A 57,081-nucleotide genomic window follows, 5' to 3' on the forward strand; every position below is an offset into this window, starting at 1 on the left:
ATCTCGCCATAAACATTGGCCAGCGCGCGCGCCGACTGGCACAGCGACCAATGGCTGTCGGCGGCCTGATGGCTCGTCCAGTAGTTGATCGCCTGCTCGATCTCGGCGATGGAATAATTGGCTTTCATGAGAGGTTCTGTTTCGCCGTGGAATGAAATACTGTAATTATATACAGTATCGAAGAACGCTGGAAATCTCGCCGCGGTATGCTGCTCGCATAGGTCGATTCTCAGGCGCACGTTTCGGAACTGCAACACTTGATGAGGGGCAAACCGTGCAAGCGTTCCGCAATACGCCGACAACCCCATAAAAATCATCCATTTACGAATTCCGGCACGAAATTGGCTTGAGGGTCGGGGGAACGTGGTGCAGCGGCTTGCGATGCGCAGGCTGCCGTCACCTCCCCCAATGATCGGCCCGACGGAGCCCGCCATGCCGCCGAGACACGTTACGCCCCAGGTTCTGCTCATGCCCCGTGCAGGCGCGTCGCGGCGAGGTGGCCTCATGGTGCTTTGCCTGCTCCTGGCGTCCGGTGTCGCCCGCGTGCACGCTCAGACTATGCCTCCCGCCGTCGCAACGCCCACCGATCCGTTTCATCAACCATGCGTTGCCGTCAAAGCCGCGCCGGCGGCGAACGGTGAACCTCGCAGCTTCGCAATCTTTGCGCCTTCTGCAATTCCCGCCATACCAACCTCCAATCGCATCGTCCGCAAGCAATACGTCGACCTCGACGACCGCTGCGCTACCCCCCCAGCCTTCGCGCCAACGCGCGATACCGACTCGACGACTGTGTGGTTTGTAGACGCCCCGGCCTACCCTGCCCATCTTGCTCATCCGGCGCACGATCCTCATGCGGCTTCAGAGCCCTCCCGCGCAGGCACCTTGCGCGACCTCGCGTCCTGAGCGGCAGCGGTCGACGTTTGCTATGCTGCGTCTTTCGCGTGCCCGCCCGATTCAGCGCGTCGCACGCCCAGATTTACCGGAATCTCAATGTCAGCCAATACGCCGAATACACCCGATACACCCGATACGCCTGATTCCTCCAACAAGTCACGCAGCACAAAAGCGGCGCCGCCCCGTGTCACCCCGCCACCGCCCGGCGCCATGCCGCTCGCCTGGGTCGGATTGCTGGCAGCTGCCGCGTGGGTGCTCAAAAGCCCGCATCCGACCTGGGGCGTTGGCGTGCTATGCCTTTGCGCCGGCCTGATTTCGTCGTTCGGCGCACGCCGCCGTGGCCGCATGCCGTGGCCCGCGTTCTTCACCGGCTTGTTGCCTGTCGGCGTTGCACTCTTCTTCGCGTTGCTGATGTTGCGCCCGCTGTTCCGGTGACAGTTCATCGGCAGGTCACGGCACCGACACCGTCACGTCGCCCATCCTGCCTCGATAAGTTACCCACAGCTTCTGTGGATAACCCACTGGATAACCCGGCAACACCCCGTCGAAACGCCCGCCAACACACGCTGTCAAGAGGATTGCCCGTTTCGACGTCAGCCCTGGATAAATTTTTTACGCTTGACGTTTCGCCCCGCTTCTGTGCGCGGATGTCACGCCTTTGACATGCCGCAAACTCGTGAGAAATGACTCACCGGTTTGCCCGAAATCGCGACGCGCCGGCGATCGGGAAGGGTTCGCAGCACAAGCGAATCGGCCTATGATGGAGTCACGCGATACCTCGCCATGCATGACTTGGACCCTTTCCCAGGGTCCGGCGCTCAGCGGCCGTTTCGCTTTTCAGTGACTTCGGGAGACCGTCTCGTATGACCCAATCCGACAAACCGTCCGTTACCTCTCCACCGCCTGCCGACGTACCGCTCACCGAGGCGGAGCGTGTCCATCTGGACGATCTGCTCGCGCACCACTCGGTCACGGAAACCGTCGATCGCGCGTCCGTCATCGACCTGATCAAGGAGTTGCGCTCGCCCGAGGTGAAAACGCCGGAAGACCGCGAGCGCGTGGTCAAGCAAAGCCGGCTGTGGCGGGAAGTGTCGCATCGCGATACCGCCATGTCGCTGCTCAATTCGCTTGCGCAGATGGCGCCGATCTTCCTCAACCAGATTCACTGGTAAAGGCTGTCGCGCCGGTCGCCGCCGGCGCGCACCCTCTCTGGTTTGCGCTGGCGGTGCCCGTCTTCGTCACCGCTCCACGCTGCTGACTTTCCCGCCAATTGATCTGGATTAACTTTGCGTGCGAACCGTCGCCCGCGAGCGGGACGCTGCCGTGTAGGTGCCTTACAATGCGGGTCGCATTCGTTTTCCCTGTTGACCTGACACCATGAGCACCCTGCTGGACACCCCGATCGAATTCAAGAGCTGGATCTGCCTGATCTGCGGCTGGATCTATAACGAAGCCGAAGGTGCGCCGAATGACGGCCTGGCCCCCGGCACCCGTTGGGCCGACGTGCCTACGGACTGGCGCTGCCCGGAGTGCGACGTCTCCAAGGACGATTTCGTACTGTCGGAGTTCTGAGCCGGGCAGGCGCAAAGGCGCTGAACACAACCAACGCCGGGGCCTGAGCCTGACTGCGAGCGCCCGGCGTGGCATCAGTGATGCCAGCCCCAACCTCGGCCGCGACCGTGCCATCCCCGGTAGTATCCGCCGCCGTAGTAGCCCCCCGACACCCCGAAGGTAACCGTCGGCGCAGGCACAACCGCATAGCCCGGCGCGTATCCCGCATCGTAGCCCGGGACATATCCATAACTGTCATAGTAGCCGCCACCGTACGGCACAGCCACACAACCGGCCATCATCACGGCGACAGCGGCGCCGCCTGCCAGCATGAGTAAGCGTTTCACGATGAAACCTCCCGCATGAACCATTCGCGTCTCGCGCGGCGCCATCGACGCCGGGTTCCCGGCATGTCGTCGATCTTTACCGCCCGCTTGAGTCGTTAGACAGGGGAGTTCTCGTGAAATGCGCGATAGAGTGTCCCTTCTTTGGTTACCAAACGTGACATTGGTAACGCGCAAGGAATATCGAAGGGTTAGCGGCGCCCGGCAGACGCCGGGGCCTTGTGGCGAGTCAGAACACCCAGCAGCGGTCGCGACCGGCGCGCTTGGCGCGGTACAAGGCCATGTCGGCGCGTTCGACCATGTTCATCGGCGAATCTTCGTCTTGCCACTCGGTGATACCGAAACTCGCCGAGAAGCGCAGCGGCGGTTCGCTGCCCTCCAGCGACTCGCGCTTGCAGCGCTCGCGTATACGATCCGCCACGCGCAGTGCATCGCGCTCGGTGGCCCCCGGCAGCAAAATCGCAAATTCCTCGCCACCGATGCGGCCAATCAGATCGTCGCCGCGCAGGGTGGACGAGCACACGAGCACAAAACGGCACAGCACCTGATCGCCGATCGCATGCCCGTAGGTGTCATTGATCGACTTGAAATGATCCAGATCGGCCACGATGAGGCTCATCGGCTCATTCTTGCGTTGCGCCGCTTCGAGCAATTGATCGAAGCGATGAAAGAAGTAACGGCGCGTAAGGCTGCCCGTCAATTCGTCGTAACTCGCCTCGAACGCTAACTGATTATTCGCGGCACGCAGTTCTTCGTTCGATTGACGCGTCTCACGATGCTGCACACGCTCGCGCCAGTAGGTCCAGCCGGCGAGGGCCACGATCACGACACCCCCCATATACAGTAGGAAACACAGCGCGAGGTCTTTGGCGTGCTGCCGCGTGAGCGCTTCCCAGGCGTCGACCTGTTCCACGGCATAAACGATCAGATCGTTACTCGAGCTTGGCCGCGACGTAATCACGAAGGGCTTGCGGAACTCGTCGAACTCCGACATCCGGTCGAGCAATTCCTGCGGCACCCAGGCATTCGAGCGGCCGGGCGCACGCTTGAACTGCGCGATCGGCATACGAGCAAAATCATTACGCTGATATAGCGCGAGACGCTCGGCATCGGATAACGAGCCGACCTTACCGTCCAGCATGAAGCGGTTCTCGAAGCGAGGGTCGTTGGCCATGATGACCACACCGTTGCCGTCGGTAACGAACGACTCGCCACTGCCCACCCAGTGACGCAGACGTGTCAACCCGATCTTGGTCATCACCACCCCGATCAGCGCCCCATCGCGGTACACGGGAGCACTAAAATAAAGGCCCGGCGCCTGGCTCTCCCAGCCTGCCGCGTAGCTCTCGAAACGCGCGCCCAACAGCGCATTGGTGAAATACGGAAGATTGGCGACAGACTGGCCGATAGGCGATGGGGTATCGCGGAAGTTGCTCGCGGCGACACAAATGCCGCGCACATCGATTACCCACACCCGGTCGACACCGAAGTACCCCTGAGCCCCGCGTAGAAATTCGTTGGCGCGGTCCGCGACCTCGGCCGCTGCTGCGGTGCCGCTCGCGGGGCGCAGAACGTCGCGCAGCAGATCTACCTCGGCCAACGTGGAAGGAATGGCCCGCACCATCGCCAGATCTGTATTGATCGCGTGAATCATGCCGTCGGCAACGCGGTCGGCCACCGTTTGCCCGGCGTCGACACTCTGTGCGAGCTTGTCGCCGACCAGCGATGTGGCAGTCCTGTCCGCCGCAACCCAGCAGGCGACCAGCACGCCGACCGAGACGCAGGCGGCATAAAGCCAATGCCTTATCCTCATCCGAAAATCAAACGCTCGTTCTAATATTTTTACTTCTTACGTTGACAAAGTCTTCGCCTCATTCGAGTCGCGTTTCTGTCTTTTCCCCGGACAGAAGCTCTGGTCGCAACTGGCATCCATCGTGCCGGCGAATTCCCGCCAATTCTGGTCTGCGCGTCAAACTATTTTCCTCGTTCCCGATCCCCGGCGTGTCGCGCCCCGCACCTTCGGACCCTGATGACCTCGCATTGTCTATCCCGACAATTGCAAGCTGTTGACAACCCGCCGCCCTCGCCTTCAAGCACTGCCGGCAACGGCTCGCGGCCACCCCCTGCAACGCTCGGCATCATCGCGAAAACACGCTAATTCTATAGTACTCCGACGATGAATCCTCACGAAAAAATGCCAGAGGTTCGATTTATCACGAATACCTATTTAATCTATTAACTAGCCCGGATATTGCTTTTCCATTGACTCCGCTTTATCGGCAAATACCGAACCGCGCGATTACCGAATCGAGCAATTCGATTTCCACCGGTCGGGAAAACAAATAGCCTTGCGCGCACAGCGGCACAAAATGACGCAACCAATCCAGTTGCCGATCGTTCTCCACGCCTTCGACGATCAACTCGATGCCTAACGAGCGCGCAATATTCACGATATTCGAAATCATGAGACACGACCGCGACGAATCGGGAATCGACTCCACGAACGAGCGATCGACCTTGAGCGTGTCGACAGGGAATCGCGTCAGATAGGATAACGACGAATAGCCGGTACCGAAGTCGTCGAGCGCTATGCGCACACCCGCGCGCTTGAATTGCTCGATCTTCATTTCCACGAGCGACGGATTCTTGACCATCACCGACTCGGTAATTTCGAGTTCAAGCGTGTTCGGCTCGATCTCATATTCCTTGATGAGCCGCTCGACAAGCTCACCGATGTCTCCGCGCCAGAACTGCACCGATGAGACATTCACGGCAAGCCTCAGCGACGCCATCGGCGTGCCTCGCCAAACTTTTAGCTGACGGCAAGCCTGCGTCAGTGCGAATTCGCCGATGGCAACGATTTGCCCGGTCGTCTCGGCCAGAGGAATGAACTCGCCTGCGCTCAATATGCCGCGCTCCGGATGTCGCCAGCGAATCAATGCCTCGACCCCTCGTACGCAGTCGGACTCGAGCGCCACGATGGGCTGATAAGCAAGGAAGAATTCGCCGTTGGCCAGCGCCTGCTCCATCTGGCGCTCCCACACGACAAGCTGGTGCGCCTGGTATGTCATCTGCTGCGTATAGACTCGCACCACGCTTTTGCCGGCTTCCTTCGCGGAGTACATCGCGAGATCCGCCTTCTTGATGAGATCGGCCTCGGTCTCATCTGCCCTCGACCAGAAGGTCACTCCGATACTCGCGTGAAGCGCAAACGACGTACCATCCGCCACCATCGGCGCCTTAAGCGCGGCAAGCAGTGTCTCGCCCAGGGGTTCGGCTTGTGCCGCCGCGCTGTCGCCTTCGAGCAGCACCATGAACTCGTCACCGGCAAAACGCGATAGCAGAGTGCCCGGCGGCATGCGCGGAGCAAAGCGCTCGGCCACCTGACGGATAATCTCGTCGCCCTGCGCGTGCCCCAGCGTGTCGTTCACGCTCTTGAAGTTGTCGAGATCGATATGGAGCAATGCGACCTTGCCGACCCGATCGGGATCGGCCAGGGCACGCCGCAGCGACTCCATCAATGCGTAGCGGTTCGGCAGCCCGGTCAGTGCGTCGTAGGAAATCAGACGCGTTAGTTGCTGGTCGCGGCCAATGAGCCGCTGCATCAGGTACGCGATGAGCGCGAAGAACACAACGAGCGCGACCGACACGAAGGTCGCCATCGTCAAATACACGCGCTCGACGTGCCGGTACTCGGCCAGCTCCTCATCCATCGACAAGCCGACTTGTACAGCCAGCGGATAGTCTCGCAGATGACGGTACGCCACGATGCGCTCGACGCCATCGATGGGGTCGCGCTGGACCCCCGAACTACGTTGCTCGGCCGCGAACGGCGGCAGTTCTCCCGTGCTGGTAATCGCGACACCCGCACCGGCGCTGCGCGCGAGGAGCGCGCCGTCATCGGCGACCACTGCGATCTGTCCGTATTGGCCGAGTACGGTGTTCGTATAGAAGTCCGTAGTGAAGTAACTCGGTTCCTGCGATACGACGACCACGCCCGCAAAACTGCCGTCGGGATTGTTCAACCGCCGGCTGAACTGGAGTACCCACTTGCGCGAGACTCGTCCGAACACCGGGTGGCTGATGAACAGACTGTCGCTCGCATTGTCCAGATGCACGCGGAAGTGCTCCCGATCTGCAATATTTACCCCAGCGCTACCGGGCATCGTCGCGGCAATGACATTACCCTTCGCATCCGCCACGCTGACCAGCACCATGAAGCGATCCGTGACAATGCCTTCAGTCAGCGTGCGCGTGAGTTCAAAGTCGCCGCGACGTCGCTCGTACTCGTACTTTACAAAGCGGGTGATTTGATCGACTTGACGGATGGCGCGCAGCGTCTGCTGCTCGAGTGCCGTGGCCACAGTGGACGCAGAAGTCGCCGTGTCACGCAGAATGGCTTTGTGTTCGATGGCAATGCGCCAAAGCACCGCGGTCCAGACAAGGACCAGGATCAGGAAACCGAAAATCAGAATCGCGACGATTGAGCGATAAGACGTAGCCCAGCGCCAGCGCCGCGTTCCCGTCGTATTCGGTTCCGCCATAGGTCGAGATCCTTTCAGCCTTCGCGCCCCCGCGCAAAAAGGTCGGTGTTGGCCCGGTTGTCAATAGGATCCAGGGAGCGTCGCTGACGGACGCCGTCGTTTTCGGCAAGTGTAAGGCAATCGCAGCGCGCCCGGAAGTCGTTCGACATGCCTTCAATCGGGGAATGTATGTAGCTCATCCAGCCGGACGAACACCCTCCTGCCCGGCTACGAACCCTATCTCGGATTACGGACAATTCGGCCCCCCCTGTATTGGGAGAATCCCGAGGTACGGCAAGTCGGCCGGAGGTCGCGCCCCGGCCCCGTCACCGGGGTGACAACGCACGAGGCTTCAATAGCCGTGGGGCAGACGCGTCGGGCATCGACGCGACTACAGACTCAGGACTTGAGCAGATCGAGGAGGGATTCGAGACGGCGGCGCAGGTCGCCGACGTCGAGCGCGGCACCAGCTTCGGCCGCCGGCGGCATAACGCCCTCAGCGGCAGTACCGCCGGCCGAGCGAACGCCACGCGGCGTGTCGGCTTCGAGGCGGTTACGTGCGCCATTGATCGTGAAGCCCTGCTCATAGAGCAGTTCCCGGATACGCCGGATCAGCAGGACTTCGTGGTGTTGGTAGTATCGTCGGTTACCGCGCCGTTTGACCGGGCGCAGTTGCGTAAACTCTTGCTCCCAATAGCGCAGCACGTGCGGTTTGACGCCACACAGCTCGCTCACTTCACCGATGGTGAAGTAACGCTTGGCGGGAATCGGTGGCAAGGCAACGTGATCCATCGCGGCGTTAGCGGAATCGGACGACGGTTAGATTGCGAATAAAAAAACAACGGCCGCCACAGAATGCGGCGGCCGGGATTTACTTGCTCACAGCACCAGATTCGACGATCGACTTGAACTTCTGGCTGGCGTGAAAGGTGACAACGCGGCGCGCGGCAATCGGGATGGCCTCGCCGGTCTTCGGATTACGACCTGGCCGTTGCGGCTTGTCGCGCAACTGGAAATTACCGAAGCCGGACAGCTTGACGCTGTCGCCCGACTCAAGCGCGTCGCGGATCGATTCGAAAAACGCCTCGACCATATCCTTTGCTTCGCGCTTGTTCAGACCAACGTGCTCGAACAGCAACTCGGCCAGTTCGGCCTTGGTCAGCGTCGGCGCCTCGGTCGAGACCTCGTTCACTTCGCTGCGTCCCAGCGCGATACGCTGCGCGGCAAGCATGGCTTCAAATTCACCAGGATTCATTTCGTTCATACGTCCCACGCGATGGCGATGACAGTGCGATGACCTACTCGCAACCGGATCTTTTACTGAGTTTCAGGCGCGCAAACGTGCGCCAAACCCTTCTACCCGTTGTACCAGTGCGTTAATGGCGCCCTGGACCGTCTCGTCTTGCAACGTACCCGAGGGGTCTTGCAGAGTAACACGAAACGCCACGCTTTTGTCCTGCGCGCCAAGCGAGCCCGACGCCGCACCCGCCTTCGGCCGGAACTCGTCGAACAACCGGATCGACTGCACCACACTGCACGCCGGATCGTCGTCACGCGCGGCCAGCATGGCATCGATCAGCCCCTGTACCGGCTGCGCCTGATCGACCACGAGGGCGATATCGCGCGTCACCGGGGGGAACTTAGGGATGTCCTCGTAGCTCGCGACGTCGCGCACGAAGAGCGCCTCCGCCTCGATCTCGAACAGCACCGGTGCGTGCGGCAGATCGTACTTTTGCTGCCAACGTGGATGCAGCTCGCCAATGAAACCGACACGCTTGCCGTCGACTTCAATCGCCGCACTGCGCCCCGGATGCAACGCCGGGTGCTCAGCCTTCACGAAGCGCGCCGCACGCGGCGACAACAACGCCTCCAGATCGCCCTTCACATCGAAGAAGTCGACCTGACGCTCCGGAGCCCCCCACTGCTCTTCGAGCACCGGGCCGTAAGCCAGCGCCGCCAAGGTGAGCGGCTGACGATAGCCGCCAACGCTCAGTTCGCCCGAAGCCACGGTGTTATCACGATGGTACGTGCGGCCGATTTCGAACACGCGAACGCGTGATGCCTTCCGGTTGAGGTTGTAGCGCGTGGTCGCGATCAGGCTGCCGATGAGCGTCGAGCGCATCACCGCAAGGTGACTGGCGATCGGATTAAGCAGCTTGATAGGATTGTCGTTGCCGGCAAAGTCCGCTTCCCATTCAACATCGACGAAGCTGAAGCCGACCGTCTCATGATAGTCGCGCGCCGCTACGGCATGACGCACAGCGTGTTGCGAACGACGGCCTTCCTGCGTCGGGCGCATAGCGCTCGCCGCCACCGGCGGATTGGCCGGAATGCGATCGAAACCGTAAATGCGTGCAATTTCTTCGATCAGATCTTCTTCGATCTCGATGTCGAAACGATACGAGGGCGGCGTGACTTCAAACACGCCGTCTCGCAAAGTGAACGGCAGGCCAAGACGCGTAAAGATGGCGCTCATTTCCTGCTCTGAGACCGGCACCCCCAGAACCTTGATAGCACGTGCGACGCGCATTTTCACCGGCTGACGCTCGGGCAACTTCGCCACCAGATCTTCCAGCGGACCCGCCTGCCCGCCACAGATCTCGAGTACCAGTTGCGTAGCGCGCTCAAGCGCACGCACGTTCCCCGCAAAGTCTACGCCGCGCTCGAAACGATGCGAGGCGTCGCTGGTGAAGTTGTACTTTCGCGCACGGCCCTGAATCGCCTGCGGGAAGAAGAACGCACCTTCGAGGAAGATATTCTGCGTTTCCAGACCCGCTTTGGTCGAGTCGCCGCCCATGATGCCGGCGAGGCCGATCGGGCCGCTGGCATCGGTAATGGCGAGCACGCTCTCATCGAGCGTCACAGTCTGTTCGTTGAGCAACTTGAGCGTTTCGCCCGCCCGGCCGAAGCGCACGTCGATACCGCCTTGCAGACGGTTGAGATCGTAGACGTGCAGCGGCTGGCCCAGTTCGAGCATCACATAGTTGGTGATGTCGACCAGCGCCGAAATACTGCGCTGACCGGCGCGCTCAAGGCGCTCCACCATCCAGCGCGGCGACGGTGCGGCAGCGTTCACCGCACGGATGATGCGGCCACCGAAACGTCCACAGCCTTCCGGCGAACTGATACGTACCGGCAGCGTGTCGGCAATCGTTGCGGCCTGAGCGCCCTGCCCCGGCAAATCCTTGAGCGGTGCGCCGGTGATCGCAGCGACTTCGCGCGCGATACCGAGCAACGACAGGCAATCGGCCTTGTTCGGGGTGAGCTTGACGACGAATACCGTGTCGTCCAGATCGAGATACTCGCGGATATTAATACCGACCGGCGCATCGTCCGGCAGGATCATCAGGCCGGCGTGGTCTTCCGAGAGCTTCAGCTCACGCGCCGAACACAGCATGCCGAAACTCTGCACGCCACGCAGCTTGCCGATCTTGATCTGGAACGGCGCACCGCCGGCTTCGGCCGGGGGCAACGCCGCCCCCACGGTCGCACACGGCACCTTGATGCCGGGCGCCACGTTCGGCGCGCCGCACACAATGGTGAGCGTCTCGCCGGTGCCAGCGTCGACCTGACAGACATTCAGACGATCGGCATCCGGATGACGGGCGACTTCGAGCACCTTGGCCACGACCACGCCCGTAAATGGCGGGGCGACGGGATTGGTTTCCTCGACTTCGAGCCCGGACATCGTCAGGGCATGCGCCAACGCGTCCGTCGACAAATCCGGGTCGACCAGGGTACGCAGCCACGATTCAGAGAATTGCATGGATCAGTTCGCTCGCAGTTAAGTCTTCACTTCCGAGGCCCGGTGGCAGCGGCTTCGCGCGCCAGCCCGGGTGCATCGGCTTCGATTACATGAATTGGCGCAGGAAGCGCAGGTCGTTCTCGTAGAACAGGCGTAGATCCTGAACGCCGTAGCGCAGCATCGTCAGGCGCTCAAGTCCCGAACCAAAGGCGAAGCCGATATAACGCTCAGGGTCGAGCCCCATATTGCGGACCACCGACGGATGCACCTGCCCCGAGCCCGAGATCTCCAGCCATTTACCGGCGTTCTTGCCGGTTTCGAATTGCATGTCGATTTCGGCGGACGGCTCCGTGAACGGGAAGTACGACGGGCGGAAACGAACCTGAATGTCGTCGCGTTCAAAGAACTTGCGCAGGAAATCGGTGTACACGCCTTTCAAATCGGCGAAGCTGATATCTTCGGCAATCCAAAGCCCCTCGACCTGATGGAACATCGGCGAATGTGTGGCGTCGGAGTCGACGCGGTACGTGCGGCCCGGGGCGATCACCTTGATCGGCGGCTTGTTCATGCGCGCGTAACGCACCTGCATTGGGCTGGTGTGCGTGCGCAGCAGCAGCGGCTTGCCCGCGTCGTCGTTACCTTCGACATAGAAGGTGTCCTGCATCGAACGCGCCGGATGGTTCTCGGGGCTGTTCAGCGCAGTGAAATTGAACCAATCGGTTTCGATTTCCGGGCCGTCGGCCACGTCAAAACCAATGGAACGGAAAATCTGTTCAACGCGCTCCCAAGTAGTGAGCACGGGGTGCAGACTGCCAGCGCCCAGGCCTCGGCCGGGCAGCGTGACATCGATAGCCTCGGCGGACAAGCGCGCATCGAGCAGCGCATCGGCCATCGCCTGGCGGCGCGCCTGCAAGGCGCCCTCGATCTGTTGCTTGGCCGCATTGATCCGTGCGCCTTCGCTCTTGCGCGCTTCAGGATCAAGCTTGCCGAGGCCCTTGAGCAACTCGGTCAGTTGGCCGGTCTTGCCGAGAAAGCGGGCTTTCTCGTTTTCCAGCGCGGCGGCGTCGGGAGCGGCGGCGAACGCACGCTGCGCATCGCTGACGATAAGTTCCAGATCCATATGCTACAGACTCAAGTTAGGCGGTCGGAATGGCCGCATGTTCAAGCAAAAAAAGCGAGCGGCAAGGCATGCGAAAAACAAAAGGGGGCTCCGATGAGAGCCCCCTCCTGGCGAATGGCGCGCGGTAAAACGCGCTATACGCTATTTACAGCTTAGGCTGCGACGGCGGCTTTCACCTGAGCGACAATTGCGGCAAATGCCGGCTTGTCGTTGATGGCCATGTCGGACAGCACCTTACGGTCGAGTTCGATCGAGGCCTTCTTCAGACCAGCGATGAACACGCTGTAAGTCATACCGTGCTGACGCACACCTGCATTGATACGCGCAATCCACAAAGCGCGGAACACGCGCTTCTTGTTGCGGCGATCGCGATAGGCGTATTGCCCAGCGCGCATGACCGCTTGCTTGGCGATGCGGAAGACGTTATTGCGGCGGCCGCGGAAACCCTTGGCTGCTGCGATGACTTTCTTATGGCGGGCCCGTGCGGTGACCCCACGTTTGACTCGAGGCATATTTCTCTCCTATCTAAGTCGGGGTTTAAGCGAAGGGCAGCATTGCGCGTACGGAGTTCAGATCAGACTCATGAACGCCGACGGCACCGCGCAGGTGACGCTTATTCTTGGTGGTCTTCTTCGTCAAAATGTGACGCTTGAAGGCCTGACCACGCTTAACGGTACCGCCAGGACGCACGCGAAAGCGCTTCTTGGCACCGCTCTTGGTTTTCATCTTAGGCATGAAAAACTCCGAGTTTTTAACATGATCACAGGTGTGACGCCAAAATCGCGCCCCTTGTAGAACCCGAGACCACTTGTGTTCAGGGTCAGACTGCACCCTGCATCGCTGTCACGCCCTTACGGGCGATGACGGCAATTCCTTACAACCCGGCGGCGTCACTCGACGCCGCCACGGCATTACTTCTTTTTCGGCGCGATGACCATGATCATCTGACGGCCTTCCATCTTCGGCATCTGTTCCGGCTGGCCGAACTCTTCGAGATCGGACTTCAGACGTTCCAGCATACGAGCGCCGATTTCCTGGTGGGCCATCTCACGACCGCGGAAACGCAGCGTGATCTTGGTCTTGTCACCATCTTCGAGGAACCGCTTTAGATTGCGCAACTTGACGTTGTAGTCGCCGTCGTCGGTGCCAGGCCGGAATTTGACTTCCTTGATCTGAACAACCTTCTGCTTGAGCTTGTTCTCGTGCGCTTTCTTCTGTTCCTGATACTTGAACTTGCCGTAATCCATCAGGCGGCACACCGGCGGCTGCGCTTGCGGCGCGATTTCCACCAGATCAACGTCGGCCTCTTCGGACAAACGGAAAGCATCGGCAAGTTTCATGATGCCAAGCTGCTCACCGTCGACTCCGGTGAGACGCACTTCAGGCGCTGTAATTTCGCCGTTAATGCGATGCGACTTATCGGTAGCGATGTTGCTTATCCTCGAAAAAAGTCAAAAATTTAGCCGCGCTGTCCGACAGGCGTTATTGGAACGTTGCGCAATCCTGCGCAAGGCGTTCGATGAGCGCATCAACGGGCATCACACCCAGATCCACGCCGCCACGGGCACGCACGGCTACCGTATTCGCCTCCTGCTCCTTGTCCCCCACTACAACGAGATAGGGAACTTTCTGCATGGAGTGCTCGCGTATTTTATAGCTAATTTTCTCATTGCGCAAATCGCTCCGAGCCCTAAGCCCTTGTTCTTGCAACTTTTTCGTCACTTCTTGAGCGTAATCGGCCGTTTTTTCGGAGACATTCATCACAATCACCTGTTCCGGCGCGAGCCAGACGGGCATTGCACCAGCATGGTGCTCGATCAAAATGCCGATGAAACGCTCGAGCGACCCCAGGATCGCGCGATGGAGCATGACCGGTCGCCGGCGGCTGTTATCTTCGGCCACATACTCGGCATCCAGACGCTCCGGCATCGAAAAGTCGACCTGCATCGTGCCACATTGCCACTGTCGGCCAAGCGCGTCCTTGAGCGTGTATTCGATTTTCGGACCGTAGAACGCCCCATCGCCCTCGGCGATGACGAATTCGCAGTTCGAACGGCGCAGGGATTCCATAAGCGCAAATTCGGCCTTATCCCAATTTTCATCCGATCCAACACGATGCTCAGGACGCGTGGCGACCTTGTAAATCATGTCCGTAAAGCCAAAATCCTTGTACACAGCGTGCAGCAAGGCCGTGTAGTTCACACATTCATCGAGAATCTGGTCTTCCGTACAGAAGATGTGGCCGTCATCTTGCGTGAAGCCACGCACGCGCATCAGACCGTGCAAACCGCCCGACGGCTCGTTACGGTGACATTGACCGAACTCGCCGTAACGCAGCGGCAGATCACGGTAGCTGTGTAACGCCGAGTTGAAAATCAGGACATGGCCCGGACAGTTCATCGGCTTGAGCGCGTAAGCGCGGTTCTCCGATTCCGTCGTGAACATGTTGTCCTTGTAATTCTCCCAGTGGCCCGACTTCTCCCAGAGCGAACGGTCGAGAATCTGGGGCCCCTTCACTTCCTGGTAGCCGTTATTGCGATAGACGCGGCGCATGTATTGCTCGACCTGCTGCCAGAGCGTCCAGCCCTTCGGGTGCCAGAAAACAAGCCCCGGCGCCTCTTCCTGCATATGGAAGAAGTCCAGCGCGCGGCCCAGCTTGCGGTGGTCGCGCTTCTCCGCCTCTTCAAGCATGTGCAGGTACGCGTCCTGATCTTCCTTCTTCGTCCACGCCGTGCCATAGATGCGCTGAAGCTGTTCGTTCTTGGCGTCGCCTCGCCAGTAGGCACCGGCGACCTTCATCAGCTTGAAGACTTTGAGCTTGCCCGTGGACGGCACATGCGGGCCACGGCAGAGGTCGACGAACTTGCCTTCGCGGTACAGACCGATTTCGTCCGTTGCCGGAATCGACTCGATGATCTCCGCCTTGTACTTTTCGCCCATCGACATGAACAGACGCACAGCGTCGTCACGCGAAAGCACCTCGCGCGTGACCGGCTCATCTTTCTTGGCCAGTTCGTGCATCTTCTTCTCGATGGCCTCGAGATCTTCCGGCGTAAAGGCGCGGTGGAACGAGAAGTCGTAGTAAAAACCGTTCTCGATCACCGGACCGATCGTGACTTGCGCCTCGGGGAACAGCTCCTTGACGGCGTATGCCAGCAAGTGAGCGGTCGAGTGGCGAATGATGTCCAGGCCATCGGCGTCCTTGTCCGTCACGATAGCGAGACTCACATCGTGATCGATCAGATAAGACGTATCGACGAGCTTGCCGTCGACACGGCCCGCCAAGGCAGCCTTGGCCAGACCCGTGCCGATCGAACCGGCGACTTGCGCCACCGTCAGCGGCGCTTCGTACTGGCGTTGCGAACCGTCAGGCAAACGTACCGAAATCATGTCGCACTCCCATGCGCAAAAACGTCACGCGCGGCCAACGCCACGCGGCAAAACCACGAAAAAAAACGGCCTCGACTTGTCGTCGAGGCCGTCTCTTCATTCCTTGCATCCAGACGAAAAACACCCTCGACTTAACGTCGCACCTTCACCACTGTGAAAGTTCGGGCGGTCATGAACATGAGTATTTTTCCAGCGCCTGTGTCTGCGGGGTCTCGCGGACTGTAATGCATTAAATTCGTTGGTAGGCTCGATTGGACTCGAACCAACGACCCCCACCATGTCAAGGTGGTGCTCTAACCAGCTGAGCTACGAGCCTACTGCAAGAGAACGAGATTCTAGCAAGGTTTCGCCAGGTCGCCAAGCGATTATTGTGCCTGCCGACGAAAAACCGCATCAGACAAGGCGTTTGCGCGGATTCCCCCCGCGCGCGCCCTCACCTCGCCCGATGTTGGCCGGCCGACCTCGCCAATCCCAGGTTACCGTCGACGCGACGACACCACGCCCGCCACGCCGGTGAGTTGCGCAAGCGCCCGCTGTAACTGACCGCCATCGCGCACTTCCACGGTGAACTGCATGAATGCCTGAGTCCCACGCGACTGCGTACTAACCCCCGTGACATTGAGCTTCTCGCGCGAGAACACTTCAGAGATATCGCGCAACAATCCCTGACGGTCCGTCGCCTCGATCTGAATGTTCACCGGATATGCTGCCACGCCGCGCCCTTCGAGCACGTCCGCCGACCACGCGGTCTGAATCACCCGTTCGGGCGAGCGGGCCTTCATGGACTGGAAACTCGCGCAATCCTGACGGTGGATCGATACCCCCTTGCCCCGCGTGACGAACCCCACAATCGGGTCCGGCGGTGCCGGCCGGCAGCACTTTGCCAACTGCGTGAGCAACGCGCCGACGCCGACCACCAGCACCCCGCTCTTGGCCCCCTGAGTGACACTCGTGTCGAGACTCTTCTTCGCGACGAGTGTATCCTCGTCACGAGGCTCCGGCCCCGGCAAATTGCCCGAAAGCGCCTGCTCGACATGCCGCAGACTGAACTCATCCTTGGCGATGGACGCGTAGAGATCGTCCGGCGTCCGGAATCCCAGGCGAGTCGCCAGTTCCTCCAGATTGACCGACGTCTTGCCTTCGCGCTGCAACGTCTTGTCGATGAGCGTGCGTCCGTGGGCAATCGTCTCTTCGAGGTCGATGGCATTGAACCACTGGCGCACCTTCTGACGCGCCCGATGGCTCTGCAAATACCCCAACTGTGAATTGAGCCAATCGCGCGACGGACCACCCTGCTTGACCGTCACGATCTCGACCGTCTGCCCGTTCTGCAACGGCGTATTGAGCGGCACCATTGCACCGTCGACACGGGCGCCACGGCAGCGGTGGCCCAGCTCCGAGTGCAGGTGATAAGCAAAATCTACCGGCGTCGCCCCCTGCGGCAACGAAATCACGCGGGCCTGCGGCGTCAGCACGTAAATATGGTCGTCGATGGTCGCGCGTTTGAGTTGCTCCCACGGCTGCACGGCACCTTCTGCGCCCACCGTATCCGCAACGTCGTCTTTCCACGCCAGCAACTGACGCAACCACGCGATCTTTTCGTCGTAGGCCTCGTTCGCCGAAAACGCACCGCCGTAACCGCGCTGCCCGGCTTCCTTATAGCGCCAGTGGGCTGCAATGCCATACTCGGCGAAGTGATGCATTTCGTGCGTGCGAATCTGCACTTCGAACGCCCGTCCGTCGTCACCGATCACCACGGTGTGCAGCGACTTGTAACCGTTGGGCTTCGGGCGCGAAATGTAGTCGTCGAATTCTTTCGGAATCGGTTGCCACAAGTTATGGACAATGCCCAGCACCGTGTAGCAATCCTTGATGTCGTCGACGATGACACGGAACGCTCGCACATCGTACAGCTCGGCGAAATCGACAGCCTTGCCGCGCATCTTTTTCCAGATGCTGTAGATGTGCTTCGGCCGCCCCGACACCTCGGCCTTGACGCCCGCACGGGCCAATTCGTCCTGCAAGCGCTGAATGGCTCCTTCGATGAAGGTCTGCCGCTCGACCCGCTTCTCTTCGAGCAGTTTCGCGATCTGCTTGTACGTGACCGGTTCGAGGAAGCGGAACGCGAGATCTTCGAGTTCCCACTTCAGTTGCCAGATCCCCAGACGATTCGCGAGCGGCGCGTAGATCTCGAGTACATCGTGCGGCATGTCCTCGGGCGGCGCCTTCTTTTCTGCCGCATACCAGCGCAGCGATTGAAGACGCGACGCCAGCCGGATCATCACCACGCGAATGTCCTGCGCAAACGCGAGCAGCATCTTGCGCAACCCTTCGACCTGCGACTTGCGCTCAGCCGACGCGTCGCGATCACGCCCATCGGACGGCATGGCCTGCGCGGCGCGCGAGCCCGCGCCGGAGAGCCGTTGCAGCTTGCGCACGTCGATCACGAGCGTGGCCACTTCGGCGCCAAAGGTCTGGGTCAGCGTGGCTTGTGGGTCCGGCAGAAACTCGGCCGCCGAGAACAACGCCGCTGCCTGATGGGTCGCCTCGTCCACGCGCAGCGTGTCGAGAATTGCGAGCATGCCGCGCGCATGCGCCATGATCGGCTCACCGGACGAGAGCACATGGTCCGCGCACAACTTCTCGGCAAACGCGAGGGCATCGCCAAGCGTAGCGGGCAGTGGCGTCTCGCCTCCACCCGTTGGCGAATTCGCAGCACCGGGCGCCGTTGTCGAATGAGTCCCTGCGGATGTCGGTGCTTGATGTTGGTTCATGTCGGAACACGGGGCGACCAGCGCCCCTGATGATGCGGGTCGGGGACTCAGCTTTCGCGCTGAGCCGCCACGACCACGATTTCAACGAGCATGGCAGGGTCGGCGAGCAACGCCTGCACCGTGGCGCGCGGGGGCGCATTGCCAGCAGGCACCCACTCGTCCCACACTTGATTCATCTCACCAAAATACTTCATGTCGGAAATGAAGATCTGACACGACAGAATCAGCGTCTTGTCGCTGTTCGCTTCCGCGAGCAGACGGTCGATATGCGCGAGTACCTGACGCGTTTGACCCGCCATGTCCTGCGAGCGGTCGTCGGGCGTCTGGCCGGCGAGATAAACCGTGCCGTTATGCACCGCCATGTCCGACCAGCGCTTTTCGACGTAGAAACGTTGTACTGCCATGATGTAAGACTCCTCGTGTTCTGCTAACTTCGGACTCGCCCACCGCACCCTGCCATCCGGCAAGCGTCAATCGGCATATCCGTCAAAAAATCGGCGTGCGATCTCGATCTGATCTGCATGCACAAACGTCGGCGCGTGTCCCACACCGGCGATTTCCACGGCGCGCGCGTGTTGCGCGTGCGCCAACATTTGTTCCATGGTCGCTCGCGACAGCAGATCCGATTCCTCACCGCGCACCACCAGCGTGCGACCGGAAAACGCCGAGAGCGACGCCCAAAGTACCGCTTCGCCTGCGGCGATGGCCTCGGGCGAAGCCGCCGTAAAGGCCGCTCCGATAGAAGGATCGTAGCGCAATACGTAGCCATCGCCTTCGGTCTTGAGCAGTGGCTCGCACAGCGCAAGCCACTCCTCGCGCGTATGCGGCCCGAACGCCGAAGAGATCGACCAGAGGTAGTCCGCCGCCTCGTCCATCGAGGAAAATCGCTTCGGAATCCCTACGTATTGACCGATGCGCGCCAATGCCGAGGCGTCGATATGCGGCCCTACATCGTTGAGCAGCAAGCTGCGAATCGGCGTATCCGGCAGACCAGCCAGTCCCATGCCGATCAAACCGCCCATCGACGTGCCGAACCAATCCACCGACGAAACGCCGAGCCGTGCGATCAACGTCACCATATCCGAGACGTACTGCGGCACGACGTAGCCCGCCGGATTCGCCAACCATGACGATTGCCCGCGCCCAACCACATCAGGACACACCACACGGTAGTCGTTCGCGAGTGTCTTCGCCAGCGCGTCAAAATCGCGCCCGCACCGGGTGAGTCCGTGCACGCACACCAGCACCCGTGAGTTTTCGGGGTCGCCCCACTCCGTGTACGCCATTCGATGCAAACCGGAGGGACTCAGACACTGAACGTTCGACAGACGCGGCACGTGGCTCGACATGGCAGACTCATCGGATCGGTTTCCAGACCCGAATTCTACCGCGCTTGTCCGGAACCGTACGCTAGAATGAGGCGACTCATGAGCCGCATCAGACCGCAATTCGCGGGCGCGCTCGTCGACACGGGGCAAATCCCCCACCCTTCATCCGCACGGAGACGATGCAATGCTGAAAGGAAAAATCGCCCTCGTGACCGGCTCGACCAGCGGTATCGGTTTAGGCATGGCACAGGCGCTGGCGGCACAGGGAGCCACGCTCATCACGAACGGCTTCGGCGACGCCGATGCGGCTCGCAAGGCCATTGCATATGCTGCGGCCAAAGCAGGTCACACCGGCACACAGGTTGGCTATCACGGTGCCGACATGAGTCGTGCCAGCGAAATCGAAGCGATGATGCAATACGCCGAGTCGACATTCGGCGGCGTCGACATTCTGGTCAACAACGCGGGCATTCAGCACGTTGCCGAAATTCAGGATTTTCCGACGGACAAATGGGACGCGATCATCGCAATCAACCTGACGTCGGCGTTTCACACCACGCGACTCGCCTTGCCCGGCATGCGCCAGCGCAACTGGGGACGGATCATCAACATCGCCTCGGTCCACGGACTTGTCGGTTCGGCGGGCAAGTCGGCATATGTTGCAGCCAAACACGGCATTGTCGGCCTGACGAAAGTCACCGCGCTGGAAAACGCGCAAACGGGTGTCACGGCCAACGCGATCTGCCCGGGCTTCGTGCTCACACCGCTCGTGCAGAAACAAATCGACGACCGCGCTGCACGCGAGCGTCTTTCCGGCGACGAAGCAAAACGTTCGCTGTTGGGTGAAAAGCAACCTTCGGGCGAATTCGTGACACCGGAGCAACTCGGCGCGCTGGCCGTTTTTCTTTGCAGCGATGCCGGCGCACAAGTCCGCGGTGTGGCATGGAACATGGACGGCGGCTGGGTCGCGCAATAATCAATGCCAAGCCTGCGGCGCACGGTGAAAGCCCGAACGTAAGCGCCGGACACGACTTGCTGGCGCTGCTGACGTCATGAAAACAAAACGGGCGGGGAAATTCCCCGCCCGTTTTGCCTTCCACCGGTCACCGGGTTCAACGGCCACGGCAACCCTCAGCAACACTGCGCGTCAGACGCCTCCCGCGAGCGTGTCGCAGGGACGGCCGACACATCACTTAAGCCTCAAACGGCGCTCGTATCGAGCGGCGCCCCGGTCTTCTGCGAAATTTCTTCCTTCGTCACACCCGGTGCCAGCTCGACAACTTTCAGACCATCCGGCGTCACATCGATCACACCGAGATCGGTGATGATGCGATTGACCACGCCAACGCCTGTGAGCGGCAGATCGCAGGCTTTCAAGATCTTATGGGCGTCGCCCTTGGCCACGTGCTCCATGAGCACGACCACACGGCCCACGCCAGCAACGAGGTCCATCGCGCCGCCCATGCCCTTGATCATCTTGCCAGGAATCATCCAGTTCGCGAGGTCGCCTTTCTCACTGACTTGCATTGCGCCGAGGATCGCCAGATTGATGTGGCCGCCGCGGATCATTGCGAACGAATCCGCCGATGAGAAGATCGACGAGCCCGGCAGCGTTGTGACCGTCTGCTTGCCCGCGTTGATCATGTCGGCATCGACTTCGTCTTCCGTCGGAAACGGGCCGATCCCGAGCAGGCCATTCTCCGATTGCAGCCAGACTTCCATACCTGCCGGCACATGGTTCGCCACCAGCGTGGGCAACCCGATACCGAGGTTCACGTAAAAGCCGTCTTCCAGCTCGCGCGCCGCGCGCGCAGCCATTTCATCACGATTCCATGCCATGGTTATCTCCTTGATCTCGGCGCTTACTTGGCACGTACCGTGCGCTGTTCGATGCGTTTTTCCGGATGCGCGTTCAGCACGATACGCTGAACGAAGATACCGGGCAGATGCACGTCGTCCGGATCGATCGAACCGGTATCGACCAGCTCTTCGACTTCGACGATCGTGATCTTGCCGGCCATGGCGGCCATCGGGTTGAAATTACGCGCAGTGCGATTGAACACAAGGTTACCGGCGCGATCGGCCTTGGCAGCCTTCACGAGTGCGACGTCGGCACGAAGCGAGCGCTCCATGACGTAGGTCTCGCCGTCGAACTCGCGCGTTTCCTTGCCTTCGGCAACCACGGTACCCACACCGGTCTTCGTGAAGAACGCCGGAATGCCGGCACCACCAGCGCGCAGCTTTTCGGCCAGCGTGCCTTGTGGCGTGAATTCGAGTTCGAGTTCACCGGCCAGATACTGGCGCTCGAATTCCTTGTTCTCGCCAACGTACGAGGAAATCATCTTTTTGATCTGACGCGTCTCGAGCAGCAGACCCAGACCGAAGCCATCCACCCCGGCATTATTGCTGATGCAGGTGAGCCCCTTGACCCCCGAGTCGCGCAGCGCGGCGATCAGGGCCTCCGGAATGCCACACAGGCCGAAGCCGCCGACAGCGAGCGTTTGCCCGTCTGCGACGACACCGGCAAGCGCCTCCTTGGCGCTGGCGTATACCTTGTTCATCGTTTGTCCCTTTCCCTCGGTTGAGAATTGAAATTATGCCGCGCTCTCACGCGTTGCGAGGCTTGTGTTACCCCGCCCATCGCCGGGACAACACACCTCATGCAATCATAGAGCTTACGGTGGCGTGCAAATGGGGCACAATACGTGAAATTACATATCTTCCCGCGCACCGAGCCGCAGCCACCGCCGCGCTGCACCGGCACGCGGCCTGACCGGACCCGCACTGCCCCCATGCCGACGTTCGACTACCAGACAGCTTTCCACATCGCGCCAGTCGGCTTGGTCATTTCCCGCCAGCGCATCATCGAAGACTGCAATCGTCAGCTCGGCAAGATCTTCGGCTACGACCACGAAACCCTCATCGGCCAGTCATTTCAGGTGCTCTACCCGTCGCCGAAGGAGTTCGAGCGCATTGGCGAGCGCATTCCCCCGATCATGAGCACCCAAGGGGTCTACGCCGACGAGCGCATCATGCGCCGTGCAAATGGCGAGCTGTTCTGGTGCCACGTGACGGGGCGTTCGCTCGACGTACAGGACCCCCATGCCGCCGGGCTCTGGACCTTCGAAGACATGTCGGCCACGCGCCGCGTCGCCGTAGCCCTGACCGCACGTGAACGCGAAATCGCAGCACAGCTCGTGCAGGGCAAGACCAGCAAGCAGATCGGCAAGATTCTCGAGATCAGCCCGCGCACCGTCGATATCTATCGCGCACGTCTGATGCAGAAGTATGGCGCCGGCACAGCCACGGAACTCGTTCAGCGGTTGCTCGGAAACTGATCCGCTTGCAGGCAGGTATGCGCGGCGCGGGCAATGCGCCTCGTCCTGCCTCGCCAGGCCCCGAAGGCGATCTCAAGTCATCAACGCCCGCACGGCTTCCGGCAACGGCACGGATTTCTCCTCCTTGTAATTCACCCAGACGATCTTCGCACCGCCTTCGGCAACGACTACGTCAGGCGTATCTGCGCGGCGCAACTCGAAACGCGTATCGACACTACTACGCCCCGGTGCGCCCACGAACATGCGGCAATCGATATCGCCCGGATAGCGCAACTGACGCAGGAACGTCATGTTCGCATTGATGATGACTGGCCCCTCCCCCGTCGAACTCTCTTCCGACGCAATGTTCAGGGATTCAAGCCAGGAGATACGCACTTGCTCCATGTACCGGAAGTACACGGTATTGTTGACATGCCCGAATGCATCCATATCGCCCCAGCGAATGGGCATGCTCATACGAAAGACTTCTTTGTATTCTGACGACACTGCAAATTCCCCATGTTGAAAATCGACGCCCCGTCGTGCAATGACAGGGCGTCATGGGAATAAAGTGTAGCGCTTCGGACAGGTGGGCGTGCGGCATCACGCGGCGATTTTCCGGGACCCGCAGCCATTTCGGAATGACGTGAGGGGGCTGCCTCGGACATTTCCGAAACAGCGCCACCTGCCATTATCTGCGCACGCTCACGTCGTGCGGCTTGTTGATCGGCGTGTCGTCTTTCACCGCCGCTTCCGCCTTTTCGACCAGATCGCGCCCGACGAGCGTTTTCCATTTCGTATAGACGGCACGCGTCGCGTCGACGAAGCGTTGACGCTGATCCGGCGTAAGCCGCGTGACCTTAACGCCGCGCGCCTCCAGATCTTCTAGGGTTCCGCGCCCGGTGCTCAGAAGGTCTTCTCGCGCCAGCGTTACCTCGAAGCGTGCAGCCTCCATCGCCGCCTCGCGAACAATGTCTCGGTCCTGCGGCGACCAACTGTCCCAGACCTGCCGGTTGACCACGAATACGATAGGATCGGCCACGTAATCCCATACCGTGACGTAACGCTGCCCCAACGTATCGAGTCTTACGTTGTTATAAATCGTGATCGGATTTTCCTGACCATCGATTTTGCGCGTGCGTATCGCCCGCATCGCTTCGTTCCACGTCATCTGCGCCGGCACCGCACCCAGCGCCGTGAAGATGTCGTTGAAGAGCAATGACCCGACAACGCGGAAACGCAATCCACGCATGTCTTCGGGCGCCCGAATCGGGCGCCGCGAATTACTCAGTTGCCGGAATCCGTTCTCCCCCCACGCGAGCGGCACAACCCCCTGTTCCTCCACACGGCGGAACAACTCGCGCCCCACGTCGCCTTGCGTGAGCGCGTCGAGCGACCGGTAGCCGCGCAGCAGGAAGGGCAGCGAGAACACATTGAATTCGGGGATCGCCGAAGACCAGTTGATCGTCGAGCCGACCGCCATGTCGATCACGCCCTGACGCAATGCCGTGAACTCACGCGTCTGATCGCCACCCACGAGCGTCGCGCCCGGGTGCAGCCGTATGTTGATGCGCCCGCGAGTGCGCTCGCGCACAATGTCGGCCCAGAGCTGTGTGCCTTTGCCCCACGGAGTGCCGGCATCCGGCACGATCGACAGCGAGTATTCGGCCTTATAGGGTTGCGCGGCCGCAGGCAGCGCGGTGACGGCGAGGGCAAGCGCGACTCCGATGAGCCCCCGCCAGCCTTGATTACGCATGTTGTCCTCAAGATGATTCGGGATCCGACGTCAGCGCGACGCCTTTCGCGACCCCGTGAGCATCGGCAAATTATGCGCTTGTGCTCACGAGGCTGACTGCCTCGGACAATCCCCGATTGCCGCATTGCACAAGGCCTGCCCAATCGCCCGGATCATTAGGGCAGAAGCCCTGTGATAAGGGTCACCCAACCGCCAGACCGTCATCAACGGTCATGATCGAGCCGTTGATAAATCTGGAATCGTCCGAGGCCAGAAGCAGAATCAATCCGTCGAGATCGCTCGGCTCGCCCACCCGCTGACGCGGCAACATCTGAATCAACTTGCGACCTGCCTCGGTCTGCCAATGTTCGTGATTGATTTCGGTGTCGATATAGCCGGGACACAGCGCGTTCACATTGATGTTGTAGCGCCCCCATTCCAGTGCCATCGCGCGCGTCATATGAATGACAGCGGCCTTGCTGACGCAATACACGCCGAGCATGGAAATCGCACGCTGCCCCGCCACCGACGCCACGTTAATGATCCGGTGCTGACGCTGCGGATCCCCCTTTGCACGCCGGATCATGCGCTTGGCGACTTCCTGCGCCACGAAAAAGGTACCCCGAGTATTCGTACCGAGAACGTAGTCGTATTCCTGAGGCGTGACATCGACCAGCCGTTGCTGCGCCGAAACCCCCGAGTTATTGATGAGAATGTCGATGGCGCCCGCCTCGGTCTCGGCGTGGGCAACGCCAGAGCGAATGCTGTCGTAGTCAGTCACGTCAAGCGGCACAACGTGTGCCGCCCCGCCCTGCGACTCGATCTCCGCCCTCAACTCCTTGAGCCGCTCCACGCGGCGGCTGGCGAGCACGACCTTCGCCCCGGCCTGGGCGAGCACCTTGGCAAACTGCATGCCGAGCCCGCTCGACGCTCCCGTCACCATTGCCACTTTGCCTTCCAGATTCAGCGAACGCCCCATCGTCGTCTCCCTCTAGCCCCACACCTGTTGATAAACGGCATCGCCGCAAGGCCCGCCGCTAGAGCTTCCTACCTACCAAACCGAACGATCGTGCTATTAATATGCGGTTGCGAGGTGTTCCCCATTCCCGGAAAATGACCGCACCCACGAATTCTAACGTTTATAACAGGAGCATCAATGGATCCCAAGCTGCTTGAGCAGTACGGCCCGAGGGAGTCGATGGAATATGACGTCGTCATTGTTGGCGGCGGTCCGGCCGGCCTGTCCACGGCTATCCGTTTGAAGCAACGTGCGCAGGAAGCCGGCAAGGAAATTTCCGTCTGCGTACTGGAAAAAGGCTCGGAAATCGGTGCTCATATCCTGTCGGGTGCCGTCATGGACCCGCGCGCGCTGACCGAACTCATTCCCAACTGGAAGGAACTCGGTGCGCCGCTCGACACCCCCGTCGTGGAAGATCGTTTCCTGTTCCTGAACGAGACGGGCGCGACCGCCACCCCGTCCTGGCTGCTGCCGGCCTGCTTCCAGAATCATGGCAATTACGTTATCAGCCTGGGCAACGTCGTGCGCTGGCTCGGCCAGCAGGCCGAAGCGCTGGGCGTGGAGATCTTCCCGGGCTTCCCCGCCGCCGAGATCCTGTACGACGACAACGGCGCGGTCATGGGCGTGGCGACCGGCAATATGGGTGTCGGCAAAGACGGCGAGCCGACCGAGAACTTCCAGCTCGGTATGGAACTGCACGCCAAATACACGATCTTCTCGGAGGGCGCACGCGGCAGCCTCGGCCGCCAGTTGATGCGCAAGTTCAACCTCGATGAGGGTCGCGATCCGCAGGCTTACGGTCTGGGCATCAAGGAATTGTGGGAAATCGATCCGGCCAAGCACAAGGAAGGCCTTGTGATCCACACGGCAGGTTGGCCGCTCAACTCGCAAACCTACGGCGGCTCATTTCTCTATCACCTGCCGAACCATCAGGTCGCCGTGGGATTCATCGTCGGTCTGGATTACAGCAATCCGTATCTGTCGCCGTTCGAAGAGTTTCAACGTTACAAGACGCATCCGTCGATCCGTCACTTCCTCGAAGGCGGCAAGCGCCTCTCCTATGGCGCACGCGCGATTACGGCGGGCGGGCTGCTGGCGTTGCCAAAGCTCGTGTTCAAGGGTGGCGCGCTTGTCGGCTGCGAAGCCGGCTTCCTCAACGTGAGCCGCATTAAGGGCAGTCACGCCGCCATCAAGAGCGGCATGATGGCAGCCGATGCCGCCTTCGATGCACTGAGCGCCGAGCGTCAGCGTGACGAACTCACCGCGTATCCGGCTGCGTTCGAGCAATCGTGGCTGCGCGAAGAGCTGAACAAGGCACGTAACTTCAAGCAGTGGTTCAAGAAGGGCCTGACCGTCGCCACGCTCATGACCGGCATTGAACAGAAACTGCTGGGCGGGAAAATGCCGTGGACGATCCACCGCAAAAAGGCCGATCACGAAAGTCTGTTGCCGGCCGCGCAATGCCAGCCGATCGTTTATCCGAAGCCGGATGGCAAGCTCACGTTCGACCGTCTGTCGTCGGTTTTCATCTCGAACACCAATCACGAAGAGAACCAGCCGGCCCACTTGACGCTGAAGGACCCGAGCGTGCCGGTCGGCATCAATCTGGCGGAATACGCGGGCCCGGAACAGCGCTATTGCCCGGCGGGGGTGTACGAATTCGTGAAGAACGACGACGATTCTGAACGTCTGCAAATCAACGCGCAGAACTGCGTGCATTGCAAAACATGCGACATCAAGGATCCGACGCAGAATATCGTGTGGGTTACGCCGGAAGGCGGTGGCGGGCCGAACTACCCGAACATGTAATGTCGCACTGCCGCCGGTTCGTCCGGCGGTTTTTGTTTGCATGCCGTCTGCGATGCGCCGTTCTGCAACCTGCCCGCCGAACCGCCGTCATATCGATGTTGCATCAACGCCAACGAAGGAGTCATGATGCCGAGAACTTCCGTATGGATGTCGGGTGCCGTCCTCGCAGGCACCCTCGTGCTCACCTGCGGCGCAGTACAGGCGAAGTCGGTGTCTTATTTGTGTGACAACTCGCACGTCGCGCTGGTCGTTTATGACGACCATAACCTCGGCGGCAATGTCACGCTGTACTGGATGGGCAAGCGCGAAATTCTCAGGCCGGCACGAGCGGCAAGCGGAGAAAAGCATGTCGGCCCCACGCTCGTCTGGTGGAGCAAAGGGCCGGAAGGCACGCTCTACACGGCCAGGGATGAACGTCCCATCACGCAATGCAAGGAATAGGACGAAAAAAACGCCAGACAATTCGTCTGGCGTTTTTCGCTTCTGCAACTGACCGTGCGCGGCGCGAACCGCGCTTCTCGTTAGTCCAGCCTATTCACTTCGGCGCGCGTGCCGCGATGACAGGTGTATTCACCTGCACGTCGCCGCACTGGGCGCGGTGGCGCAATGCATGATCGATCAACACAAGCGCCAGCAACGCTTCGGCAATCGGCGTTGCGCGGATCCCCACGCAGGGGTCATGACGGCCGAAAGTCTCCACCGTCGACGGTTGCCCCTCGATATCGATCGAGCGGCGCGGCGTACGGATGCTCGACGTCGGTTTGATCGCGATCGAAACGTCGATGTCCTGCCCCGTAGAAATGCCGCCCAGAATGCCGCCTGCGTTGTTCCCGACAAAGCCTTCCGGGGTCAGTTCGTCGCCATGCTCCGAGCCCTTTTGCGTGACGCTGCGAAAACCTGCCCCAATCTCCACGCCCTTGACCGCGTTCAGCCCCATCATCGCGTGAGCAATGTCTGCGTCCAGACGATCGAACAGCGGCTCGCCCAGCCCCACCGGCACCCCCGTCGCCACAACGCGCAACTTGGCACCGACGGAATCTCCGGCCTTGCGAAGATCGTCCATATAGGCTTCAAGTTGCGGAACCACTTCCGCGTTGGCCGCAAAAAACGGGTTCTGCGATACCTGCGACCAATCGGTCTGCGGGATCTCCACGTCACCCAATTGCGTCATGCAGCCGCGCACCTGCACGCCGTATCGTTCGGCCAACCACTTCTTGGCGACGGCACCGGCAGCCACGACCGGCGCCGTCAGGCGAGCCGACGAGCGACCGCCGCCGCGATAATCGCGAACGCCGTACTTTTGCAGGTAGGTGTAGTCGGCATGTCCGGGACGGAATGTCTGAACAATGTTGCCGTAATCTTTGCTGCGCTGATCGGTATTGCGGATAAGCAGCGCAATCGGCGTGCCGGTCGTTACCCCTTCGAACACCCCGGAGAGGATCTCGACGGCGTCCGGCTCGTTTCGCTGCGTCACATGACGTGACGTGCCGGGACGGCGGCGATCCAGCTCCACCTGAATGTCGGCTTCCGTGAGCGCCATTCCCGGCGGACAGCCATCAATGACGCAGCCGATTGCCGGGCCATGAGATTCGCCGAAAGTGGTGACGGTAAACAGGGTTCCAAGCGTATTGCCAGACATACGGGATCAGGTTCGGGTGAGACGGGAAGGCCCTATTATGCCAGCGATCCCGTCGCACCGCGCCGGGCTGTACGGCATACCCTGACGTCAAACGTCCGAATCACAGCATTTTGGGCGCCGTTCGGGCCATGCTTCGGAGACATCCGATCAATGCGCCGTGCTTCTCTCAGCGCCCCTCAGACCGGCCACGGGCCGCGAAGCTTGAGCACCTTGTCGCGCAGCGCCTCCGGTGTCGCCTGGGCGGGTGCCACAGGCTCACCGATGACAAGCTCCAGTCGATTCAGAATGCCGCGCTTGAACGGACGCGTCATTGCCGCGCCGCCATGCCGGGAGAAAAAACTCCCCCATAGCCCGCGCAGCGCCATCGGCACGACCGGCACCGGACTACGCTCGATAATGCGTTGCACCCCCTGACGAAATGCCTGCACATCGCCAGACGCCGTAAGTTTCCCCTCGGGGAAAATGCAGACAACCTCGCCCGCCGCCAACGCCTGTGCAATCTGCTCGTAGGCCTTGTTGAGTCCTGCTGCATCTTCATGCGCAGGCGCAATCGGAATCGCACCGACCGTTCGAAAGAACCACGACAGCATGGGGATACGAAAAATTCGGTGGTCCATCACGAACCGAACCGGGCGCCGAACCGACGCGCCGATAACTACCGCATCGGCAAAGCTCACGTGATTGCAGACCAGCACGCACGGTCCCTCATCCGGAATCTGGGCGGCCCCTTTGACATCGATGCGATAGATGGTATGCAACAGCAACCACATCACGAAGCGAATCAGAAATTCCGGTAGCAATGTGTAGAGGTACACCGCGACAAGCGCATTGAGAATACCGGTCACGAGATACAACTGGTCGATGGTCAACCCGGCTCTCGTGAGCGCCATCGCCATGAGCGCGGACACGACCATGAACAACGCATTGAGAATATTGTTCGCCGCAATGATGCGGGCGCGATGCGACGGTTTGCTGCGACTCTGAATCAAGGCATACAACGGCACGCTGTAAAAACCGCCAAACATTGCCAGCAGGAACAGATCCGCAAGAATTCGCCAATGGGCCGGTTGCGAGACGAATTGCCCGACCGTCTGGAGAGCCGCGCCGCCGACGCCGCCCCGGCTGGCAAAATACAGATCGACGGCGAACACCGTCATGCCGATCGAGCCGAATGGCACCAGCCCGATCTCCACCTTGCCGGACGAGAGCCGCTCGCACAGCAGCGAGCCGACACCGATGCCGATGGAGAACATGGCGAGTAACAGCGTGACAACGTCCGGGTCGGCCCTTAGGACATCATGCGCGAAGTTGAAGAACGACGCGAGGAAGGTCGCCCCGAGAAACCAGAGCCAGGAGATACCGAGCAGGCTTTGGAAAACCGCGCGATCGGTGCGCGCAATCCGCAAGTTCCTCCACGTCTCGGTGAACGGATTCCAGTTGATACGCAGATCTGGCTGGGCCGCAGGCGTTTGCGGCACCCACGTCGACACCCATCGCCCTAACAACGCCAGCCCGAGGCAAACGCCCCCCAGCCACGGCAATGACCCCGCCCCCGCGCCGGCAATTTCGCCACCAACGATCGTGCCGATCAGAATCGCCACGAACGTGCCCATTTCCACGAGGCCGTTACCTCCCACCAGCTCGTGATTAGCGAGATGCTGTGGAAGATACGCGTACTTCACCGGTCCGAATAACGTGGAGTGCAGCCCCATCAAAAACGTGCAGACGAAGAGCAAGGGCGCACTCGTCCAGATGAAGCCGGCCGCACCGACGGCCATGATGGCAATCTCCAGCGATTTGACGAAGCGGATCAGACGTGCCTTGTCCCACTTGTCGGCAATCTGGCCACTCGTCGCAGAAAACAGGAGAAACGGCGCAATGAAGATAGCCGAGATCAGAAACGCCGCCGTCTTGCCGTCGACGTTCTGAAAAAGCGATGCGTGGTAGGTGACAAGCGACGTGAACGCAATCTTGAACACGTTGTCGTTCATCGCGCCCAGAAACTGCGTCCAGAAGAACGGCGCGAAGCGCCGTTCCTTCAGCAGACGTGATTGATGGCCCTCGCCGCGTGCCCCGCGCTGGCTGGGCTCACTCACTTCGCGCTTTCCGCTTCCTCGGCCGGCCAATCGCGAATATAGGCCTTGAGCATGCGGTTTTCGAAGGATTGCTCCTCAACGACTGCGCGTGCCACATCGTAGAAGGAAATCACGCCCATGAGCGTGCGGTTATCCATGACCGGCAGATAGCGTGCGTGACGCTCGAGCATCATGCGACGCACTTCGTTCACATCCGTCTCCGGCGTGCAAGTGAGCGGATGATCGTCCATCACCTTGCGAATCGTGGAACCGCCCACGGTACCGCCGTTCTTGCTGATCGTGTTGATGATTTCACGGAACGTGAGCATGCCCACGAGGTCACCGTATTCCATCACAACGAGCGACCCGATGTCGTGTTGCGCCATCGTATCGACGGCATCGGCCAGCGACGTCTCCGGGGTCACGGTGAAAAGGGTGTTGCCCTTTACTTTCAGAATGTCAGACACACGCATGGCACACACTCCTCTTCGTGTTGCTCGGGCAACCGTGGCGGAACGCTGCCGCCAAACGTATTGCCAGACTTCGGCTTGCGAGACGGAACACTGGCGCGCACGCCGTTGTCTCCGCGGAATAGTTATTAGAACATCTTCAAAGGATGCTATCGGAAAGCGCCTGAAAAGGAAAGGCGCAAGACACGCACATGTCCGTATGACGCGGGTTTTCGGCCGATTCCTGGCGAGCGCTCGGACATTGCCGTGCCTCTCGTATCGGACAACACCGCAATTTCCCTGATGACACTTGCAAAGCCTGTCGTTGCGCACGAAGGTGGTGCTAGGATTGCCGTATACGTAAAGTCCGCATCACGAGTCAACGTCAAGTCAACGTCCAGCCAACCGCGAGGCCTTCTCCGACATGTCAGTACCGCACTTCGACACACTCGCCCTGCACGCCGGGGCCGCCCCCGACCCCGTCACGGGCGCGCGCGCCACCCCGATCTATCAGACCACGTCGTTCGTCTTCTCCGATGCGGATCAGGCCGCCGCGCTCTTCAACATGGAGCGCGCCGGGCATGTCTATTCGCGTATTTCCAATCCGACCAATGCCGTCTTCGAAGAGCGCATGGCCGCGCTGGAAAATGGCGCCGGCGCGATCTCGACGGCAAGCGGTCAGGCTGCGCTCCATCTCGCCATTGCCACCCTGATGGGGGCGGGCTCCCACATCGTGGCGTCGAGTGCGTTGTATGGCGGCTCGCACAATCTGCTGCATTACACACTGCGTCGTTTCGGCATCGAGACCACGTTCGTCCGCCCGGGCGATCTGGATGGCTGGCGCGCCGCCGTGCGCCCCGAGACCCGGCTGTTCTTCGGCGAGACGCTTGGCAACCCAGGGCTCGACGTTCTCGATATTCCCCAGGTTTCCCAGATCGCGCATGAGGCCGGTGTGCCATTGCTGGTCGACAGCACATTCACGACACCGTGGCTCATCCGGCCGTTCGATCATGGTGCCGACCTCGTTTATCACTCCGCGACCAAGTTCCTCGGTGGTCACGGCACGACCATCGGCGGCATTCTGGTCGACGGCGGTACGTTCGATTTTGAGAAAAGCGGCAAATTCCCCGAAATGACCGAGCCGTACGACGGCTTCCACGGCATGGTCTTCGCGGAAGAGAATTCCGTCGCACCGTTCTTGTTGCGTGCTCGGCGCGAGGGCTTGCGGGACTTTGGCGCATGCCTGCACCCACAGGCGGCATGGCAACTGCTGCAAGGCATTGAAACGCTGCCGCTGCGCATGGCGCGGCACGTCGACAATGCCCGTCGAGTGGTGGAGTTTCTCGCTGGGCATGAGGCTGTGGCGAGCGTGGCTTACCCCGAGTTGCCGTCACATCCTGATTACGCACTGGCCAAACGCCTGCTGCCGCGTGGTGCGGGTGCCGTCTTCAGCTTCAATTTGAACGGGGACCGCGCAGCAGGACGCCGTTTCATCGAGTCGTTACAACTCTTCTCCCATTTGGCCAACGTGGGGGATGCGCGCTCGCTCGTCATTCATCCGGCGTCCACAACCCATTTCCGCATGGACGCTGCTGCACTCGCAGCCGCCGGCATCGGGGAGGGTACCGTGCGCCTGTCGATCGGATTGGAAGACCCCGACGACCTGATCCAGGATCTCAAGCGCGGCCTCAAAGCGGCAGTCAAAACCTCGTCCAAGGGACAAGCCCGATGAATTTCGATATCGCAGGCCACAACATCTACGCCTACACCGCCGGCAAGTCGATCGACCCCGGGCAGCCGACGGTCGTTTTTTTGCACGGCGCGCAACACGACCACAGCGTGTGGGGATTGCAGAGCCGATACCTCGCCCATCACGGCATGAACGTGCTCGCGCTGGATCTGCCGGGCCACCATCGCAGCACGGGCGCCCCCTTGAAAACCATTGGCGCAATGGCCGACTGTGTAGTGGCCGTACTCGACGCGGCCGGGCTCCCTAATGCCGCCTGGGTCGGGCACAGCATGGGGTCACTGATTGCGCTCGATGCCGCGGCACGCCATCCGGAGCGCGTGACGCGCATCGCGCTGGTGGGCACCGCTTACCCGATGACGGTCTCCGATGTGCTGCTCGACGCGGCAGCCGAGCGCGAGCCCGAGGCCATCGCTCTCGTCAACGCGTGGTCGCACAGCACACTCGCCGCAAAGCCGTCCGCGCCCGGCCCGGGATTCTGGACTTGGGGCGGCAATCAACGGTTGATGGAACGGGTGTCACAGCGCAATCCCGCCAAGGTGTTTCTGACCGACTTCGAGGCGTGCAACGGCTACGGTCAGGGGATGGAAGCCGCCGCCCGTGTCAAATGTCCGGTGCTCGCGGTGCTGGGGCAGCGCGACCAGATGACACCGCCGCGCGCAGCGCAAGCGCTGCTCGATGCGCTGTGTGCAGCCGGTGCACCGGTGGCGGTGGAGGTCGTGGCGGCCGGGCACGCGATCATGACGGAGCAGCCGGACGCCCTGCTCGATGCCCTCGTAAAATTCATGCGACACTGAGCGCGTCACCTTCGCTAACGAGGAGGTTTGTCATGCGAGATACGCGCGATGGCGCACCGGCATTTCACCGGTTTGCCGACTTCTATCCGTTCTATCTCGGCGAGCACCGCAATCCGATCTGCCGCCGCCTGCATTTCATCGGCTCGTGGGGCGTGATCGCCTTCCTGGTGACATTCGCCGTGACTGGCAACCCATGGTGGTTGCTCGCGGCTGTCGTCTGCGGCTACGCGTTCGCGTGGGTGGGCCACTTTTTCTTCGAGAAGAACCGGCCCGCCACGTTCCGCCACCCCGTCTACAGCCTGATGGGCGACTGGGTGATGTTTCGGGATATCTGCCTGGGTCGAATCAAGCTCTAGCGCTCTCGCGGCCCTGACGTCCTTCAGGGCCGTCGCGGCCATCGCGCCCATCACGCCCGTCACGTCCATCACGGCCGTCGTTTCCCTCGCGTCCCTCCTGTCCCTCCTGCCTCGCCTGCACCCGCGGTCCCTCCAAGCCACGCGGACCGCCCTCGTCGGGCCGCCCCGCCGGGTCCGCCCGACGCCCTGCCTCCGGCTCGACCAAGGTGTCAGCGCCGTCCTCGTCCGCCGTGACGGCGCGCGGCAGTGCATCGGCGAGCGGTACGTCCCATTTGCCTTCGCGCAGCATTTCGGCAACATGGGCGCCATCGAGTGCATGGCGCTCCATTTGCCGCGCCAACTCATCGACGTTCAGCGCGAGTTGCGCCACGAGCGGCGCCAGTGTGGTCGTGCGCGGGTTCGCGAGCAGCAGCCAACGTTCGGCCGGCGGCTGCATTGTCAACCGGCCGACCCACCCCATGCGTTCGAGCCGGGTGAGCAAATCGTTAGCGTGATCGAGACTGGTACGCATGGTGCCCGCCAGTTGCGCGGTCGTACGCCCGTTACCGCTGTTCTCCCGATCACTATTGAGCAGGTGGATGAGCGTCAGCCCGTCGAGCAGATCGCTGCCCGGGAATCGGGGGTATTGGAAATGCCCGAGGCGCAACGCGGGCAGAACCGACGTTATCGTCGCTCCGAGCAAGGCGACCAGCCACGATAGATAAATCCAGAGCAGGAAGATGGGCACCGCCGCAAAGGCGCCGTAGACCGCTGTGTACGTGGGGAACTGCCGGATATACATACCGAAGCCGCGCTTGGTCAGATCGAACGCCAGCGCCGCCACCACCCCGCCGACCAGTGCGTCGCGCCAGTCGACCTTGCAATTCGGCATGTACAGATACATCAGCATGAAGGCCACGCTGGTCAGCGCGAGCGGAATCAGGCTGAGCAGCGACGCCACCGCCGGCGGCAATGTGCTCACCAATGACATCGACTGCGTGAACACATAGGAACTGATCGACAGGCTCACCCCGAACAGCAACGGGCCGAGCGTGAGCAGACTCCAGTAAATAAGCAGGCGCTGCGCAAGCGGTCGTGCGCGCGGCACACGCCAGATCACGTTGAACGCCGACTCGACAGTCATCAACGTGAGCACAGCCGTCACCAGCAAACCGATCAGGCCAAACGCCGTCAGGCTTTTCGCCTTCGACGCGAACTGGTTCAGGTAATTGAATATCTGTGCGTTGACACTTTCCGGCATCAGGTGTTCGAGCAGAAACCCCTGCAAGGCGTCGCGAAACGAGTTGAAGATCGGGAAGGCCGTGAAGAGTGCGAACGTCACGGCAAACAGTGGCACGATCGACAGAATCGACGTGAACGTCAGACTACCCGCCACTTGCGGAATCCGGTCGTCCTGTGCCCGCGCAAGCGCGTATCTCAGCAATTGGCGAACGTTGTTCCAGTTGATGCGGGACAGTTTGAGCAAATCGGGCTCCTGAATGAGATCGATGGCACGGCAGGCGTTCGCGCGAACCGTTACGCCAATAGGAACGCCCTATAATACCCGCACTTTTCGCTTGCTTTTCACCTCAAGATCCGAGGCTCGGGCGTGTTTCGCCCTTAGCCCAAGCCAATTCGACTTCATGACCGAAATCCTCGTCCTGTACTACAGCCGTCACGGCACCACCGCACAGCTCGCACAATGCATTGCCGCGGGCATCGACAGCGTGCCCGGCGCACAGGCACGAGTGCGCACCGTGCCCGCCGTCTCGACCGTTTGCGAAGCCAGCGCGCCGGACATTCCGGACAGCGGCCCGCCTTACGTGGAATTGCGAGATCTCGAAGAGTGCGCCGGCCTGGCGCTCGGCTCTCCTACACGCTTCGGCAACATGGCCGCTGCATTGAAGTACTTTCTCGACGGCACTACGCCGCAATGGCTCTCGGGGGCTCTGGCCGGGAAACCGGCGTGCGTGTTCACGTCTAGCGCCAGCCTGCACGGCGGCCAGGAAAGCACGCTGCTGTCGATGATGATTCCCCTGCTGCATCACGGCATGTTGCTGATGGGCCTGCCTTACACGGAGCCGGCGCTCACGAGCACTCGCACCGGCGGCTCGCCCTACGGCGCCACGCATTTCGCCCATGACGGCAACCCGCTCTCCGCCGAGGAGCGCCAGTTGGCGTCGGCCCTCGGTGCACGACTCGCACGCGCGGCTGCCAAGCTGGCAGAATGAACGCTTGCGCTACGCCCAGCGCGTGAAGCGCACCGCTCAGCAGTAGCCCCGGCCCACGAGACAAGCCCATGACTGCCACACCGCCCGACCTGCCCCAAGGTGCCGATGCCCGCGAGGCGCGCGTGTCGCCCCGGACACGCGCTGCGTCTGCGACATCTGCGACCTCCGCCATGTCTGCCACACCTCACGGCGCGCGAGCGTTGCGCCGGCTCAGCATCGCAAGTCTGCTGGCGTTGATCGTGCTGTCGGTCGCATGGGAGTTGTGGCTCGCGCCGTTGCGTCCCGGTGGCTCCTGGCTGGTTCTCAAGGCGTTGCTCCTGCTGCTGCCGTTACGTGGCGTGCTGCGCGGCAATCTGTACACGTTGCAGTGGTCGAGCATGTTCATCCTGCTGTTTCTCGCGGAAGGCGTGGTGCGTGGCATGTCGGATACGGGAGCGTCAGCCTCGCTCGCCTGGGTCGAGACGGCGCTCTCTGTCGTGTTTTTCTTCTCCACGATCTTCTATCTGCGCCCCTTCAAACGGGCGGCCAAAGCCCGCGCCGCCACTGCGCGATAGCCACGCGTCACGCGACCGCGAACCGCACGACCGGAGCGAAGCCTTTCTGCCATGAACAACGTTCCATTCCTCACGGCATGCCGCGACCTGCTGGGCCGCGACCACGTGCTACTCGAGAGCACCGACACCGACGCCTATCTCGTCGACCAGCGCAAGCGCTATAAGGGGCATGCTCTGGCGGTGCTGCGCCCGGCTGATACCGCGCAGGTCGCCGCACTCGTGCGCCTGTGTGTCGCGCACGGCGTGTCGATGGTGCCGCAAGGGGGTAATACCGGCCTCGCGGGCGGCGCCACGCCCGACGCGAGCGGGCGTCAGGTCGTGATCAGTCTGCGTCGTCTCGACCGTATCCGTCAGGTGGATGCCGAGAACATGACACTGACCGCCGAAGCCGGTTGCCTGCTGGCCAATGTACAAGCGGCAGCAGCCGCGGCGCAGCGGCTGTTCCCGCTGAGCCTTGCCGCAGAAGGCAGTTGCACCATCGGCGGCAATCTTGCGACCAACGCGGGGGGTACCGCTGTCTTGCGTTACGGCAACGCGCGCGAGTTGTGCCTCGGTCTGGAAGTGGTCACACCGCAAGGCGAGCTTTGGGACGGTCTTCGCGGCCTGCGCAAAGACAACACCGGCTACGACCTTCGCGATCTGTTCATCGGCGCGGAAGGCACACTCGGTCTCATTACTGCCGCAACGCTAAAACTGTTCGCGCAACCCGTCGCCCGCATGACGGCGCTCGCCGCACTGGACACTCCGGCAAACGCGCTCGCCCTGCTCAATCTCGCGCAAAGCATGGCGGGGCCACTGCTGACCGGATTCGAGTTGATGTCCGACTTTTGCCTCCGGCTCGTGGCCCAAGTCTTCCCGCAGCAGCGCTATCCGTTTGCGCATCACTATGCACAGGCGGTGCTGCTCGAACTCTCCGACAACGAGAGCGAAGCGCACGCGCGCGATTTGCTGGAGCGATTGCTGAGCGCCGCCGTCGAACAGGGCATCGTGCGAGATGCCGTCGTCGCGAGCAGCCTCGCCCAGTCGAACGCACTCTGGCATATACGAGAGAGCATCCCGCTTGCCCAGTCGGCGACGGGACTCAATATCAAGCACGACATCGCCGTGCCGGTCTCGCAAGTGCCCGCGTTTCTCGACGCCACCGATCCGATGGTCCGGCGCCTGGCGCCGGGCGCGCGTCTCGTCACCTTCGGCCACTTGGGCGACGGAAATCTGCACTACAACGTGATGGCGCCCGAAGGCGTCGATCCCGCCGCGTTCCTTGCGCAGTACCAATCAACAGTGACTGCCGCCGTCCACGATAGCGTGCACGCGCATCGTGGCACCATCAGTGCGGAGCACGGCCTCGGACAACTCAAGCGCGACGCGTCAGCAAAGTACAAGTCGCCGGTCGAACTGGCTTTGATGCGTACGCTGAAAAGCGCTTTCGACCCGCTCGGCCTGATGAATCCGGGCAAGGTGCTCCCCGACTGAGCCGTCGGTCGTCGTTTGCCCCAACCGCGAAACGACAGGCCACGACGCAAATCGCTGAAAAATCACAAAAACACATCAAAATCGAAAGAAATGTCGTCAATTTCGCGACAAAACGCCGCGAAATACCGCCTCTTTCTTTACAGATACGCGTCAAATCCCTAAACTGTCTGCTTTCCAATAACGACGGAGTTTTCCGTGGGCAGTTGCTCTAGTAGCACGCAAGCGTCGGCAATGTCCGGCGAGGCATTGGCCCGGTAACCCGCAGTCGTCACCGACTGCCGCTGCCGGTCTTCATGCCGCAGCGGTAGTGCATCGATCGCATCGACTCCCGATGGCCTCACGGCCACGGCGACCTCACGAGGCGATCCCGTTTTTCGCACCCCCTGACCGCAGTTCAGCGATTGATGGATGTGTTCGCACATCCGGAATGGCACGTTTGGCACATCTGTTTGGCGCTGCATCGATTCGTCGACCGCCGACAGCGTGCGAAGCCTGCCGACGCTTGCGTCGAATTCATGCATCGTTTTGCGCATCGCACGCGCTTCGCGCGCCCTCACGGGCCATGAAGCCTGCGCGAAGCCCATCGCCATGCGTCGCCAAGCCCCGGCATCCGCCGTCTCAGGCCCTTGATTCAGGAGGACACCATGACGCTGCACATGCTCATCCCTACGCTGTTCGATCGCGCCCGCGCCCGGCTAACGCCCGCGTCAAGCACGTCGAACCCCATCGCCTCGGCGACCGGCGGACTCGCCTCACCGCAATACCGGCTTGTCGTGCTCACTCTCGCGTCGAAAGCAGATGCCATCGACGCCAAGGTGCGCTACGCGCTGCACTCGCAGAAGCTCATACCGGAGACGGCCTCCCGCCTCGAGCGCTCAGGGGGCTATCTGCTGGAACTCGACTACGTACTGCGTTGCGAGCGCAGCCGTCGCGCCGCGCTCGTCCACCTTGTCTCCACACTCGGTGATACGCCCGGGGTTCGCGCCATTCGCTGGGAGACGGCACCGAATATGGCGCTGCGCTAACACACCGCTCCCCCCCCACCGCTAAGGCTATCGGCCCGGCAGGCACAGACGCTCACGCGCTCTCGCCCGTCGGGCCGATGCATTTCTGTCTCCACAACAACGCGTTTCGCGTCACGGAACACTCAAACCTATACGTTCACGTATAGGTTGTGCTAACATTCCGTTCATCTTCCGATCGGAGGCAAGCGTATGCCCGCAGATCTCGTTCCCCAGTCGTCCACCGAAACGCCGCCAGACGACCCGCACTTGCTGACCGTCGGTCAGGCCGCCGCCGCGCTTGGCGTGACGGCGCGCACGCTGAAGTACTACGAGGAATTGAATCTCGTTGTGCCCGCACGCAGCGGCGGACGCTATCGCATGTACACCAAGGCGGATCTCGCCACGTTCGGCCGCATTCTGCGCATGCGCTCGCTCGGCTTTTCGATCGCGGCGATCACGGAGATGCTCAAACGCCCGATGCGCCTGGTCGAAGCCGGTAAATCACGCATGAACGACGAGGATCTGCAGGTCGTTCGCGATGCCCTTCATTCGCAGCTCGATACCTTGCGCGAACGCACGGCGCAGGTGCGCCGAGAACTGCGCGAAGCGGAAAAGCTGGAAACGCAGATCACGCATGACCTGCAGTACATCGAGCAGCGCCTTCGTGGCGTGCCCGCAGACGAGTTGCTGGCAGAGCGCGCCGCGCGAATTCGCAAGCATTCGTCCCCCTGACTCCCCGCCACCGCACTCCCGCCCCGCCGCACGTCATGACATCTGCCGCCCAGCCGACCGGTTCCGATGCTTCTCCGCCCGCCGACCCGCTGCGGCCGATGCGCGTCGAGGCGTACCGCTACGCGCTCGGTCTGATCCCGGGGCTCGAGTTTTTCGAGAACGCGCTGCTCGTCTACTTCGCTGTCTACGTGTCGGGCGGTGTCGACGCCTCGCCTAAAGAGTTCGTGTGGATGACGACCGCCTACGGCATCGCCTCGGTCCTCGCTATCCTCAAACAGCAGTGGTTCGTCGAGCGCATCGGTTACCGCCGGTATCTGACGGCATCGTTGCTGCTCTATGCTTGCGGCGCAGTGCTTGCCGGAACCAGCGAAGGCGTGACGCAACTCGTGATCGCCCGGGCGTGCCAGGGGTTTTGCGCGGGAAGCTGGATGAGTTCGTGCCGAATCCTCGCACAGGTAAGCGTGCCCGCGGAGCGTCGCGGCAAGACCGTGCAGACGTTCGCGCTGCTGCTGTTTACCGGGTCGGCCGCCGCCCCGCTCATCGGCGGGCTACTTGTGTCCGAATACACCTGGCGCACGCTGTTTCTGTGTACCGCGCCGCCGGCCGTATTACTCGCAGGGCTGGCGTGGTTTTCGATACCCGATGTCGGCCGCCTGCGCGACCGCGCAACCGGTGGCAGCTACCCATTCGCGCCGTTCATGGCATTTGCGCTCGCCATGGGTGCATTTCAGGTCGTGCTTCAGGAGATGCGCTACACGCTGTGGCTGCAAACACCGTGGCTGCCACTGCTGACGGTCGCCGGCGTGGGCGCCCTTGTGTGGTTCGGCTATCACCAGTGGCAACACCCGACACCGTTCATCCGCCTGCAATCGCTGCGCCGCAAGGAGTTTCAGGTCGGATTGGTGTTGTATGCGGCCTATTACTATCTGGCGAACACGCAAAGCTATCTGATGCCGCGCATGCTCGAGCAAGGACTGGGTTTCACGGTCGAGCACACCGGCAAATTGCTCGGCTATTCGGCCCTGCTCACCGTCGCGCTGTTAATGGTGTATTTCCGCGTCGCCAAATTCATCACCAACAAAAAGTTGCTGATCGTCAGCGGTTTCGTGATGACGATTGCTACCAGTCTGTGGCTCGGGGCCATGCCACCGGACGCCGGTCAGTCACAGCTCTACGGGGTACTGGCGCTCAAGGCCGTATTTGGCATTTTCACTGTGCTGCCGGTCGCCAATCTGACGTTTCGCACCTTCGATCACGAGAGCTTTGTACATGGCTATCGGCTGAAGAACATTCTTCGTCAGCTCTCCGGCTCCTTCGCCGTATCGACGATCGTGGCGTTCGATCAGCATCGGGAAGCCCTTCATCGCACTCGCCTGACGGAAGTGGCCAATCCGTTCAACCCCATCTTCATGCAAACGCTCGATTCGCTCGCCAATGCGCTCACGCACGCCGGCGTGGCCGCCTCGCAAGCCCGTGGCGCCGCACTCGCCCAGATTGCCCAGATGATTCAGCGCCAGGCATCGTTCCTGTCGTTTATCGACGGCTTTCACTTCATTGCCATTGTGGCGCTGTGCGGTGCAATCTTTGCGGCAGTGCAAAAGCAGCTAAATTAGAATCGATGCGCCACCGGTGCACGACGGCTGCGTGTCGGCTGCACGAATACGCCGCCGATCCTTCGCGGTGGCGTTTAATTTCCGGCTACGCTCCTCATGCTCAAAACCTTGCTCGCCCGCCTCCGGCTTTCGGCCCCGCGCCCCGCCATCGACGACGCCCTCTGGCATGAGGTCGTAAGCGCCCTGCCGTTTCTCGCGCGGCGAAGTGCAGCCGACCTGAACAAGCTCCGCGAACTCGCGACCGACTTTCTGGCCAGCAAGCACTTCTCTACCGCGCACGATCTGCCGCTCACCGACGCCATGTGCGTATCGGTGGCCGCGCAAGCCTGCCTGCCGATCCTCCATCTGCCAAGCGCGCTGTATCGCGGATGGACCGGCATCGTGCTGTATCCGGGCGAATTCCTGATTCGCAAGACCGTGCAGGACGAAGCGGGCGTGGTGCACGACATCGAGCAGGAAGCGAGCGGCGAGGCATGGGAAGGCGGCCCGGTGGTGCTGTCGTGGCAAGACGTGCAGGCGAGCGACGTACTGGCGTACAACGTCGTGATCCACGAGTTCGTTCACAAGATCGATATGGAAGGCGGGGAAGCGGACGGCGTGCCGCCCATGCTGCGGCGTCTGCATGGCGATCTGACGCCGGAAGTCTGGTGCAACGTCTTCGACCCGGCCTACGAGGAGTTCTGCCACCACGTTGCCAACGTTCCCGATGACCGCTGGGACGCCTTTGCGTCGACCTCGCTGCTCGACCCATACGCCACCGAGCACGAGTCGGAATTTTTCGCCGTCTGCGCCGAAGCATTCTTTGTGGCTCCGGAGGCTTTCCGCGACGAATATCCGGCCCTGTACTCGTTGTTTTCGCGCTATTTCCTGCAAGATCCGGCCGCGCCGCCCGATAGCAATGACCCAGCCAACACCGGTACACCGCCCGCGACGGCCGCAACCCCATGAAAACTTTGCGAAAGTCATTGTTTTCATGGCATAATGCGCGTTTTACTCACCCGGAAAGTGGTTGACGCCTTCCCAGTCGCATGACAGTGACGGCGTTAGCGGGCCAACGGGGCGCCTCCCGGGGCATTTAACCCAGGCAACGTCCTCCCGCGCAGACTGGCTACCGACTTAACCCCAAGGTACATCATGAAAGAAGGCATCCACCCGGATTACCGCGAAGTCCTGTTCCGTGACATGACGCCCGGCGTCGACTTCGAATTCATCACCCGCTCGACGATCCACACCAAGGAAACGGCCGAGAAGGATGGCAAGACCTACCCGCTCGTGAAGATCGAAACGTCGTCGGCTTCGCACAACTTCTACACCGGCGAACAGCGCATCATGGACACGGCTGGCCGCGTGGACAAGTTCCGTCAGAAGTTCGGCAACCGCGCCGGCGGCAAGGTCGCCTAAGTTTCATCGGCGACACGCCAAACAACGCGATGCGGGGCCCGGCAGACGCTGTCGGGTCAGCACATCAGGGGGCGAGCCCCCGGCGTTTGGGAAGCATCGGAAAGGGGCAGCTCAGGCTGCCCTTTTTTGTTAGGTCTGGCCTGCGCCACCGCATCGGTTACTGTCATACTGTCGGCTTTTCCGGTATCCCAAGTGTTCCCGTAGCGTTAGCCCAAGCGTCACCCCAGGTTTCACCCCCGAGCCAGTTCCGGCTCGCTCCCTGAGTTATCCCGATCCGGCCAATGCGCCGGTCTTGTCGTCCGGCCTATGAAACGAGTTCGCATCACCGCCTCCGCCACCAGCGCGCTACCGCGTTCGCTGCTGATCGCCATTTGTGTCATCTATGTGCTGGCGGGGTTGTTCGGTCGCGATCCGTGGAAGAACGAAGACGCCGCAGGTTTCGGCATCATGTGGACGATGGCGCATGGGCAATTGTCCGACTGGCTGCTGCCGAATATCGCCGGGAAACCCATCTACGACAGTGGCCCGCTCGTGTCGTGGCTCGGTGCGCTCGCCATTCGCACTTTCTCATGGCTCGACGCGCCCGATGCCGCACGCATCGTCACCGGCCTGTGCTTCTACATCACCTGCACCTTCATCTGGTACGGCACCTACCTGCTTGGCCGCCGCCCGGAAGTGCAACCGTTCAAATATGCTTTCGGCGGCGAGCCCGAGCCGCGCGACTATGGCCGCACACTCGCCGACGGCGCACTGCTGATTCTGCTCGCCTGCTTCGGGCTGACGGAACGCGGGCACGAAACAACGTCGGCCGTGGGACAGCTCACGCTCATTTCCATGGCCATCTACGGTCTCGTGCGCAGCCTCGACAAGCCGCGCCAGGGTGCCGTGTGGTTCGGTCTCGCGCTGGGCGGCATGGCGCTCGCGTCGTCGCCGCTGCTGACCCTTTCGCTCTGGATCGCAGGCGTTGCCACGGCTGTCGTGTGTCGCGCCCTGCCCCTGCGCATGTTGCTGCTGATCTCTACGCCGATCACGCTGCTCGTTGCCTGTACCTGGCCGCTTGCCGCCCTCAAATTTGCCGACGGCGCGCGACAATGGCTCGGCGAATGGGCAGATATCGGGGTAGACGCCTTCAGCGGTCCGACGCTCCACTCGCTCAGCTACATCGCCAAGAACCTCGCCTTGTTCGCCTGGCCCGCGTGGCCGCTCGCCGCGTGGTCGCTGTACTCGTGGCGAGGCATGCGTCGCGCCCCGCACATTGCGATCGCCCTGGCGTTCACCATCGCGATTCTTGTGCTGATCGTGCTGCAAGCGCAGCAAGGCAACCAGTTGTTCATGCTTGCCCTGCCGCCTTTATCGATCATCGCCGCGTTCGGCCTGCCCACGCTCAAGCGCGGCACGGTCAATGCCATCGACTGGTTTGCCGTCCTGTCGTTTACCGTGCTGGCAGGCTTTGTCTGGATCGTCTGGCTGGCCGGCATCACCGGCTTCCCGGCATCTACGGCACGCAACCTCCGACGTCTGGTGCCCGGCTTCCAACCCGAATTCAGTTGGATCACGCTGTTCAGCGCCCTGCTTGTGACCGGCGCCTGGGTCGCGCTGGTGGCGTGGCGCGTGTCGCGCAGCCCGAAGGTGCTGTGGCGCAGCGTGGTGCTCTCATCGGGCGGCACCACGCTCATGTGGGTGCTGCTCATGACACTCTGGCTGCCGGTCGTGAACTACGGAAGAACGTACCGCGATGTGGCGGCTCAGATCGCCGCGCATCTGCCTGCGGACTACACCTGCATTCGCACCGCGCGCGTGGGCGACGCACAGCTTGCCTCGTTCGCGTACTTCGGCAAGATGCGCTTCGGTTCGGCCACCGACGATTGCGACGTGCTGCTGCGCCAGGATTCCCAGGATTACAGCGAACCGCTGTCGCTTGCGCCGTACGAATGGCGTCAGCTCTGGGAAGGCCGACGTGCGGCAGACCGCGACGAGCGCTTCCGCCTTTATGTATTGCAAGAGCGTCCGTGGCGCCGCGCCACACGTCCGCGTTAATCTCCCCACGCCATGTGGCATGACATCAAACGCATTGCCGGGCTCGCCTGGCCGGTTCTGATCGGCCAGTTGGCCGTCATCGCCTTCGGGGTGATGGATACGGCCATGGTCGGGCGCGCGTCGGCGTTCGATCTCGCGTCGCTCGCGCTCGGCGGGTCGATTTACATCACCGTGTATGTCGGCCTGATGGGCATCCTCGTAGCCCTCTCTCCGATTGCAGCACAGTTGTTTGGCGCGGGTAAGCGTGAAGCCATTGGCGAGGAAGTCCGTCAGGCGTTCTGGCTCGCCTTGTTCCTTGCCGTGCCGGGTTTCCTGCTGCTGTCGCATCCGCAGTTCATTCTGCAACTCTCCGAAGCCACGCCGGAACTCGAAGCGCGCGCAAGCGACTACCTTCAGATTCTCGCGTTCGGCCTGCCCGCCGCCCTGCTCTTTCGCGTGTACTCGTCGCTCTCAACGGCCGTGGCGCAGCCCCGCATCGTCATGATGATTCAGTTGACGGGTCTGGCACTGAAAGTACCGCTGAATCTTGCGCTGATTTACGGCGTGGAGCGCCTGGGGATTCCCGCCCTGGGCAGCACGGGCTGCGCTATCGCCACGACTGCCATCAACTGGGTGTCGTGCGCCCTGGGACTCGTGCTGATGGCACGTCACGCGAAGCTGCGCGAGTTCGGCATCTTCGCTCGATTCTGCTGGCCTCACTGGCAGGCCATTCGTGCGCTGCTCAAGCTCGGCGTGCCGATGGGGCTGAGTTACCTGATCGAAGTGACGGCGTATTCGTTCATGGCGATTTTCATTGCGCGTCTGGGTGACGTCACACTCGCTGGCCATCAGATCGCTGCAAACCTCGGCGCGCTCATGTACATGCTGCCGATGTCGATCGCGATTGCCACGGCAACGCTCACCGCGCAGGCCATCGGCTCGCGGGACTTTGCGCTGGCACGTCTGGTCGGACGCCGGGGGGTGGAGTTCGCCGGCACACTCGGCCTGATACTCGCTGCCCTCATGGGGTTCTGCCGCCCGCTGATTCTGGCTGCCTATACGTCCGATCCCCAGGTGGCCGCGGTTGCCACACCATTGCTGGCCATCGTCGCGTTCTACCACCTGTTCGATGCCCTTCAGGTGAACGCCGTGTTCGTCCTGCGCGCATGGAAGGTGGCGGTCGTGCCGACCATCATTTATGCCGTGTCGCTGTGGGGCGTAGGCCTAGGCGGCGGGTATGTGCTGGGCTTCAACGTCGGCGGCCTGACGCCCGCGTGGCTGCATGGCGCAGCAGGCTTCTGGTTCGCCAACACCGCAAGCATCGCGATCGCCGCCGCCGGCTTGCTGCTTTATCTGCGCTGGGTGGTGCGGGCAAAGTGTAACGACGGTACCGTATAAGCTGCGGCATCGCTGCACTGTCCGCGCTATGGCGAGGGTTTCGCTTCGCCGTTGAGCGACTTGTCAACGCCTGCGAAGAAGCCCTCGTAGACGTCACGCTCGAGAACCGTCTCCGTACGCGCGTCGCCATTACTGTCCCAGACGGTGCGATCGAACCGCACTCGCACGAGCAGCCCCGTGCCCTCCCCCGAAGCGCGCACCGCGACGATGGCCGCCAGACGCTCGTGATCCGGCTTGCCCGGTAACGCCCCGACACGCGACTTCAACGCACCCCGCAGTATCTCGCGCCACTTCGGCACCAATACCGTGTGCCGCTCGGCTTCGACCATCTCGGTGTCGCGATCGACCGTCACCGGCGCAAACCCCTGCTTGGCAAGGGTTGCGGCAATGGCGTCGAGCATTTGCATGGATGTCGACCCCGGGAAGCGACGGTCGCGCAGCGATCTCAGTGTCTCGCGTTGCGCGTCGGTAAGATCGACACTCACTTGCCGCGAGCTATAGCGAAACAGTTGTCCGGCACTGCCGGTTTCCCGCTCATTTGAGGGCGTGGCGGCACACGCGCCGAGTGCCATCGAGACACTCACCGTCGCCATGCAAACGGAACGTCGAACGCGCATCGAAGCGATAGGGGAAGCGGTGCAAAGGCGAATGAGCTGAAGGGATATAGGCACGAGCGCGATCAGAAGGACAAAGTGCGCACCTATAATAGGAACCCGCGCCGCCCGCGACAAACGAGTTATTTTTGCCAACGTATTAGCCGTTCTTCAAGGTTTTGCCATGCGCCGATTGCCGCCGCTCAATGCCCTGCGCAGCTTCGAAGCCGCCGGTCGCCTGAACAGTCTGACGCTGGCTGCGGAAGCCCTGAACGTGACGCAAAGCGCCGTCGCACAACAAATCCGTGTGCTCGAAGACTTCCTGGGACAAAAACTCTTCGAACGCGACGGCCGGACGATTCGCCTCACAGTTCGCGGACGCCATTACTGGACCGACGTTTGCGCATGTCTGGGTCGACTCACCGAGGCGACCGAGCAGATGTTGAACATGACCGCCACCACACCGTTGCGCGTAAATGCATCGACGTCATTTCTGCACGCCTGGTTACTCCCGCAACTTCCCCGCTTTCGGGCGCAGTATCCCGACATCCCCATCGAGGTTGTCGCGACACCCGACACCAACGTCATTCACCTGGACGATACGAGCGATGTCGTGATCCGGCGCTATACGCCGGAGTTACGACGGCGCGGCTTCGTGAGCCGTCCGTTGATGCGTAACGAAGCCGTGGCGGTGTGCGCCCCCACGCACCCCATGCTAGCCACGCTGCGCGAACCGGCCGACTTGCTCGGCGCCCCCTTGCTGCATTACGCGGGGATGCCGCAGGCGTGGCAGTACTGGTTTCACCGTGCCGGAGTCGCCGTCAGCGAAACGCTGCGCGGCGCGTTTTTCGAAGAGTTCCTGCTATCGCTGCGCGCGGCGGTCAGCGGCCTGGGTATTTGTCTCGCTCCGCGCGGCGTCGTGCGTGACGACCTCGACAATGGACAGCTCGTCGCACTGTTCGACGACACCGTCACTCTCGAGGGGCCTCCCTACCACACCCTTTGCCGGGAGACGGATAGCGAGCCTCACCTCGCAACGTTCATTGACTGGCTTCAATGCAGCGTCGATCCGCAAGACCGTCCAGCGCTGGCGGCGTAACTCGCCTGCGCCGCCAGCGGACGCAAGCAAACGCGACATCCGGCATAGGCCCGAAAGCCCCCCCCATTCAAGGGTCGCCCGCGTACGCTCGTGCGAGCGCTCCCATGCTCAGACACGGCCCCCTCGCCACTTGCGTGACACACGGCATCGCTCAATGCCGACGAGAGCGGCCGTTTGGTCGCCTTCGCCCGAACCTTCGTTGTACGACAACGCAGCATCAATAGCGCCCTATCACACCCTCTGTCGGTAGATATCACTCAAAGCTTGAGATTCTAGGGCTTCTCATAAAAACGGGTAAACCCGCAAAGGCATTCCGAGGAACTTTCCATAGAATGTTGTCTGACGACATACAACGAATCGTGTGTTGCGACACTCCTCATTTTTGGTCTGATCAACGTCCACCTGCCATGAGCCGAACCCCCATCGTCACCGAACTGCGCGTTATCCCCGTCGCTGGCCGCGACAGCATGCTGCTGAACCTGAGCGGTGCGCACGGCCCCTTCTTCACGCGCAACCTGATCATCCTTCAGGACAGCGCCGGCCATACGGGCGTTGGCGAGGTGCCCGGCGGTGAAGCTATCCGCCAGACACTCGAAGACGCGCGCCCGTATGTGGTGGGCCAGTCGGTCGCGAACATTCAGGCGGTGCTCGGCCAGACACGGCGCGCCTTCGCCGATCGCGACTCTGGTGGGCGTGGATTGCAGACATTCGACCTGCGCACGACGATTCATGCGGTGACTGCACTCGAAGCGGCATTGCTCGACTTGCTGGGCCAACATCTCGAGGTGCCGGTCGCAGCATTACTAGGCGAGGGCCAGCAGCGTCGCGAAGTCGCCATGCTCGGCTACTTGTTTTTCATCGGCGATCGTCACGCCACCGACCTACCCTATGCGGACAACCATGCGGCGCGCGACGATTGGGAGCGCGTACGCACCGAAGTTGCCATGACGCCCGAAGCCATCGTACGTCTGGCAGAGGCCGCACACGCTCGCTACGGTTTCCAGGACTTCAAACTCAAAGGGGGAGTGCTGAATGGCAATGCCGAGATCGAGGCGGTCACGGCACTCGCCAAGCGCTTTCCTCAGGCGCGCGTCACGCTCGATCCGAACGGCGCATGGTCGCTTGCCGAGGCAATACGGTTATGCCGCGACAAGCATGGCGTGCTCGCTTACGCGGAAGATCCGTGTGGTGCCGAGAATGGGTATTCGGGCCGTGAAGTCATGGCGGAGTTCCGTCGCGCCACAGGATTGCCGACAGCCACCAACATGATTGCGACCGACTGGCGCCAGATGGGTCACGCGATTCAATTGCAATCCGTCGACATTCCTTTGGCCGATCCGCACTTCTGGACGATGCAAGGGTCGGTGCGCGTGGCGCAGATGTGTCACGAGTGGGGTCTCACATGGGGATCGCACTCGAACAATCACTTTGATGTCTCGCTGGCGATGTTCACGCATGTGGCCGCAGCGGCACCCGGCAAGATCACGGCAATCGACACGCACTGGATCTGGCAGGACGGTCAGTACCTTACGAAGAATCCTCTGCAAATCGTCGGCGGCAACGTTCAGGTGCCGACCTCACCGGGCCTCGGTATCACGCTGGACATGAACGCCGTGGAAGCCGCCCATGCCCTGTATCTGGAGCATGGACTTGGCGCACGCGACGACAGCGTCGCCATGCAATACCTCGTTCGAGACTGGAAATTCGATCCGAAGCGACCCTGCCTCGTGCGCTGAAAGAAGCGATTCGGAGCGTCGCGGCACGAAAATCCGCCTCGCTCTGTCGCCGTCAGATTGAAATGCGCCTAATTTTCAGATTTTTTCAATATCACGCGAAAAATCCGCACACGGGGTTGAGACAAGATCATTTGGGGAAATTGTGACGCCGAAGCCCCCTGAAAGCCTCGTTGCAAGGCATCGAAATAAGAGCGAAATCAGCGTCCGGAAATAAAAAAAGCCCAGGCATCAGCCTGGGCTTTCTTCGTTTGGCGGAGCGGACGGGGCTCGAACCCGCGACCCCCGGCGTGACAGGCCGGTATTCTAACCAACTGAACTACCGCTCCAAACTTGCTACAGCATTGTGAAGTGACTCACTTTGCTTTCCTGCTAGTTGTCCGGCATTGCCGCGTTTTCACGCGCAGATTACCGAACTTCGTAGGTTTTGGCGGAGCGGACGGGGCTCGAACCCGCGACCCCCGGCGTGACAGGCCGGTATTCTAACCAACTGAACTACCGCTCCAAAACCGACAAAAAAACCCGCCATACTTTCAGCGGGCTTTACGCCACAAACTGCTGGCATTTTCAAACTGATACCGACTCGCTACCGGCACCAATTCTGGCGTCCCCTAGGGGATTCGAACCCCTGTACTCACCGTGAAAGGGTGATGTCCTAGGCCTCTAGACGAAGGGGACAAAATCGTCAAAACTTTGTCTGTTTCGCTTTACTGCATTTCGCGAAGAACGCTATTCTAAACAACATTTCTTCGCTTGTGAAGCTTTATTTTCAAGTTTTTTGCATCGTTTTTGCAAGAATCTTGCTCTTCCGACGCAGCCTGAAAATCAAGCTTCTGAATCCGTGGTGGAGGTAAGCGGGATCGAACCGCTGACCTCTTGCATGCCATGCAAGCGCTCTCCCAGCTGAGCTATACCCCCCGAACAGAGAAATGAGATTCTAATGACAAACCCATTTCCTGTAAATACCCATCTCGCATTTTTTCCGCATTATTTTGCCGATCCGTGCGATGGATGAAAAAACGGCGACCCAAAAGAGTCGCCGTTCTTCCCTGGCTTAGCGGCACACACAAACCGCGCCACCGGGCATCATGCCAACACCGGAATTACTGGGCTTCGCCTTCGCGCTTGACCAGCGCCGGGCCACCCTGCTTTTCTTCGTCGGTGAGTGCCTTGTGCGACAGGCGCAGACGGCCCTTGTCGTCCTGCTGGATCACCTTCACGCGCACCGGCTGACCTTCCTTCAGGTACTCGTTGATGTCCTTGATACGCTCGTTGGCAATTTCGGAAATGTGCAGCAAACCGTCCTTGCCCGGCAGCACCGACACAATCGCGCCGAACTCGAGGAGCTTCAGCACGGTGCCGTCGTACACCTGACCGACTTCGACTTCCACGGTGATCAGCTCGATGCGACGCTTCGCTTCGGCAATGCCTTCGGCGCTCGGGCTGGCAATCGTCACCACGCCGTCGTCCGAGATGTCGATGCTCGTGCCGGTCTCTTCCGTCAGTGCGCGGATCACCGAGCCACCCTTGCCGATCACGTCACGGATCTTTTCCGGGTTGATCTTGATGGTGACCATGCGCGGCGCGAATTCCGACAACTCGGTACGCACGCCCGACTGGGCTTCCGTCATCTTGGCGAGAATATGCAGACGGCCTTCCTTGGCTTGCGCCAGTGCGACCTGCATGATTTCCTTCGTGATGCCCTGGATCTTGATGTCCATCTGGAGTGCGGTCACGCCATTCGACGTGCCGGCCACCTTGAAGTCCATGTCGCCCAGGTGATCTTCGTCGCCGAGAATATCGGTCAGCACGGCGAATTTGTTGCCGTCGAGGATCAGGCCCATTGCGATACCGGCGACCGGCGAGGTCATCGGCACACCGGCGTCCATCATGGCGAGGCTACCGCCGCACACCGATGCCATCGACGACGAACCGTTCGACTCGGTGATTTCCGACACCACACGCACGGTGTAGCCGAAATCGTCAGCGCCCGGCAGGCACGCCACGAGAGCACGCTTGGCCAGACGGCCGTGACCGATTTCGCGACGCTTGGGCGAACCCACGCGCCCCGTTTCGCCCGTGGAGAACGGCGGGAAGTTGTAGTGCAGCATGAAGCGATCACGGTACTCGCCTTGCAGCGCGTCGATGATCTGCTCATCGCTCTTGGTGCCCAGCGTGGCCACCACGAGCGCCTGTGTTTCGCCGCGGGTGAACAGCGCCGAACCGTGGGCACGCGGCAGAACGCCAGTGCGGATCGAGATCGGACGCACGGTGCGCGTGTCGCGGCCGTCGATACGCGGCTCGCCCGCCAGAATCTGGCTACGCACGATCTTGGCTTCCAGATCGAACAGAATGTTGCCCACTTCGATCTCGTCCGGGGCAGCTTCGCCCTTGGCGGTCGCGGCCTCGGCCAGCTTGGCGATCACGTCGCTGCTCACAGCGCGCAGTTGTTGCGTACGGGCTTGCTTTTCACGCGTCTGGTAAGCGGCGCGCAGCGGGCCTTCGGCCAGCTCGGTCACTTGTGCAATCAGCGCTTCGTTCTTGGCAGCCGGCGCCCACTCCCACTCGGCCTTGCCGCCATCACGCACGAGGTCGTGAATAGCGTTGATCGCCGTTTGCATTTGCTCGTGACCGAACACCACAGCGCCCAGCATCACGTCTTCCGGCAGTTCCTGCGCTTCCGATTCCACCATCAGCACGGCTTGTTCCGTACCGGCGACGACCAGGTCGAGCTTCGACTTGGCGATCTGTTCGCGCGACGGGTTGAGCACGTACTGGCTGTCGATGTAAGCCACGCGTGCGGCGCCGACCGGGCCGTTGAACGGCAGGCCCGAGATAGCCAGCGCGGCCGAAGCGCCGATCAGCGCCGGAATGTCGGCCGGCACTTCCGGATTCAGCGAGACAACCTGCACCACGACCTGGACTTCGTTGTAGAAGCCTTCCGGGAACAGCGGGCGGATCGGACGATCGATCAGGCGCGACGTCAGCGTTTCGTTTTCCGACGGACGGCCTTCACGCTTGAAGAAGCCACCCGGGATCTTGCCGGCGGCGTAAGTCTTTTCCAGATAGTCGACGGTCAGCGGGAAGAAATCCTGACCTGCCTTGGCCTTCTTGGCGCCCACGACCGTGGCGAGCACGACGGTATCGTCCATGTCGACGAGCACAGCACCGGATGCCTGACGGGCAATCTCACCGGTCTCCATGCGAACCGTGTTTTGTCCCCATTGGAAAGACTTCACGACTTTATTGAACATTTGCACTCCTATATCGAATCGCGCGAATGCAGCAGCGGCGCGATATCGCTGCCGGGGTGATCCCGACGCCTTACAGGGGGGAGTGTTATGCCATTCCAGCGTAGCTCGGCGCGTTGCCGTGCGTGTCAGAGGCGACCCTGGAATGACACAAGCCCTGCTTGCCGACGAGGCCCCGTAAACCGGGAACCCGGCACAACGGCCAGGTTTTGATGACCCGATGGATATCCTCGCGACATCCATCAGGCAATGCCCAAAAACAAAATGCCTGCATCAGCACGCTGATACAGGCATCTCGTCGTAATCGTAATCGCTTACTTACGCAGACCCAGCTTCTCGATCAGGGCGCGGTAACGATCCGCATCCTTGCCCTTGAGGTAATCGAGCAGCTTACGACGACGGCTCACCATGCGCAGCAGACCGCGGCGGCTGTGGTGATCCTTCATGTGTGCCTTGAAGTGCGGCGTCAGTTCGTTGATGCGCGTGGTCAGCAGCGCAACTTGCACTTCGGGCGATCCGGTGTCGTTGGCGGCGCGGGCGAATTGCGCCACGACGTCCGACTTCTTGGTGGTTTCAACAGTCATTTCATTTCCTTTGGAGACATGCGGTCACGGAAGAAAGGCCGTGCCGTGAACTTACAAAAACATGCGCGGCATTGCCGCACATAAACAAAACTGCAAGTGCGCGATTATACGGGAGTTGCCATTCTGACGCTACATTTTTCCACGCTTCGCCGCTTCGGACGGGCCTGAACGCCGGATTCGGACGTCGAAAACCAAGGTATTCGCGGAACAATCGCCGAAATTTCGACGAATTATCCGATAAATCGGGACAAATCACTCCCTTCGGTCGTCGCTCCCCGCGCCGCCGGTTCAACGCTGGCGAGCCATCCGGCAAGTGCTGGGCAGCGCCACCTTGCTCGCGGGCAACTCCATCACCGTCTTGAACCCGAAGCCCGAGCCTTCGTTGTCGAATTTCACGCCGGGCTCTCCGGCACGGCGCATGACCGAGACATACAGCGGCTCGATCATCTGATGGTCGTTAGCGCGAATCCAGGCGTCGGCCGGCGCCTCGCGAACCCGGCGATTCTCGAGCGCGCGCGCCACCGTCGTCACGTCGGTCGTGCCCGCCTGCTCCAGCGCGGCGGCAATCATGTCGATCATCACACTCATACGCAGCAGCGCATAGTCGTCGCGCGCCTCGGGATAGCGCGCACGAAATGCCTTGTAGAAGGCATCCGACGCCTCGCCGCCCACGTTCGGGTGCCACTCAGCCACGGCGTACACACGCCCCACGCCCGCCTCGCCCAATGCCGCCGGCGCCCCCAGCGCATTGCCGTAGAACGTGTAGAACTTGAGTTCCATCCCCTGCTCTCGCGCCGCCTTTACGAGCAACGTCAGATCGTTGCCCCAACTGCCCGTCACTACCGTATCGGCGCCTGCCGCGCGAATCCGTGCGAGATAGGGCGTGAAATCCTTCACGCGTCCGACCGGGCTGAACTGCTCGCCCACAATCTGAATATCCGGACGCTTTGCGCCGATCATCTGACGGGCCAACGCCGCGACCTGACGGCCGAAGCTGTAATCCTGATTGAGCAGGTAGACCTTCCGGATACTCGCGTCGTCCTTGATCGCTTCGGTCAGCGCCTGCATGCGCATGGCGGCATTGGCATCGAACGCGAAATGCCAGAAGCTGCACTGCTCGTTGGTCAACGCCGTGTCGACGGCCGAGTAATTGAAGAACAGCATGCGCTGCCCCGGCTCGCGGGCGTTTCGCTTGTTGATTGCATCGATCAGCGCCGACGCGACCGCCGAGCTATTACCCTGCAAAACAAACGGAATACCGAGATCGCCGGCGGCCTTGAGCTGCACCAAGCTATCTTCGACGGCACCCTTGCTGTCGAACACCGTCAACTCAAGAGGATGAGCGCCGTCGCGCAACTTCACCCCGCCTCGCGCATTGACGCGGTCGATAGCGAAACGCAAATTGCGCTCGACCATGGCGCCGGCATTGCCGAAAGGCCCGCTCATCCCTTCGATGAGCGCGAGGCGGATCGGCGGCGCCGCATGGGCAAGACCGGCCGCTGCCAACAGGCCGACAGCGCACAACACTGCGCATGAGCGCGCCAGCAAGACTTGAACTTTCATCGGGGCCCCATTGACTGTCTCGGCGCGAATCATAACGTCCCGGCCCCCACGCGGCAAGCTGGAATGCCCCACGATGAGGCACACGGCGGTATGCTATCGGCATGCCGCTCTGCGGCGTTTTTCCACTGACGCGAGGCCATCCATGAAGTCTCCGACCCGGGCACGCGCGGGCATCGCTTCCGCGTGTTCCAGCACGCCCCCCCGAACGTCGCGTCGCGCCGCAGCCGCCGCATTGCGATGGCTCACGGCAGGCGCCCTTACCCTGTCGCTGAGTGCCTGTTTCACTCCGCCGTGGCAACAACTGCCATCGAACGCGTCGCAAGCGGAGGTGCAGGCGCAATTAGGCAAGCCGAAAGAGGTCTACCCGCTTGCCCCCGGCGTTACCCGCTGGCTGTATCCGACCAAGCCCTTTGGCGAAGAGACGATCGCGGCGGACTTCGACGCTCAGGGCCGTCTGCTGGGCACCACGCAAGTGCTCTCGACACAGGAGTTCAACAAGGTCGAAATCGACAAGTGGACGAAAACCGACGTGCTGCATCACTTCGGCGAACCGGTCGAGACGTCGTACTTTCCGCTCATGAAGCGTGAGGTGTGGACGTACCGCTTCAAGCAGGACGACGTCTGGTTCTCGATGATGAACTTCTATTTCGACCCGGACGGTGTGCTCAAGACCACCCAGATCAGTCCCGATCCGCTGCACGAGAAACGCGACAACAATCTGTTCTGACGAGGTTTCGGGCACTGCCCGCGCCCTCAAAAGAAACGCCCGCCTACCGGACCTCCGGATGCGGGCGTTTTGACTCTCCGCGGCTATCGACACGACAGCCACGGCGTCGATCACGGCGTGAGTTGCGGGTTGAGCTTCTCGGCCTTCGAATACAGCTTGTTGAGCGCCGACAGATACGCCTTGGCCGACGCCGCCACAATATCCGGGTCCGTGCCCACGCCGTTCACAATGCGCCCGGCCTTCGACAAACGCACCGTCACTTCGCCTTGCGATTGCGTGCCGGTCGTGATGGCATTGACCGAGTACAACAATTGCTCGGCGCCGCTCTGCACCTGCGACTCGATGGCGTTAAGCACAGCATCGACCGGGCCATTGCCCTCGGCCTCGCCGACCAGCTCCTTGCCCTGCGCGGTGAAAACCACACGGGCGCTCGGACGCTCTCCCGTCTCGGAATGCTGCGCCATCGACACGAGGTAGAAATGCTCGCCGCGTTCGGCCTGCGCTTCGTTCGAGACGATA

At 61.4% G+C, this 57,081-nt stretch carries 53 protein-coding genes and 5 tRNA genes (2 of these 58 only partly in view); 23 read left to right on the forward strand and 35 right to left on the reverse strand.

Annotated elements, in window-relative coordinates:
• A protein-coding gene (locus AT395_RS26155) for a DUF3717 domain-containing protein (protein ID WP_231606165.1) crosses the window boundary here: on the reverse strand, positions 1-470 show its 5' portion. Its footprint begins 106 nt before the window's first position; 470 of the gene's 576 nt are visible here — the first part of the coding sequence; it begins with the start codon at positions 468-470; the stop codon falls past the left edge of the window.
• Positions 471-990: 520 nt separating this feature from the next.
• Between AT395_RS26155 and AT395_RS15425 the strand changes: the two genes are divergently transcribed.
• The 3 genes from AT395_RS15425 (at position 991) to AT395_RS15435 (ending at position 2,466) form a co-directional block, all read left to right on the forward strand.
• Positions 991-1,329: a hypothetical protein gene (locus AT395_RS15425; RefSeq protein WP_125347913.1), complete on the forward strand. Its 339-nt coding sequence runs from the start codon at positions 991-993 to the stop codon at positions 1,327-1,329.
• Positions 1,330-1,757: 428 nt separating this feature from the next.
• Entirely contained in the window at positions 1,758-2,066 is a 309-nt protein-coding gene (locus tag AT395_RS15430) for a hypothetical protein (RefSeq protein WP_058375214.1), read from the forward strand.
• A gap of 205 nt (positions 2,067-2,271) precedes the next feature.
• A complete protein-coding gene (locus AT395_RS15435) occupies positions 2,272-2,466 on the forward strand; it encodes a rubredoxin (RefSeq protein WP_048629702.1) in 195 nt (64 codons plus the stop codon).
• 74 nt (positions 2,467-2,540) lie between these two features.
• On the opposite strand, the gene AT395_RS15440 is transcribed toward AT395_RS15435, so the two are convergent.
• From AT395_RS15440 to AT395_RS15510, 15 genes are all read right to left on the reverse strand, one after another.
• Positions 2,541-2,792 carry a hypothetical protein gene (locus AT395_RS15440; protein WP_042118763.1) on the reverse strand — a complete coding sequence of 84 codons (252 nt, stop codon included), beginning with the start codon at positions 2,790-2,792 and terminating at the stop codon, positions 2,541-2,543.
• Positions 2,793-3,018: 226 nt separating this feature from the next.
• Positions 3,019-4,602, reverse strand: a complete 1,584-nt coding sequence (locus AT395_RS15445; protein WP_082117941.1) for a sensor domain-containing diguanylate cyclase — start codon at positions 4,600-4,602, stop codon at positions 3,019-3,021.
• 460 nt (positions 4,603-5,062) lie between these two features.
• Entirely contained in the window at positions 5,063-7,333 is a 2,271-nt protein-coding gene (locus tag AT395_RS15450) for a bifunctional diguanylate cyclase/phosphodiesterase (protein ID WP_042116470.1), read from the reverse strand.
• Positions 7,334-7,711: 378 nt separating this feature from the next.
• Positions 7,712-8,104 (reverse strand): MerR family transcriptional regulator, encoded by a 393-nt coding sequence (locus tag AT395_RS15455; protein WP_042116471.1) that lies wholly within the window; start codon positions 8,102-8,104, stop codon positions 7,712-7,714.
• Positions 8,105-8,183: 79 nt separating this feature from the next.
• On the reverse strand, positions 8,184-8,576 hold the full coding sequence (locus AT395_RS15460) for an integration host factor subunit alpha (protein WP_039374116.1): 393 nt from the start codon (positions 8,574-8,576) through the stop codon (positions 8,184-8,186).
• A gap of 63 nt (positions 8,577-8,639) precedes the next feature.
• On the reverse strand, positions 8,640-11,078 hold the full coding sequence (gene pheT, locus AT395_RS15465) for a phenylalanine--tRNA ligase subunit beta (RefSeq protein WP_048629704.1): 2,439 nt from the start codon (positions 11,076-11,078) through the stop codon (positions 8,640-8,642).
• Positions 11,079-11,163: 85 nt separating this feature from the next.
• Positions 11,164-12,177 (reverse strand): phenylalanine--tRNA ligase subunit alpha, encoded by a 1,014-nt coding sequence (gene pheS, locus AT395_RS15470; RefSeq protein WP_042116476.1) that lies wholly within the window; start codon positions 12,175-12,177, stop codon positions 11,164-11,166.
• Positions 12,178-12,329: 152 nt separating this feature from the next.
• Positions 12,330-12,689: a 50S ribosomal protein L20 gene (gene rplT, locus AT395_RS15475; RefSeq protein ID WP_010806048.1), complete on the reverse strand. Its 360-nt coding sequence runs from the start codon at positions 12,687-12,689 to the stop codon at positions 12,330-12,332.
• A gap of 25 nt (positions 12,690-12,714) precedes the next feature.
• Complete coding sequence (gene rpmI / locus AT395_RS15480; RefSeq protein WP_010806049.1) at positions 12,715-12,912, reverse strand: 50S ribosomal protein L35; 198 nt, start codon at positions 12,910-12,912, stop codon at positions 12,715-12,717.
• Between the two features lie 176 nt (positions 12,913-13,088).
• A complete protein-coding gene (gene infC, locus AT395_RS15485) occupies positions 13,089-13,607 on the reverse strand; it encodes a translation initiation factor IF-3 (protein ID WP_072632847.1) in 519 nt (172 codons plus the stop codon).
• A 52-nt stretch (positions 13,608-13,659) separates the two neighbouring features.
• Positions 13,660-15,567, reverse strand: coding sequence for a threonine--tRNA ligase (gene thrS, locus AT395_RS15490; protein WP_042116478.1), 1,908 nt, complete (start codon positions 15,565-15,567; stop codon positions 13,660-13,662).
• Positions 15,568-15,806: 239 nt separating this feature from the next.
• Positions 15,807-15,883 (reverse strand) — tRNA-Val (locus AT395_RS15495).
• Positions 15,884-16,043: 160 nt separating this feature from the next.
• Positions 16,044-18,341 (reverse strand): RelA/SpoT family protein, encoded by a 2,298-nt coding sequence (locus AT395_RS15500; protein WP_224787447.1) that lies wholly within the window; start codon positions 18,339-18,341, stop codon positions 16,044-16,046.
• Positions 18,342-18,388: 47 nt separating this feature from the next.
• On the reverse strand, positions 18,389-18,745 hold the full coding sequence (locus tag AT395_RS15505; RefSeq protein WP_042116480.1) for a RidA family protein: 357 nt from the start codon (positions 18,743-18,745) through the stop codon (positions 18,389-18,391).
• 66 nt (positions 18,746-18,811) lie between these two features.
• Positions 18,812-19,690 carry an alpha/beta fold hydrolase gene (locus tag AT395_RS15510; RefSeq protein WP_048629705.1) on the reverse strand — a complete coding sequence of 293 codons (879 nt, stop codon included), beginning with the start codon at positions 19,688-19,690 and terminating at the stop codon, positions 18,812-18,814.
• 163 nt (positions 19,691-19,853) lie between these two features.
• On the opposite strand from AT395_RS15510, the gene AT395_RS15515 reads away from it, so the two are divergent.
• The gene (locus AT395_RS15515; RefSeq protein WP_048629706.1) at positions 19,854-20,645 is read left to right on the forward strand and encodes a 3-hydroxybutyrate dehydrogenase; all 792 of its coding nucleotides are present in this window, start codon (positions 19,854-19,856) and stop codon (positions 20,643-20,645) included.
• Positions 20,646-20,869: 224 nt separating this feature from the next.
• Here AT395_RS15515 and AT395_RS15520 read toward each other — a convergent pair whose 3' ends face one another.
• Complete coding sequence (locus AT395_RS15520) at positions 20,870-21,508, reverse strand: CoA transferase subunit B (protein ID WP_042116485.1); 639 nt, start codon at positions 21,506-21,508, stop codon at positions 20,870-20,872.
• Positions 21,509-21,531: 23 nt separating this feature from the next.
• Positions 21,532-22,230, reverse strand: coding sequence for a CoA transferase subunit A (locus AT395_RS15525; RefSeq protein WP_010806057.1), 699 nt, complete (start codon positions 22,228-22,230; stop codon positions 21,532-21,534).
• Between the two features lie 231 nt (positions 22,231-22,461).
• On the opposite strand from AT395_RS15525, the gene AT395_RS15530 reads away from it, so the two are divergent.
• Positions 22,462-23,007: a PAS and helix-turn-helix domain-containing protein gene (locus tag AT395_RS15530; RefSeq protein WP_042116486.1), complete on the forward strand. Its 546-nt coding sequence runs from the start codon at positions 22,462-22,464 to the stop codon at positions 23,005-23,007.
• A 72-nt stretch (positions 23,008-23,079) separates the two neighbouring features.
• Here the strand turns inward: AT395_RS15530 and AT395_RS15535 are convergent, their stop codons facing one another.
• The 3 genes from AT395_RS15535 to AT395_RS15545 form a co-directional block, all read right to left on the reverse strand.
• A complete protein-coding gene (locus tag AT395_RS15535) occupies positions 23,080-23,463 on the reverse strand; it encodes an acyl-CoA thioesterase (protein ID WP_042116487.1) in 384 nt (127 codons plus the stop codon).
• 214 nt (positions 23,464-23,677) lie between these two features.
• A complete protein-coding gene (locus tag AT395_RS15540; RefSeq protein ID WP_042116488.1) occupies positions 23,678-24,742 on the reverse strand; it encodes a DctP family TRAP transporter solute-binding subunit in 1,065 nt (354 codons plus the stop codon).
• A gap of 181 nt (positions 24,743-24,923) precedes the next feature.
• A complete protein-coding gene (locus tag AT395_RS15545) occupies positions 24,924-25,700 on the reverse strand; it encodes an SDR family oxidoreductase (protein WP_042116489.1) in 777 nt (258 codons plus the stop codon).
• A 177-nt stretch (positions 25,701-25,877) separates the two neighbouring features.
• Here AT395_RS15545 and AT395_RS15550 point away from each other — a divergent pair, with 177 nt between their 5' ends.
• Both AT395_RS15550 and AT395_RS15555 read left to right on the forward strand, forming a co-directional pair.
• The gene (locus AT395_RS15550) at positions 25,878-27,548 is read left to right on the forward strand and encodes an electron transfer flavoprotein-ubiquinone oxidoreductase (RefSeq protein WP_048629707.1); all 1,671 of its coding nucleotides are present in this window, start codon (positions 25,878-25,880) and stop codon (positions 27,546-27,548) included.
• A gap of 123 nt (positions 27,549-27,671) precedes the next feature.
• Positions 27,672-27,989, forward strand: coding sequence for an MliC family protein (locus AT395_RS15555; protein ID WP_082164869.1), 318 nt, complete (start codon positions 27,672-27,674; stop codon positions 27,987-27,989).
• 94 nt (positions 27,990-28,083) lie between these two features.
• Here the strand turns inward: AT395_RS15555 and aroC are convergent, their stop codons facing one another.
• The 3 genes from aroC to AT395_RS15570 form a co-directional block, all read right to left on the reverse strand.
• The gene (gene aroC, locus AT395_RS15560; RefSeq protein WP_042116493.1) at positions 28,084-29,187 is read right to left on the reverse strand and encodes a chorismate synthase; all 1,104 of its coding nucleotides are present in this window, start codon (positions 29,185-29,187) and stop codon (positions 28,084-28,086) included.
• A 176-nt stretch (positions 29,188-29,363) separates the two neighbouring features.
• A complete protein-coding gene (locus tag AT395_RS15565; RefSeq protein ID WP_048629709.1) occupies positions 29,364-31,283 on the reverse strand; it encodes an MFS transporter in 1,920 nt (639 codons plus the stop codon).
• Positions 31,280-31,735 (reverse strand): CBS domain-containing protein, encoded by a 456-nt coding sequence (locus AT395_RS15570; RefSeq protein ID WP_042116496.1) that lies wholly within the window; start codon positions 31,733-31,735, stop codon positions 31,280-31,282. The genes AT395_RS15565 and AT395_RS15570 overlap by 4 nt, the downstream gene beginning before the upstream one ends.
• 400 nt (positions 31,736-32,135) lie before the next feature.
• Between AT395_RS15570 and AT395_RS15575 the strand changes: the two genes are divergently transcribed.
• The 3 genes from AT395_RS15575 to AT395_RS15585 are packed head-to-tail and all read left to right on the forward strand — an operon-like array spanning position 32,136 to position 34,611.
• Positions 32,136-33,443 (forward strand): O-acetylhomoserine aminocarboxypropyltransferase, encoded by a 1,308-nt coding sequence (locus tag AT395_RS15575; protein WP_048629710.1) that lies wholly within the window; start codon positions 32,136-32,138, stop codon positions 33,441-33,443.
• Positions 33,440-34,255: an alpha/beta fold hydrolase gene (locus AT395_RS15580; RefSeq protein WP_058375215.1), complete on the forward strand. Its 816-nt coding sequence runs from the start codon at positions 33,440-33,442 to the stop codon at positions 34,253-34,255. Before AT395_RS15575 ends, AT395_RS15580 begins: the two co-directional genes overlap by 4 nt.
• Positions 34,256-34,287: 32 nt before the next feature.
• Positions 34,288-34,611 (forward strand): Mpo1-like protein, encoded by a 324-nt coding sequence (locus AT395_RS15585; protein WP_048629712.1) that lies wholly within the window; start codon positions 34,288-34,290, stop codon positions 34,609-34,611.
• On the opposite strand, the gene AT395_RS15590 is transcribed toward AT395_RS15585, so the two are convergent.
• Positions 34,601-36,076, reverse strand: a complete 1,476-nt coding sequence (locus AT395_RS15590) for a YihY family inner membrane protein (protein ID WP_231606166.1) — start codon at positions 36,074-36,076, stop codon at positions 34,601-34,603. The genes AT395_RS15585 and AT395_RS15590 overlap by 11 nt on opposite strands.
• Before the next feature lie 157 nt (positions 36,077-36,233).
• Here AT395_RS15590 and wrbA point away from each other — a divergent pair, with 157 nt between their 5' ends.
• From wrbA to AT395_RS15605, 3 genes are all read left to right on the forward strand, one after another.
• Positions 36,234-36,821: an NAD(P)H:quinone oxidoreductase gene (gene wrbA, locus AT395_RS15595; RefSeq protein WP_042116502.1), complete on the forward strand. Its 588-nt coding sequence runs from the start codon at positions 36,234-36,236 to the stop codon at positions 36,819-36,821.
• A gap of 170 nt (positions 36,822-36,991) precedes the next feature.
• Positions 36,992-37,375 carry a DUF2069 domain-containing protein gene (locus AT395_RS15600; protein WP_048629721.1) on the forward strand — a complete coding sequence of 128 codons (384 nt, stop codon included), beginning with the start codon at positions 36,992-36,994 and terminating at the stop codon, positions 37,373-37,375.
• A gap of 51 nt (positions 37,376-37,426) precedes the next feature.
• Positions 37,427-38,848: an FAD-binding oxidoreductase gene (locus tag AT395_RS15605; protein ID WP_048629713.1), complete on the forward strand. Its 1,422-nt coding sequence runs from the start codon at positions 37,427-37,429 to the stop codon at positions 38,846-38,848.
• Between the two features lie 158 nt (positions 38,849-39,006).
• Here the strand turns inward: AT395_RS15605 and AT395_RS15610 are convergent, their stop codons facing one another.
• Positions 39,007-39,438, reverse strand: a complete 432-nt coding sequence (locus AT395_RS15610; protein WP_048629714.1) for a hypothetical protein — start codon at positions 39,436-39,438, stop codon at positions 39,007-39,009.
• 54 nt (positions 39,439-39,492) lie between these two features.
• Here AT395_RS15610 and AT395_RS15615 point away from each other — a divergent pair, with 54 nt between their 5' ends.
• From AT395_RS15615 to AT395_RS15645, 7 genes are all read left to right on the forward strand, one after another.
• Complete coding sequence (locus tag AT395_RS15615) at positions 39,493-39,873, forward strand: hypothetical protein (RefSeq protein ID WP_042116506.1); 381 nt, start codon at positions 39,493-39,495, stop codon at positions 39,871-39,873.
• 189 nt (positions 39,874-40,062) lie between these two features.
• A complete protein-coding gene (locus AT395_RS15620) occupies positions 40,063-40,584 on the forward strand; it encodes a MerR family transcriptional regulator (protein ID WP_042116507.1) in 522 nt (173 codons plus the stop codon).
• Between the two features lie 35 nt (positions 40,585-40,619).
• The gene (locus AT395_RS15625; RefSeq protein WP_048629715.1) at positions 40,620-42,197 is read left to right on the forward strand and encodes an MFS transporter; all 1,578 of its coding nucleotides are present in this window, start codon (positions 40,620-40,622) and stop codon (positions 42,195-42,197) included.
• Between the two features lie 96 nt (positions 42,198-42,293).
• Positions 42,294-43,145, forward strand: coding sequence for a M90 family metallopeptidase (locus AT395_RS15630; RefSeq protein ID WP_042116508.1), 852 nt, complete (start codon positions 42,294-42,296; stop codon positions 43,143-43,145).
• A 186-nt stretch (positions 43,146-43,331) separates the two neighbouring features.
• Positions 43,332-43,598, forward strand: coding sequence for a type B 50S ribosomal protein L31 (locus AT395_RS15635; protein WP_042116510.1), 267 nt, complete (start codon positions 43,332-43,334; stop codon positions 43,596-43,598).
• Between the two features lie 306 nt (positions 43,599-43,904).
• Positions 43,905-45,635, forward strand: a complete 1,731-nt coding sequence (locus tag AT395_RS15640; protein ID WP_042116511.1) for an ArnT family glycosyltransferase — start codon at positions 43,905-43,907, stop codon at positions 45,633-45,635.
• Positions 45,636-45,647: 12 nt separating this feature from the next.
• Complete coding sequence (locus AT395_RS15645) at positions 45,648-47,012, forward strand: MATE family efflux transporter (protein ID WP_042116513.1); 1,365 nt, start codon at positions 45,648-45,650, stop codon at positions 47,010-47,012.
• A 26-nt stretch (positions 47,013-47,038) separates the two neighbouring features.
• On the opposite strand, the gene AT395_RS15650 is transcribed toward AT395_RS15645, so the two are convergent.
• A complete protein-coding gene (locus AT395_RS15650) occupies positions 47,039-47,605 on the reverse strand; it encodes a hypothetical protein (RefSeq protein WP_224787450.1) in 567 nt (188 codons plus the stop codon).
• Between the two features lie 184 nt (positions 47,606-47,789).
• On the opposite strand from AT395_RS15650, the gene AT395_RS15655 reads away from it, so the two are divergent.
• Together AT395_RS15655 and gudD are read left to right on the forward strand one after the other, a co-directional pair.
• Positions 47,790-48,704: a LysR substrate-binding domain-containing protein gene (locus AT395_RS15655; protein ID WP_048629716.1), complete on the forward strand. Its 915-nt coding sequence runs from the start codon at positions 47,790-47,792 to the stop codon at positions 48,702-48,704.
• A gap of 407 nt (positions 48,705-49,111) precedes the next feature.
• Positions 49,112-50,440 (forward strand): glucarate dehydratase, encoded by a 1,329-nt coding sequence (gene gudD, locus AT395_RS15660; protein ID WP_048629717.1) that lies wholly within the window; start codon positions 49,112-49,114, stop codon positions 50,438-50,440.
• 249 nt (positions 50,441-50,689) lie between these two features.
• Here the strand turns inward: gudD and AT395_RS15665 are convergent.
• From AT395_RS15665 to AT395_RS15695, 7 genes are all read right to left on the reverse strand, one after another.
• Positions 50,690-50,766 (reverse strand) — tRNA-Asp (locus tag AT395_RS15665).
• A gap of 99 nt (positions 50,767-50,865) precedes the next feature.
• Positions 50,866-50,942 (reverse strand) — tRNA-Asp (locus AT395_RS15670).
• A 97-nt stretch (positions 50,943-51,039) separates the two neighbouring features.
• A tRNA-Glu gene (locus AT395_RS15675) sits at positions 51,040-51,115 on the reverse strand.
• A gap of 164 nt (positions 51,116-51,279) precedes the next feature.
• Positions 51,280-51,355 (reverse strand) — tRNA-Ala (locus tag AT395_RS15680).
• Positions 51,356-51,540: 185 nt separating this feature from the next.
• Complete coding sequence (gene pnp / locus AT395_RS15685; protein ID WP_048629718.1) at positions 51,541-53,697, reverse strand: polyribonucleotide nucleotidyltransferase; 2,157 nt, start codon at positions 53,695-53,697, stop codon at positions 51,541-51,543.
• A 305-nt stretch (positions 53,698-54,002) separates the two neighbouring features.
• Positions 54,003-54,272 carry a 30S ribosomal protein S15 gene (rpsO, locus tag AT395_RS15690; RefSeq protein WP_010806083.1) on the reverse strand — a complete coding sequence of 90 codons (270 nt, stop codon included), beginning with the start codon at positions 54,270-54,272 and terminating at the stop codon, positions 54,003-54,005.
• 288 nt (positions 54,273-54,560) lie between these two features.
• Positions 54,561-55,835, reverse strand: coding sequence for a branched-chain amino acid ABC transporter substrate-binding protein (locus AT395_RS15695; protein ID WP_042116518.1), 1,275 nt, complete (start codon positions 55,833-55,835; stop codon positions 54,561-54,563).
• Between the two features lie 142 nt (positions 55,836-55,977).
• Between AT395_RS15695 and AT395_RS15700 the strand changes: the two genes are divergently transcribed.
• On the forward strand, positions 55,978-56,562 hold the full coding sequence (locus AT395_RS15700) for a hypothetical protein (protein ID WP_109468909.1): 585 nt from the start codon (positions 55,978-55,980) through the stop codon (positions 56,560-56,562).
• Between the two features lie 110 nt (positions 56,563-56,672).
• Here AT395_RS15700 and AT395_RS15705 read toward each other — a convergent pair whose 3' ends face one another.
• Positions 56,673-57,081, reverse strand: partial view of a 2-isopropylmalate synthase gene (locus AT395_RS15705; protein WP_042116519.1) — the final stretch only. Its footprint extends 1,136 nt past the window's final position; 409 of the gene's 1,545 nt are visible here — the last part of the coding sequence; its start codon lies off the right edge, out of view; the stop codon is at positions 56,673-56,675.

This window comes from Pandoraea apista (assembly GCF_001465595.2).
In the GTDB taxonomy this organism is placed as follows: domain Bacteria; phylum Pseudomonadota; class Gammaproteobacteria; order Burkholderiales; family Burkholderiaceae; genus Pandoraea; species Pandoraea apista.

What these genes read in the sequence shown, in the direction of transcription:
- AT395_RS15425 (WP_125347913.1), top strand. Translation starts at nt 991, where the DNA reads ATGTCAGCCAATACGCCGAATACACCCGATACACCCGATACGCCTGAT.
- AT395_RS15430 (WP_058375214.1), top strand. Translation starts at nt 1,758, where the DNA reads ATGACCCAATCCGACAAACCGTCCGTTACCTCTCCACCGCCTGCCGAC.
- AT395_RS15435 (WP_048629702.1), top strand. Translation starts at nt 2,272, where the DNA reads ATGAGCACCCTGCTGGACACCCCGATCGAATTCAAGAGCTGGATCTGC.
- AT395_RS15445 (WP_082117941.1), bottom strand. Translation starts at nt 4,602, where the DNA reads ATGAGGATAAGGCATTGGCTTTATGCCGCCTGCGTCTCGGTCGGCGTG.
- AT395_RS15450 (WP_042116470.1), bottom strand. Translation starts at nt 7,333, where the DNA reads ATGGCGGAACCGAATACGACGGGAACGCGGCGCTGGCGCTGGGCTACG.
- AT395_RS15455 (WP_042116471.1), bottom strand. Translation starts at nt 8,104, where the DNA reads ATGGATCACGTTGCCTTGCCACCGATTCCCGCCAAGCGTTACTTCACC.
- AT395_RS15460 (WP_039374116.1), bottom strand. Translation starts at nt 8,576, where the DNA reads ATGAACGAAATGAATCCTGGTGAATTTGAAGCCATGCTTGCCGCGCAG.
- pheT (WP_048629704.1), bottom strand. Translation starts at nt 11,078, where the DNA reads ATGCAATTCTCTGAATCGTGGCTGCGTACCCTGGTCGACCCGGATTTG.
- pheS (WP_042116476.1), bottom strand. Translation starts at nt 12,177, where the DNA reads ATGGATCTGGAACTTATCGTCAGCGATGCGCAGCGTGCGTTCGCCGCC.
- rplT (WP_010806048.1), bottom strand. Translation starts at nt 12,689, where the DNA reads ATGCCTCGAGTCAAACGTGGGGTCACCGCACGGGCCCGCCATAAGAAA.
- rpmI (WP_010806049.1), bottom strand. Translation starts at nt 12,912, where the DNA reads ATGCCTAAGATGAAAACCAAGAGCGGTGCCAAGAAGCGCTTTCGCGTG.
- thrS (WP_042116478.1), bottom strand. Translation starts at nt 15,567, where the DNA reads ATGATTTCGGTACGTTTGCCTGACGGTTCGCAACGCCAGTACGAAGCG.
- AT395_RS15500 (WP_224787447.1), bottom strand. Translation starts at nt 18,341, where the DNA reads ATGAACCAACATCAAGCACCGACATCCGCAGGGACTCATTCGACAACG.
- AT395_RS15505 (WP_042116480.1), bottom strand. Translation starts at nt 18,745, where the DNA reads ATGGCAGTACAACGTTTCTACGTCGAAAAGCGCTGGTCGGACATGGCG.
- AT395_RS15510 (WP_048629705.1), bottom strand. Translation starts at nt 19,690, where the DNA reads ATGTCGAGCCACGTGCCGCGTCTGTCGAACGTTCAGTGTCTGAGTCCC.
- AT395_RS15515 (WP_048629706.1), top strand. Translation starts at nt 19,854, where the DNA reads ATGCTGAAAGGAAAAATCGCCCTCGTGACCGGCTCGACCAGCGGTATC.
- AT395_RS15520 (WP_042116485.1), bottom strand. Translation starts at nt 21,508, where the DNA reads ATGGCATGGAATCGTGATGAAATGGCTGCGCGCGCGGCGCGCGAGCTG.
- AT395_RS15525 (WP_010806057.1), bottom strand. Translation starts at nt 22,230, where the DNA reads ATGAACAAGGTATACGCCAGCGCCAAGGAGGCGCTTGCCGGTGTCGTC.
- AT395_RS15530 (WP_042116486.1), top strand. Translation starts at nt 22,462, where the DNA reads ATGCCGACGTTCGACTACCAGACAGCTTTCCACATCGCGCCAGTCGGC.
- AT395_RS15535 (WP_042116487.1), bottom strand. Translation starts at nt 23,463, where the DNA reads ATGAGCATGCCCATTCGCTGGGGCGATATGGATGCATTCGGGCATGTC.
- AT395_RS15540 (WP_042116488.1), bottom strand. Translation starts at nt 24,742, where the DNA reads ATGCGTAATCAAGGCTGGCGGGGGCTCATCGGAGTCGCGCTTGCCCTC.
- AT395_RS15545 (WP_042116489.1), bottom strand. Translation starts at nt 25,700, where the DNA reads ATGGGGCGTTCGCTGAATCTGGAAGGCAAAGTGGCAATGGTGACGGGA.
- AT395_RS15550 (WP_048629707.1), top strand. Translation starts at nt 25,878, where the DNA reads ATGGATCCCAAGCTGCTTGAGCAGTACGGCCCGAGGGAGTCGATGGAA.
- AT395_RS15555 (WP_082164869.1), top strand. Translation starts at nt 27,672, where the DNA reads ATGATGCCGAGAACTTCCGTATGGATGTCGGGTGCCGTCCTCGCAGGC.
- aroC (WP_042116493.1), bottom strand. Translation starts at nt 29,187, where the DNA reads ATGTCTGGCAATACGCTTGGAACCCTGTTTACCGTCACCACTTTCGGC.
- AT395_RS15570 (WP_042116496.1), bottom strand. Translation starts at nt 31,735, where the DNA reads ATGCGTGTGTCTGACATTCTGAAAGTAAAGGGCAACACCCTTTTCACC.
- AT395_RS15575 (WP_048629710.1), top strand. Translation starts at nt 32,136, where the DNA reads ATGTCAGTACCGCACTTCGACACACTCGCCCTGCACGCCGGGGCCGCC.
- AT395_RS15580 (WP_058375215.1), top strand. Translation starts at nt 33,440, where the DNA reads ATGAATTTCGATATCGCAGGCCACAACATCTACGCCTACACCGCCGGC.
- AT395_RS15585 (WP_048629712.1), top strand. Translation starts at nt 34,288, where the DNA reads ATGCGAGATACGCGCGATGGCGCACCGGCATTTCACCGGTTTGCCGAC.
- wrbA (WP_042116502.1), top strand. Translation starts at nt 36,234, where the DNA reads ATGACCGAAATCCTCGTCCTGTACTACAGCCGTCACGGCACCACCGCA.
- AT395_RS15600 (WP_048629721.1), top strand. Translation starts at nt 36,992, where the DNA reads ATGTCTGCCACACCTCACGGCGCGCGAGCGTTGCGCCGGCTCAGCATC.
- AT395_RS15605 (WP_048629713.1), top strand. Translation starts at nt 37,427, where the DNA reads ATGAACAACGTTCCATTCCTCACGGCATGCCGCGACCTGCTGGGCCGC.
- AT395_RS15610 (WP_048629714.1), bottom strand. Translation starts at nt 39,438, where the DNA reads ATGGCGATGGGCTTCGCGCAGGCTTCATGGCCCGTGAGGGCGCGCGAA.
- AT395_RS15615 (WP_042116506.1), top strand. Translation starts at nt 39,493, where the DNA reads ATGACGCTGCACATGCTCATCCCTACGCTGTTCGATCGCGCCCGCGCC.
- AT395_RS15620 (WP_042116507.1), top strand. Translation starts at nt 40,063, where the DNA reads ATGCCCGCAGATCTCGTTCCCCAGTCGTCCACCGAAACGCCGCCAGAC.
- AT395_RS15625 (WP_048629715.1), top strand. Translation starts at nt 40,620, where the DNA reads ATGACATCTGCCGCCCAGCCGACCGGTTCCGATGCTTCTCCGCCCGCC.
- AT395_RS15630 (WP_042116508.1), top strand. Translation starts at nt 42,294, where the DNA reads ATGCTCAAAACCTTGCTCGCCCGCCTCCGGCTTTCGGCCCCGCGCCCC.
- AT395_RS15635 (WP_042116510.1), top strand. Translation starts at nt 43,332, where the DNA reads ATGAAAGAAGGCATCCACCCGGATTACCGCGAAGTCCTGTTCCGTGAC.
- AT395_RS15640 (WP_042116511.1), top strand. Translation starts at nt 43,905, where the DNA reads ATGAAACGAGTTCGCATCACCGCCTCCGCCACCAGCGCGCTACCGCGT.
- AT395_RS15645 (WP_042116513.1), top strand. Translation starts at nt 45,648, where the DNA reads ATGTGGCATGACATCAAACGCATTGCCGGGCTCGCCTGGCCGGTTCTG.
- AT395_RS15650 (WP_224787450.1), bottom strand. Translation starts at nt 47,605, where the DNA reads ATGGCGACGGTGAGTGTCTCGATGGCACTCGGCGCGTGTGCCGCCACG.
- AT395_RS15655 (WP_048629716.1), top strand. Translation starts at nt 47,790, where the DNA reads ATGCGCCGATTGCCGCCGCTCAATGCCCTGCGCAGCTTCGAAGCCGCC.
- gudD (WP_048629717.1), top strand. Translation starts at nt 49,112, where the DNA reads ATGAGCCGAACCCCCATCGTCACCGAACTGCGCGTTATCCCCGTCGCT.
- rpsO (WP_010806083.1), bottom strand. Translation starts at nt 54,272, where the DNA reads ATGACTGTTGAAACCACCAAGAAGTCGGACGTCGTGGCGCAATTCGCC.
- AT395_RS15695 (WP_042116518.1), bottom strand. Translation starts at nt 55,835, where the DNA reads ATGAAAGTTCAAGTCTTGCTGGCGCGCTCATGCGCAGTGTTGTGCGCT.
- AT395_RS15700 (WP_109468909.1), top strand. Translation starts at nt 55,978, where the DNA reads ATGAAGTCTCCGACCCGGGCACGCGCGGGCATCGCTTCCGCGTGTTCC.